Source organism: Nocardia aurantia (genome assembly GCF_009604425.1).
In the GTDB taxonomy this organism is placed as follows: domain Bacteria; phylum Actinomycetota; class Actinomycetes; order Mycobacteriales; family Mycobacteriaceae; genus Nocardia; species Nocardia aurantia.
The window spans coordinates 1-57671 of record NZ_WEGI01000024.1 but is presented as its reverse complement, the minus strand read 5'-3'; the positions used below and the strand labels follow the sequence as shown (position 1 = coordinate 57671).

General features: G+C 66.1%; 48 protein-coding genes (1 of these 48 running past the window's edge). 16 read left to right on the top strand and 32 right to left on the bottom strand.

The annotated features are described in order from the left end of the window. On the top strand, positions 1-308 hold the 3' end of the coding sequence (locus tag NRB56_RS37175; RefSeq protein WP_153349065.1) for an NAD(P)H-dependent flavin oxidoreductase. Its footprint begins 664 nt before the window's first position; the window shows 308 of its 972 coding nt (coding positions 665-972); its start codon lies beyond the left edge, outside the window; its stop codon occupies positions 306-308. Positions 309-750: 442 nt separating this feature from the next. Here NRB56_RS37175 and NRB56_RS37170 read toward each other — a convergent pair whose 3' ends face one another. The 12 genes from NRB56_RS37170 to NRB56_RS37115 all read right to left on the bottom strand — a co-directional run bounded on the left by NRB56_RS37170 (position 751) and on the right by NRB56_RS37115 (position 15134). After that, positions 751-2148, bottom strand: a complete 1398-nt coding sequence (locus NRB56_RS37170) for a phosphotransferase family protein (RefSeq protein WP_153349064.1) — start codon at positions 2146-2148, stop codon at positions 751-753. 16 nt (positions 2149-2164) lie between these two features. Then, complete coding sequence (locus NRB56_RS37165; protein ID WP_153349063.1) at positions 2165-2803, bottom strand: TetR/AcrR family transcriptional regulator; 639 nt, start codon at positions 2801-2803, stop codon at positions 2165-2167. 135 nt (positions 2804-2938) lie between these two features. Further along, the gene (locus NRB56_RS37160; protein ID WP_319944085.1) at positions 2939-4198 is read right to left on the bottom strand and encodes an acyl-CoA dehydrogenase family protein; all 1260 of its coding nucleotides are present in this window, start codon (positions 4196-4198) and stop codon (positions 2939-2941) included. Between the two features lie 264 nt (positions 4199-4462). Further along, complete coding sequence (locus NRB56_RS37155) at positions 4463-5215, bottom strand: enoyl-CoA hydratase-related protein (protein ID WP_153349062.1); 753 nt, start codon at positions 5213-5215, stop codon at positions 4463-4465. A 21-nt stretch (positions 5216-5236) separates the two neighbouring features. Continuing rightward, entirely contained in the window at positions 5237-6799 is a 1563-nt protein-coding gene (locus tag NRB56_RS37150; protein WP_153349061.1) for an AMP-binding protein, read from the bottom strand. Between the two features lie 147 nt (positions 6800-6946). Continuing rightward, positions 6947-8056: a phosphotransferase family protein gene (locus tag NRB56_RS37145; RefSeq protein WP_153349060.1), complete on the bottom strand. Its 1110-nt coding sequence runs from the start codon at positions 8054-8056 to the stop codon at positions 6947-6949. Positions 8057-8079: 23 nt separating this feature from the next. Next, complete coding sequence (locus NRB56_RS37140) at positions 8080-8850, bottom strand: SDR family NAD(P)-dependent oxidoreductase (protein WP_153349059.1); 771 nt, start codon at positions 8848-8850, stop codon at positions 8080-8082. 12 nt (positions 8851-8862) lie between these two features. Next, on the bottom strand, positions 8863-9003 hold the full coding sequence (locus NRB56_RS37135; RefSeq protein ID WP_153349058.1) for a hypothetical protein: 141 nt from the start codon (positions 9001-9003) through the stop codon (positions 8863-8865). 474 nt (positions 9004-9477) lie between these two features. Continuing rightward, entirely contained in the window at positions 9478-10116 is a 639-nt protein-coding gene (locus tag NRB56_RS37130; RefSeq protein WP_194291132.1) for a TetR/AcrR family transcriptional regulator, read from the bottom strand. A 265-nt stretch (positions 10117-10381) separates the two neighbouring features. Continuing rightward, positions 10382-11110, bottom strand: coding sequence for an ABC transporter ATP-binding protein (locus NRB56_RS37125; protein WP_153349056.1), 729 nt, complete (start codon positions 11108-11110; stop codon positions 10382-10384). Next, on the bottom strand, positions 11107-14034 hold the full coding sequence (locus NRB56_RS37120; RefSeq protein ID WP_319944084.1) for an ABC transporter permease subunit: 2928 nt from the start codon (positions 14032-14034) through the stop codon (positions 11107-11109). The genes NRB56_RS37125 and NRB56_RS37120 overlap by 4 nt, the downstream gene beginning before the upstream one ends. Then, entirely contained in the window at positions 13938-15134 is a 1197-nt protein-coding gene (locus NRB56_RS37115; protein WP_153349055.1) for an ABC transporter substrate-binding protein, read from the bottom strand. The genes NRB56_RS37120 and NRB56_RS37115 overlap by 97 nt, the downstream gene beginning before the upstream one ends. 773 nt (positions 15135-15907) lie before the next feature. On the opposite strand from NRB56_RS37115, the gene NRB56_RS37110 reads away from it, so the two are divergent. The 3 genes from NRB56_RS37110 (at position 15908) to NRB56_RS37100 (ending at position 18825) form a co-directional block, all read left to right on the top strand. Further along, positions 15908-16708, top strand: a complete 801-nt coding sequence (locus tag NRB56_RS37110) for a hypothetical protein (protein WP_153349054.1) — start codon at positions 15908-15910, stop codon at positions 16706-16708. Positions 16709-16983: 275 nt separating this feature from the next. After that, positions 16984-17790 carry an MBL fold metallo-hydrolase gene (locus NRB56_RS37105; RefSeq protein WP_153349053.1) on the top strand — a complete coding sequence of 269 codons (807 nt, stop codon included), beginning with the start codon at positions 16984-16986 and terminating at the stop codon, positions 17788-17790. A 114-nt stretch (positions 17791-17904) separates the two neighbouring features. Beyond that, a complete protein-coding gene (locus NRB56_RS37100) occupies positions 17905-18825 on the top strand; it encodes a LysR family transcriptional regulator (RefSeq protein WP_153349052.1) in 921 nt (306 codons plus the stop codon). A 47-nt stretch (positions 18826-18872) separates the two neighbouring features. Here NRB56_RS37100 and NRB56_RS37095 read toward each other — a convergent pair whose 3' ends face one another. Both NRB56_RS37095 and NRB56_RS37090 read right to left on the bottom strand, forming a co-directional pair. Beyond that, positions 18873-19169, bottom strand: a complete 297-nt coding sequence (locus NRB56_RS37095; protein ID WP_153349051.1) for a YciI family protein — start codon at positions 19167-19169, stop codon at positions 18873-18875. A 51-nt stretch (positions 19170-19220) separates the two neighbouring features. Next, a complete protein-coding gene (locus NRB56_RS37090) occupies positions 19221-20120 on the bottom strand; it encodes an NAD(P)-dependent oxidoreductase (protein WP_153349050.1) in 900 nt (299 codons plus the stop codon). A gap of 200 nt (positions 20121-20320) precedes the next feature. Here NRB56_RS37090 and NRB56_RS37085 point away from each other — a divergent pair, with 200 nt between their 5' ends. Then, the gene (locus NRB56_RS37085; protein WP_153349049.1) at positions 20321-21226 is read left to right on the top strand and encodes an LLM class F420-dependent oxidoreductase; all 906 of its coding nucleotides are present in this window, start codon (positions 20321-20323) and stop codon (positions 21224-21226) included. A 426-nt stretch (positions 21227-21652) separates the two neighbouring features. Here NRB56_RS37085 and NRB56_RS37080 read toward each other — a convergent pair whose 3' ends face one another. The 3 genes from NRB56_RS37080 to NRB56_RS37070 form a co-directional block, all read right to left on the bottom strand. Beyond that, positions 21653-22099: a pyridoxamine 5'-phosphate oxidase family protein gene (locus NRB56_RS37080; RefSeq protein WP_153349048.1), complete on the bottom strand. Its 447-nt coding sequence runs from the start codon at positions 22097-22099 to the stop codon at positions 21653-21655. Positions 22100-22374: 275 nt separating this feature from the next. Continuing rightward, complete coding sequence (locus NRB56_RS37075) at positions 22375-23766, bottom strand: MFS transporter (RefSeq protein ID WP_153349047.1); 1392 nt, start codon at positions 23764-23766, stop codon at positions 22375-22377. A gap of 125 nt (positions 23767-23891) precedes the next feature. Beyond that, on the bottom strand, positions 23892-24566 hold the full coding sequence (locus NRB56_RS37070) for a TetR/AcrR family transcriptional regulator (RefSeq protein WP_153349046.1): 675 nt from the start codon (positions 24564-24566) through the stop codon (positions 23892-23894). 352 nt (positions 24567-24918) lie between these two features. Between NRB56_RS37070 and NRB56_RS37065 the strand changes: the two genes are divergently transcribed. From NRB56_RS37065 to NRB56_RS37055, 3 genes are all read left to right on the top strand, one after another. After that, positions 24919-26652, top strand: coding sequence for a CocE/NonD family hydrolase (locus NRB56_RS37065; protein ID WP_153349045.1), 1734 nt, complete (start codon positions 24919-24921; stop codon positions 26650-26652). A gap of 193 nt (positions 26653-26845) precedes the next feature. Then, positions 26846-27868: an alpha/beta hydrolase gene (locus NRB56_RS37060; protein ID WP_153349044.1), complete on the top strand. Its 1023-nt coding sequence runs from the start codon at positions 26846-26848 to the stop codon at positions 27866-27868. Positions 27869-27899: 31 nt separating this feature from the next. After that, the gene (locus NRB56_RS37055) at positions 27900-28229 is read left to right on the top strand and encodes a hypothetical protein (RefSeq protein WP_153349043.1); all 330 of its coding nucleotides are present in this window, start codon (positions 27900-27902) and stop codon (positions 28227-28229) included. A gap of 89 nt (positions 28230-28318) precedes the next feature. Here the strand turns inward: NRB56_RS37055 and NRB56_RS38555 are convergent, their stop codons facing one another. The 3 genes from NRB56_RS38555 to NRB56_RS37040 form a co-directional block, all read right to left on the bottom strand. After that, positions 28319-29209 carry a LysR family transcriptional regulator gene (locus tag NRB56_RS38555; protein ID WP_194291131.1) on the bottom strand — a complete coding sequence of 297 codons (891 nt, stop codon included), beginning with the start codon at positions 29207-29209 and terminating at the stop codon, positions 28319-28321. Positions 29210-29271: 62 nt separating this feature from the next. Next, positions 29272-31125 (bottom strand): acyclic terpene utilization AtuA family protein, encoded by a 1854-nt coding sequence (locus NRB56_RS37045; protein WP_319944083.1) that lies wholly within the window; start codon positions 31123-31125, stop codon positions 29272-29274. Positions 31126-31147: 22 nt separating this feature from the next. Further along, positions 31148-31969, bottom strand: coding sequence for a LuxR C-terminal-related transcriptional regulator (locus tag NRB56_RS37040; protein ID WP_153349042.1), 822 nt, complete (start codon positions 31967-31969; stop codon positions 31148-31150). A 125-nt stretch (positions 31970-32094) separates the two neighbouring features. Here NRB56_RS37040 and acs point away from each other — a divergent pair, with 125 nt between their 5' ends. After that, positions 32095-34272 (top strand): acetate--CoA ligase, encoded by a 2178-nt coding sequence (gene acs, locus NRB56_RS37035; protein WP_153349081.1) that lies wholly within the window; start codon positions 32095-32097, stop codon positions 34270-34272. On the opposite strand, the gene NRB56_RS37030 is transcribed toward acs, so the two are convergent. From NRB56_RS37030 to NRB56_RS37020, 3 genes are all read right to left on the bottom strand, one after another. After that, a complete protein-coding gene (locus NRB56_RS37030; RefSeq protein ID WP_153349041.1) occupies positions 34185-35003 on the bottom strand; it encodes a mycofactocin-coupled SDR family oxidoreductase in 819 nt (272 codons plus the stop codon). The genes acs and NRB56_RS37030 overlap by 88 nt on opposite strands. A 129-nt stretch (positions 35004-35132) precedes the next feature. Then, complete coding sequence (locus tag NRB56_RS37025; RefSeq protein WP_153349040.1) at positions 35133-35921, bottom strand: enoyl-CoA hydratase/isomerase family protein; 789 nt, start codon at positions 35919-35921, stop codon at positions 35133-35135. Between the two features lie 277 nt (positions 35922-36198). After that, on the bottom strand, positions 36199-37107 hold the full coding sequence (locus NRB56_RS37020; RefSeq protein ID WP_153349039.1) for an enoyl-CoA hydratase-related protein: 909 nt from the start codon (positions 37105-37107) through the stop codon (positions 36199-36201). Positions 37108-37245: 138 nt separating this feature from the next. Between NRB56_RS37020 and NRB56_RS37015 the strand changes: the two genes are divergently transcribed. Next, positions 37246-38544: an acyl-CoA dehydrogenase family protein gene (locus tag NRB56_RS37015; protein ID WP_153349038.1), complete on the top strand. Its 1299-nt coding sequence runs from the start codon at positions 37246-37248 to the stop codon at positions 38542-38544. A 143-nt stretch (positions 38545-38687) separates the two neighbouring features. Beyond that, a complete protein-coding gene (locus tag NRB56_RS37010; protein WP_319944081.1) occupies positions 38688-39443 on the top strand; it encodes an SDR family NAD(P)-dependent oxidoreductase in 756 nt (251 codons plus the stop codon). Positions 39444-39529: 86 nt separating this feature from the next. On the opposite strand, the gene NRB56_RS37005 is transcribed toward NRB56_RS37010, so the two are convergent. The 4 genes from NRB56_RS37005 to NRB56_RS36990 all read right to left on the bottom strand — a co-directional run bounded on the left by NRB56_RS37005 (position 39530) and on the right by NRB56_RS36990 (position 43865). Next, entirely contained in the window at positions 39530-40309 is a 780-nt protein-coding gene (locus NRB56_RS37005; protein ID WP_153349036.1) for an enoyl-CoA hydratase, read from the bottom strand. Then, on the bottom strand, positions 40306-41205 hold the full coding sequence (mmsB, locus tag NRB56_RS37000; protein ID WP_153349035.1) for a 3-hydroxyisobutyrate dehydrogenase: 900 nt from the start codon (positions 41203-41205) through the stop codon (positions 40306-40308). The genes NRB56_RS37005 and mmsB overlap by 4 nt, the downstream gene beginning before the upstream one ends. Continuing rightward, entirely contained in the window at positions 41202-42269 is a 1068-nt protein-coding gene (locus NRB56_RS36995; RefSeq protein WP_153349034.1) for an enoyl-CoA hydratase/isomerase family protein, read from the bottom strand. Before NRB56_RS36995 ends, mmsB begins: the two co-directional genes overlap by 4 nt. A gap of 75 nt (positions 42270-42344) precedes the next feature. Beyond that, positions 42345-43865, bottom strand: a complete 1521-nt coding sequence (locus tag NRB56_RS36990; protein WP_153349033.1) for a CoA-acylating methylmalonate-semialdehyde dehydrogenase — start codon at positions 43863-43865, stop codon at positions 42345-42347. A 180-nt stretch (positions 43866-44045) separates the two neighbouring features. Here NRB56_RS36990 and NRB56_RS36985 point away from each other — a divergent pair, with 180 nt between their 5' ends. Then, entirely contained in the window at positions 44046-44981 is a 936-nt protein-coding gene (locus NRB56_RS36985) for a LysR family transcriptional regulator (RefSeq protein WP_319944080.1), read from the top strand. Positions 44982-45022: 41 nt separating this feature from the next. Here NRB56_RS36985 and NRB56_RS36980 read toward each other — a convergent pair whose 3' ends face one another. Then, positions 45023-45904: a LuxR C-terminal-related transcriptional regulator gene (locus tag NRB56_RS36980; RefSeq protein ID WP_153349032.1), complete on the bottom strand. Its 882-nt coding sequence runs from the start codon at positions 45902-45904 to the stop codon at positions 45023-45025. Between the two features lie 331 nt (positions 45905-46235). Here NRB56_RS36980 and NRB56_RS36975 point away from each other — a divergent pair, with 331 nt between their 5' ends. Together NRB56_RS36975 and NRB56_RS36970 are read left to right on the top strand one after the other, a co-directional pair. Further along, a complete protein-coding gene (locus tag NRB56_RS36975; protein WP_319944079.1) occupies positions 46236-47780 on the top strand; it encodes an AMP-binding protein in 1545 nt (514 codons plus the stop codon). A 10-nt stretch (positions 47781-47790) separates the two neighbouring features. Further along, positions 47791-49683, top strand: a complete 1893-nt coding sequence (locus NRB56_RS36970) for a CocE/NonD family hydrolase (protein WP_319944078.1) — start codon at positions 47791-47793, stop codon at positions 49681-49683. Positions 49684-49955: 272 nt separating this feature from the next. On the opposite strand, the gene gndA is transcribed toward NRB56_RS36970, so the two are convergent. Genes gndA through tal form a run of 3 tightly spaced genes read right to left on the bottom strand, consistent with a single transcriptional unit; the run spans position 49956 to position 54199 of the window. Continuing rightward, complete coding sequence (gndA, locus tag NRB56_RS36965; protein WP_319944077.1) at positions 49956-51398, bottom strand: NADP-dependent phosphogluconate dehydrogenase; 1443 nt, start codon at positions 51396-51398, stop codon at positions 49956-49958. 36 nt (positions 51399-51434) lie between these two features. Next, entirely contained in the window at positions 51435-53093 is a 1659-nt protein-coding gene (gene pgi, locus NRB56_RS36960) for a glucose-6-phosphate isomerase (RefSeq protein WP_153349031.1), read from the bottom strand. After that, positions 53090-54199 (bottom strand): transaldolase, encoded by a 1110-nt coding sequence (gene tal, locus NRB56_RS36955; protein ID WP_153349030.1) that lies wholly within the window; start codon positions 54197-54199, stop codon positions 53090-53092. The genes pgi and tal overlap by 4 nt, the downstream gene beginning before the upstream one ends. Between tal and NRB56_RS36950 the strand changes: the two genes are divergently transcribed. Next, entirely contained in the window at positions 54198-55118 is a 921-nt protein-coding gene (locus NRB56_RS36950; protein WP_227838657.1) for a DeoR/GlpR family DNA-binding transcription regulator, read from the top strand. The two genes, tal and NRB56_RS36950, sit on opposite strands and share 2 nt — an antisense overlap. Positions 55119-55298: 180 nt before the next feature. Here the strand turns inward: NRB56_RS36950 and fgd are convergent, their stop codons facing one another. Continuing rightward, entirely contained in the window at positions 55299-56303 is a 1005-nt protein-coding gene (gene fgd, locus NRB56_RS36945) for a glucose-6-phosphate dehydrogenase (coenzyme-F420) (RefSeq protein WP_153349029.1), read from the bottom strand. Positions 56304-57167: 864 nt separating this feature from the next. Here fgd and NRB56_RS38550 point away from each other — a divergent pair. After that, positions 57168-57314 carry a hypothetical protein gene (locus NRB56_RS38550; protein ID WP_194291130.1) on the top strand — a complete coding sequence of 49 codons (147 nt, stop codon included), beginning with the start codon at positions 57168-57170 and terminating at the stop codon, positions 57312-57314. The last annotated feature ends 357 nt before the right edge of the window (positions 57315-57671 follow it).

The window sequence follows — 57671 nt, the reverse complement described above, 5'->3', positions numbered from 1 at the left end:
CGGAGCGGGACACCGAACTGATCTTCCGGCCGCTGCGCAACACCGCGCGAGTGGCGCGGAACGCGGTCAGCAGCGAAGTCGTCTCCATCTTGGACCGAGGTGGCCGGTTCGAGGACGTGCGCGAGCTGGTGGCGGGCGCGCGTGGCCGGAAGGTGTTCGAAACCGGCGACCTCGAACTGGGCATCTGGACCGCGGGCCTCGTGCAGGGCGTGATACATGACGTCCCGACCGTGGCGGAGCTGATCGGCCGGATCGTCGCCGAGGCCCGCGATCTCATCGCCGGCCGGTTGACCGGTTTACTGAACTGAGCGGAGCACGCACGATCTCGCAGTGCGGCCGCCTCGATTACCGGTGAACCGTCCGGTTCGGGCAAGCGCGCCGGTGTGCGCCTGCCCGGTCCGCGGGACGCAGCAGGTCGGACTCGTTCCGGCACCACGGTCCGACAGGCGCTGACCTGCGCCCCTTCATACCGGCGACGCTCTTCGCTGCAACGGCGTGCCGATCGTCGCCGAACCGTGGCCGGCGCGGGCCCGCACTCGAGTCCGTTCGGCCGCATTCCGCCGTCGAACTCCTGATCGGATCCGCGCTACTTGTGCCGGAACCGGTACTGGCTGACAGCCGCGGCGGGCGATTCCGTGCCGACCACGCACCACCCGAGGGTCGGTCGGCAAGGAGCTACACCCGCCGCGGCCCGGCCACCAGCGCATCGCCGGGCGAGCCGGCCCTGCGGTCTCACTGCTGGTGGCAGGTTCATTCCCCGGGATGGGACAGGTAATTCGGGTTGGCCACGAGAACCCGGTCGGTTATTTCCGCCCGGACCGCCGCGAGCAGCGCCGGATCCTCCGGGTCGATGACGCCGGCGCGGATCGCGAGGGCGAGGCCGGCTTGGTCGGCGCGGCCGTAGCGGGCAAGCCGTTCGTGGTGACGGCGCTCCTGCTCCGGCTCGAGCTCGAGCTCCCGCGCGACGGTGTCGATGACGTTGGCTGCGACGCGGGCGTTGAAGCTCAGTCGCCCCGTGGTGCCGGACATGACGTCCGCTCGCAGGTAGAGCGAGACGGCGTCGAGCAGCTCGCGGCTGGTGGGGCGTCCGTGCAGGTCCGACGGCGGGGCCTGGACGAGGTCCGGCAGTTCGCCGACAGGGTGCCCGAGCGCGAGGAACAGGTCGTGTTCCTGCTCGCACACGCGCCGCCCGATCGCGGCCAGTTCCACCGACGGCACGGCACCGGAGAGGTGTCGCTCAGCCATCTGCCGACATCCCACGGCCCAGCGTGCGGTGCCGTAGACCTGCCACCAGCGGACCGCGCCGGGGTCGGGCCGGTGGCCCGCGACTTCGGCGTAGCCGTCGAGCAGTTGATCGAGCGAGCCGAACCCGCCCGCGGCAGGCGCGGTGCCGAACCGCCAGCTCTTCACGCACAGCCAGCCCAGGTCCTCGCGTGGGTCGCCCAGATGCACCTCCTCCCAGTCGAGGACAGCCTTGAGCCCGTCCGCCGCGACGATCATGTTGCCGTTGCGGAAGTCACCGTGCACGACCGTGTCCGGCACGTCGGCCGGGCGGTGCTTCGTCAGCCAGTGCAGGGCGATCTCGATCGACGGCAGCGGCTCGCCCAGCTCGTCGTAGAGCTGCCGGAGGTGTTCCAACGGGTCCCGGCGCTCCAGTCCCGGCACGTCGGTTACGGGGATCGCATGCACCCGGGCAGCGGCTCGGCCCAGCTCCGCGGCCAGTTTCCTCCGGGCTTGCGCGTACTCGGGGTCGCGCAGCAGTCGGCGAGCGAGCGTCTCGCCGTCGACGTGCCGGGTGAGCAGGTACGGCGCCCCCACAGCGGCGGCGTCCGTGCTGTAATCGACCAGTGGCGGTACCGGGACCCCGTTCCGTTCCGCAGCCGCGATGGACCGGGCCTCCATGGCCATACCGTCCGCACGGTCGGTGCCGGGCGGGTCGCGCCGCAGCACCAGCCGATGCGCGGCCGAGCCGGTCCGGGCGGTGAACGACCAGGTCTCTCGGCTTGCGCCGCCGGTGAGCCGGTGCAGCTCGACGACCTCCACCCGCTCGCCGAAGAGGCCGGTGAGCCGACGTGCGAGCCGTTCCGCAAGCACGGCCCGGTCGGCCGGGTCGCCGGTGGGCCGGCGCGTCTCGTCGGTGATGGTCATGCCCCACGCTCACGCGTCAGGCGGGGATCTCCCACGGAGCGAGAGCTACGGCGTCGACCATGTCCAGCGCCAAGCGCTGGTAGCGGCGCACGATCTCCTCCGCCGAGGCGGGTCCGTCCGGCGAGAACCAGCTCGCGACGCCCGTGCACATCACGACGATCGCCCGGGACGCCTCGGTGGGCAGCGGTGTGCGGAAGGCCCCGAGTTCGACGCCCTGAGACACCACGTCGTCGAACATCCGCTGCTGCGCGTGCCGCTTGGCCAGGTGCGGGGTGCGCGCCGGCTCCTCCAGCGCCCTCAGCTCGCTGGTGCCCAGCAGAGTGCTGTGCGGGTCCTCGACGTGGAAGAGGACCTGCTCCTCGACGAGCGCGCACAGCCGATTGGCCGGATTGTTCCCCGCCCGCTGCAGCGCCGTGCGGGTCCGGTCCAGCAACGCGTCGATCCCGCGCTCCATGATCATCGCGAGCAGGGCCTGCTTCGACGGGAAGTAGTGATACATTGCCGTGGCGCTCAGCCCGGCCCGTTCCGCGATGTCCCGCACCGACGTCCCGTGGTAGCCGTGCTCGGCCATGGTCACGATCGACGCTTCGATGATCGCTGCGACGCCCGGCGCCGCGCTCGTGGGCCGCGCGGCCGGCTGGTGTGCTCGCGCCATCGATCCCTCTCCAGTTCACCGGCCCGCCCGGGGCTCCGGACGCTTCGCGGAAGTGTACCGGGCAGTACCGAGACGGGTTTGAACGCTTCGCTCGATCGCCGACGAGCCGATCGGCGAGTTCACCGAATTTCCTGGTCATCTGCGCACCTTGTTGGGCCCGGCGAAGCCGAAGAGGTAGCCGGCGACCTTGCGCATCTGAATCTCCTCGGCCCCCTCGGTGATTCGGTAGCGGCGGTGATGGCGGTAGATGTGCTCGAAGGGTGTGTGCCGCGAGTATCCCAGCCCGCCGTGCACCTGCATGGCCCGATCAGCCGCCTCACACACGAATCGGTTCGCTCGGTAGTTGCACATCGAGACCTTGTCGCTGATCTCCATGTGGGGTACCCGGTCGAGTTCCCATGCGGTCTTTCGGACCAGCCCGCGTAGCATCTCCGCCTCGGTCTGCAACTCCACCAGTGGCCACTGGACGGCCTGGCGGGTGGCCAGCGGCGCCCCGAACGTCACCCGATCGCGGGCATAGGCCACGGCGCGGTCGATGCAGAACTGGCCCGCGCCGATCCCGGCGGCGGCCTGGCGGATCCGGTTCTCGTGCACGAAGGTCTGCGCCACCGCCAACCCCATGCCCTCTTCGCCGAAGATCGCCGAGTTCGGCACCCGAACGTCGGTGAGGGTCACTTCGGCGTGGTCGGTGGGCATGTTCAGCGTCCACCAGAAAGAGTCCACCGAGAATCCGGGCGAGTTCACCGGTACGAAGAAAGCGGTGATGCCGCGGGCTTCGCCGTCCTTCCCGCTGGTGCGGGCGAACACCACGTCGTGGGTGGCCGAGTGCATCCCGGAGTTCCACCGCTTGGCGCCGTTGATGATCCAGTCGTCCCCGTCACGGACCGCGCGGGTCTCCATCCAGGTGGCGTCCGAGCCGTGGTCGGGCTCGGTCAGGCCGAACCCGATCCCCCCCTCGCCGAGAAGCATCGGCTCCATGTACTCGTCGAGCTGATCGGGCGTGGCGAAGGCGAGCAGCATGTGCGCGATCGGGAAGTTCCCGACCACACTGGATTCGTTCTGCAGATCGTTGTGCAGCCCGAGACCCTTGTGCGCGAGATGCTCGCGGATCACGGCCATGTCGAAGTTGGAGCCGTCCTGCCCGCCGACGGACTTGGGCAGGGCGTAACGCAACCAGCCCGCGGCGTCCGCTCGGCGGCGCATTTCGCCCAGCAGTTCCTCCCACTCCCGTCGCGGAATGCCGCCGGCCTCGAAGTCCGTTCGCGCCCATTCCCTCCGATGATCGAAGAACCTCTCATTGTCGTCCTGAGCCTGCAAAGGCTTGATCTCAGCCTCGATGAAAGCGTCGAGCTCGTGCAGCTTCTGGCTCAGTTCCACGGGAAGCGTGAAATCCACAAATCCTCCTAAACGATCGTTAAGTCAAGAATGACACAAGTGATTGCGCCGATGAAAGAGCACGGATACACCTCTACAAAATCGACGAACCGGGCCGCCGATTGGGCGCCTCGCCGACCGAGCACCCCGAACAAGCGTTCAGGTCCGAGGGGTACCAGCCTCCGGCTTCACCGAGGACTCGGCGACGGCCCGGCAGACCGAGTTCGGAACGCCGCGCGGCGGCTGCAACAGCTCGTCCCGACGGTCCGTCAGGACCGCGCAGTGTTACCGTCCCACCCAATTGGGCTTGCGCTTCTCCAGGAACGCCGCGACGCCCTCGAAGCGGTCGGCGCTGTCGGCGATCGCCGCGGAGGCCCCGGCGGTGACTGTCCAGCCCTCCTCGTCGGCGGCACCGGCGACCTGCTCGACCGCCTCGAGCGTGACACCGACCGCGAAGGGTGAATTGCCGCAGATCTGTTCGGCGAGGACGAGGGCGCCCTCGAGCGCGGCGCCGTCCTCGACCAGCTCTCCGACCAGGCCGAGCGCATGAGCTCGGACGGCGGACATCGGCTGCCCGGTCAGCAGCATCTGCTTCGCGGCATTCAGTGGTAGGGGCCTCGGCGTCCGGAACAGCGCCCCGCAGTCCGCGATCACCCCTCGGGACACCTCCGGCAGGGCGAAACGCGCCGACCGGCCGGCCACAACCATGTCGCAGGCCAGCACAATCTCGAAACCGCCGCCGTACGCGATCCCGTCCACCGCGGCGATCAGCGGAGTTTTCCGCTTCCGCTTGACGATGCCGTAGTTCCCGCCACGCTCCGTCGGCGCGCCCCGGCCGTTCGCCAGGTCCGTACCCGCGCAGAACATGTCCGGTCCGCCGGTGAGAACGCCGCACCACAAGTCGGGATCGTCCTCGAGCTCGTCGAGCGCCGCGTCGAGTTGGGCGGTCATCGCGGCGTCGACCGCGTTGCGCTTCTCCGGCCGGTCCATCCGAATGACGAGCACCCGCCCTCGACGCTCAGTACTCACGCGTTTCATGCAATCTCCTCAGGTTGCTCATCAGATGCGTGCGGGGCCGTCGGCCCAGTATTTGTCGCGCAACTGGCGTTTGTAGAGCTTCCCCGTCGCCAACCGCGGCAGTTTGTCCTCGAAATCGATCGAACGGGGACACTTGTGCCGGGAGAGGTTGTCGCGGCAGAACTGGATCAACTCGTCCGCCAGCTCGGGCCCTGCCTCGACCCCCGGCAGGAGCTCCACCGCTGCCTTGACCTCCTCGCCGAGGTCCGGATGCGGGATGCCGAACACCGCCGCGTCGGCCACCATGGGATGCGTGATCAGCAGGTTCTCGGTCTCCTGGGGGTAGATGTTCACACCGCCGGAGATGATCATGAAGGTCTTGCGGTCGGTGAGGTAGACGAATCCGTCCTCGTCCACGTAGCCGACGTCGCCGACCGTGCACATCCGGCCGTCGGGAGAGTGCGCCTCCTTGCTGCGCTCCGGGTCGTTGAAGTACCGCACCGGCTTCGACATGACGAACCACAAGGTGCCCGTGATGCCGGCCGGAACCTCGTTCATGTCGTCGTCGCAGACGTGCAGCTCACCGAACACCACCCGTCCGACGGTGCCCTTGTGCGCGAGCCACTCCTCCGAGGTGCACGCGACGAACCCCATCGCCTCAGTGGCGCCGTAGTACTCCAGGATGATCGGCCCCCACCAGTCGATCATCTGCTCCTTGACCGGTACCGGGCAGGGCGCCGCCGCGTGCACCACGACCTCCAGCGAAGACACGTCGTAGGAGAGCCGGACCTCGTCGGGCAGCTTGAGCATGCGGGAGAACATCGTCGGCACGAGCTGCGAGTGCGTCACCCGGTACTTGTCGACGAGGCGGAGGTACTCCTCGGCGTCGAAGCGCTCCATGATGATCACGGTGCCACCCATCCGGATGGTCAAGCCGACGGCGCCCTGCGGGCCGGAATGATAGAGCGGGGCGGGCGAGAGATAGGTGATTCCCTCCCGGTAGCCGTACAGCGACGCGAGGAATTCCTGTGGGTCGAGCAGCGTGTCCGGTGGTACATCCGGCAGCTCGTAGAGGATGCCCTTGGGACGGCCCGTGGTGCCCGAGGAGTAGAGCATCACCCGGCCACGTCGCTCGTCGGCGACAGGAGTGTCTGGGTGGACAGAGGTGGCGTCGGCGAAGTCCCGGAAACGACCGCGATCGGCAGGGGTCAGCACGCCGGCATCGTCCACCACCAGCAGCAGCTCGACCGCCGGGACCTGCGCGGCCGCGGCGGCGGCGACGGGCAGCGTCGCCGCGGACGCGATCAGCGCCCTGGACTCGCTGTTCTCCAGGATGTAGGCCAGCTCGGTAGCGGTGAGATGCGAGTTCGCGGCGGTGCAGTAGAGCCCCGTTCGCTCGCCCGCCCCACAGGCCTCCAGGTACCTGGCGTTGTTCTCCATGAACACCGTGTAGTGGTCGCGGAAGCCGAGCCCGGCTTCTCGCAGAACATGGGCGAGGCGGTTGGTCCGCGCCTCGAATTCGGCGTAGGTCACGGTCTCGCCCGTGCCCGCCATGATGAAACATGGCTGGTCCGCTCGCTCGACGGCGTACTTGCCCGGATACATCTCTGCCTTCTTTCTTCCGACCGGCTCGTCCGTAGCGACCCGGTCTCATGACGAGGTCGGCCGCGCGGCCGGAGCGAGGTGGTCGACACCGCCCAGCCGCATGGGTCCTACGTGTCCCAGCCCATCGTCGTCATCGATCGTGGTCTCTCACTCTGAGTGCGGTAGCCCGGTCGCCCCGCGAGCGAGGCCGAGGCCCTGTTCGACGAGGGTGACTGCCGCACGGTGCAGCTGCGCGCCGATCTCGGCGGGCGCCCGGCCGGCCGAAGCCCGCGCATGGCTGCCTTCCAGGAGGATGGCGAGCCGGTAGCAGGCGAGGGCCTGGTACCAGTCGATCAGGACGAATTCCGCACCCAGGTCTCGATCGCTGCCGGCCGCGTAGCGTTCGATGATCGCGGCGCGGTCCGGCAGTCCTGGCATCGGCGCGGCAGGAGGGGTGCGCCCGGGCCCGCCGGGGCCGGGCCAGGTGGCCAGTAGGTGCCCGAGGTCCAGAAGCGGGTCGCCGATCGTGGCGAGTTCCCAGTCGAGGATCGCGGCCACTTCGGGGGCGGTACGGCTGAAGAGGATGTTGCCGAGGTGGAAGTCGCCGTGAATCACGCCGGGGCGCCAGCTGCGGGGCACCCGCGCCTGCAGCCACCGGCCCAGTCCGGCCACATCGCCGAGGGTCTCGGGGCCCGGCCACCGCTCGAACTCGGCGTAGGAGTCGAGTTGACGCTGCCACCGCGAGACCTGCCGTTCGAGCCATCCGTCAGCGTTGCCCAAGTGCGCGACGCCGGCTGCCACCGGGTCGACCCGACCCAGTGCTGCCAGGACGTCGACCAGCGACATGCCCATGCGCCGTTGCAAGGCCGGGTCCTCACGGAAGACCTGCGGCAACTCCGACATGGCCGAGTACCCGTCCACCGCCTCCATCACGAAGAAGCAGCAACCGAACAGGTCCAAGTCCTCGCACAGGGCAACGAACCGGGGGTGCGGAACATCCGAGCCGGCGAGCCCGGCGAGCACGGTCGCCTCCCGCACCATGGTCGAGTCGCTGTTGGCCCGCTTGTGCTCCGGGGGCATGCGCAGCACGTAGTCCCGGCCGGCGCGGGTGAAGCGCAGCAGCAGATTCTGGGTGCCGCCTGCCAACGGCACCAGACCGGTGATCGGTCCGGAACCGACCCCGTTCGCGTCGAGCCAGCCGGTGAGCCGGTCGACATCGACACGCCCCGTGGACGAGTCCGGGACGGGCTCCGTACCGGCTTCGAATCCCCGCGTCATCGAGGAGCCTTCCTGCGAGCTCGTCATTGTGCCGTTCGCCCGCCGTCGACGGCCAGGACGGCCCCACTCGTGAAGCTCGACGCTTCACTCGCCAGATACAGGGCCGCCCCGACGATCTCGCTCGGGCGTCCGGCCCGGCGCAGCGGGTAGCGAACCAGCAGTTTCTCGACCGCCTCCATGTCCCAGTGCGTGCTGACGTCGGTCAGGAACGCACCCGGCATGATCGCGTTCACCCGAACCGATGGACCGTAGGCCTGCGCGAAGCCCTGGGTCAGCGCGTTGAGCCCGGCCTTCGCCGCGGCGTACGGCAACTCTTTCGGTCCGGGTCGCTCGGCCGCGATGCTGCTGATGTTGATGATCGAACCACCCTCGCCCGCTGCCATGCGTGCCCCGACCAGCGCGGTCAGCCGGAACGGACCTTTGAGATTCACGCCGATGACCTTGTCGAACAGCTCCTCCGACACCTGGTCCAAACTCGGGTACAGCGGTGAGAGCCCGGCATTGTTGACGAGCACGTCCAGCCGGCCGAACTCCTCGTAGACGCGGTCGACCAGGCTGTCCTGCGCCGCCCATTCCGCAACGTGGGTTGCCACCGCGAGCGCGCGCCGTCCGGTCCGTTCCCGGACCTCGGCGGCGACCTCCTCGCACGCGTCCAGTTTGCGCGACACGATCACCACATCCGCGCCCGCGTTGGCGAACGCCAGCACCATCTCGCGGCCCAGGCCCCGACTACCACCGGTGACCAGGGCCACCTTGCCGTCGAGTCCGAACCCGGGGAAGACATCCGACTCCATCGTCGCCCCCCGTCAGCCGAACAGCTCGATGAGGCCGTCACCCAGGCGCATCGACCGCGGGCCATAGCCGACCCCGCCGTCGCGCGTCCGAGGCGCCAGCGTGGCCAGCAACCGGACACGGGAGCGATCTTCGGTGTACGTGGTTCGAAGCATAATCCTCATTCCAAAGCTGGCTGAACGATCGTAAAGTAAGGCGCGCTGTCCTATCCTGTCAAGGGCCGTCGGACCCATCCGCTGTCGTTCCGCGACGCTGCCACTCCAATCCGACGCGAGAAGCGGCTCGGAAGAGGTCGGCGTCGGCTTTGCGCGTGGTCAACCATGGGAGTGTGCAATGAACCGGTGCCGAAACCGAGCAGGCGGGGATCGCCTCGGCGTGGCGGCACGGACCTCTATCGGCTCGCACGGGACGCCTCCGACCGAGTCGAACTGATCCTTGCCACAGCGGCGCATGTCAGGTACTTTACGATCGTTCAACCAGAATGGCTAGGAGGTCGGCGGGGAGGCTCCGCACCTCGCATAACCCATTGCAGTAATTGAGCATGCGGTCTTGAACGTGCGCACAGTAGGCGCCACATCGAGCACGCCTGCAATTCCATTGCGATGTAAGCAGCGGTTCGGGACGAGCACTCAGCCTACGGTGCCACTCGACACGAAACGGACTGCGGCCTGGGTGTAGCGCTCGGCGATCTCCTGGGCGGAGAGCGGACCGTCCTCGCGATACCAGCCGACGATTCCGCCGACCATGTCCAGCAATAGGCGAGTGGTGAAGTGTGAATCGCCCTTCACGAAGAGGCCCTCCGCCATTCCGCGCTTCAGCAGGTCCTCGAGTGCTTGTTCGACCAGGGCACGCTTGGCAACGTATTTTTCGCGCATCGCAACGCCCAAGAAACGAAACTCGCTGTGCAAAACCGCGAGATCGTGGCGCCGGGTGGCGTGCAGGGCGACAGCGGTTATCGCATTCCTGAACCTGGTCAAAGTGTCGTCACCGGCAGCCTCGAGTGCAAGGTGAATATGAGACACTTGATCGTCCATGGCGATGTCTAGAAGGGCGAACAGAATGCCTTCCTTATTGCCATAATGGTAGTACAGCGACGTCATCGTAGCTCCCGCCCGCCCCGCGATTCCGCGGACGGTGGCTCCGTGATAGCCGTGCTGCTGAAAGTCCGCCAGAGCCGCCGCTAATATCGGCGGCAAATTCAGGTCCTCATGCTCCAGCCACGCCGGCGGCGCCTGTCGGCCGGTTCGCGTCGTCTCAGCGCGACCCATGCGATCCTCCCTCTGAGTATTCATCGGAGGGCGGAAGAACGAGCGCCCGCTATATCCTAACGCCACGACCCAACCGACAGCCGAAGGCACCGACTCGCTCTGGTGACGATGTGCGGGCGTCCCTGGTCGAAACCTTGGGCGGCACGCTGCGCAGGCTCGGGCTCTTCATAAACCGGATGCGATCCTCGCAGCCGGCGCGGCGCCGCTGCCACCAACTCCAGCACCGGAAACTGCCCGATGATGGAGTTGGTGGCGACGACTTGCGTCAGGCGTGCCCCTCCGTGAGGTAGCGGCGCATAACCGTATCGGCGTCGAGTTCAGCCGCACTGCCGCCGAAACTCACCGTGCCGCGGTCCAGGATGTATGCGTACTCGGCCATCTCAAGAGCCTGGGATACATACTGTTCGACCATGAGCAGTGCGGCACCTGCTTCGGAGAGGATTTTGAGCGCGTCGAAGATCTGCTCGACGATGCGAGGCGCCAGTCCCATCGAGACTTCGTCCAGGAGGATCAGACTCGGCGACGCCAAGCGGGCGCGGGCCAGGGCGAGCATCTGCTGCTCACCGCCGGACATTTCGCCGGCACGGCTGGAGAGGCGCCGGCGCAGCACCGGAAACAGCTCGAGCGCCTCTTCGCAGGACGCCGACTTCGAGCCCGGTGGGATCTGCAGGCGCAGGTTGTCCTTCACACTGAGATTGGGGAACACGCCTTTGCCCTCGGGGATCAAGCAGAGCCCGGCCGCAGCTCGCCGCGTCGGTGACAACGTGGTTATGTCCTGGCCGTTGAAGATCAGCGACCCGCTGGTCGGTCGAAGCAGTCCGCTCGCCATCCGGAGCATCGTGGTCTTGCCCGCGCCGTTCGCGCCGAGCAGAGCCGTAATCGCTCCGGCGGGTATTTCCATGGTGATGTCGTGCAGCACCTCGGTGCCGCGGTAGCCACCGGTGAGGTTTCGGATTTCCAGGGCGTTGCTTGTGCGTACCTGTGAGGTCGTCATGCCAGCTCTCCTGATCCGGATTGGACGAGGGCAGCGCTGTCGTCCAGGTGCGGGTGCGAGTCGGACTCACCGAGGTACACCGAACGGACGACCGGGGAGGTCGATATTTCGCGCGGCGTTCCCTCGAAGATGGGTTTGCCGAAGTCGATGACGTAGATCTTGTGGCAGACGGACAGCACCAAGGACATGTCGTGTTCTACCAGCAGGATCCCGATGTTGCGTTCGTCGACGACACGGCGCAGGATCTCGGCGAAATGCCTGGTCTCGGTTTGGTCCAGTCCGGACGACGGTTCGTCGAGCAGCAGGATGCGGTGTTCTCCGGCGAGGCATCTGGCCAACTCCACCAGACGCCGCTGGCCGGTCGACAGCGAGGCAACGTGGGTCGAGCGGAACTCCTCCAGTCCGCAGAGTTCCAGGGCATGTTCGGTGGCGACTTCCACGCGCCGGCGCTCGCCGGGCTGACCGAAGATGTGCCGCAGCGGGGCGGCACCGGCCATCGCGGCTTCCGCCCCGAACGCGACGTTCTCGGCGACGGTCAGCGAGTCGAACAACTGCATCCGCTGGAACGTCCGGCCGAGGCCGTGGCGAGCGCGGCCGGCAACGCTCAGACGGGACAGATCACGGTCGTCCATCGTCAGGTCGCCCGCTGCTGCGCGGATCAATCCTGAGCACGCGTTGAAGATCGTGGTCTTGCCGGCGCCGTTCGGACCGATCAGTCCAGTGATACGGCCGGTGGGAACCTCGAGGTGGACACCGTCGACGGCGACCACACCGCCATAGGTGACTCGGAGGTTCCGCGCGCGGAACACGCCGTCCGCGGCCCGCAGCTGGGTGAGTAGCTCGCTGCGCTCGGCCTCGTCAACCGACGCCTGGACCCGCGGTTTCCGGCGGGCGAGCCGGTCGATCACGCCTTGCAATTTCGAGTAGTCGACGTCGTTCGTCGCGGTCAGGCCGTAGAGCACGGCGCCGATGCCGAAAATGAGGGTGAGGACGTAGGACACCGAGTCGGACGGGAAATAGGCGGGGATGACGGCCAACGGAATGCCGCCGACGAGTCCGTCCCACGGCGCTCCGCCGACCAAGACGATGACCAGCGCGAAGTACTGGAGCGACTGCAGCGGCGGAAAGTCCCCGATCGACGCGCTGCCGAGATTGGCGCTCCACAGCGCACCGCCGATGGCAGCGAGGAAAGCGGACAGGCAGAACACGAGCACGCGGGTGATGTTCACCGTCGCACCCGACGTCTCCAGCGCCGCCGGTGAGTCAGCCAAGCCGCGGAGCAACCGGCCGAGTCGGCCACGCGAGATCCCTACGATCAGCAGTGCACAGGCGACGGTGAGAATCAGGACCAGATAGTAGAACGGCTTGTCGTCCTGCAGCCCGGCGACACTCGGCCGGCTCAGCACAACCCCTGATGAAGAGGAACCGAAGAAGAAGTTCTGCGTGTAGAACATGCTCTGCACCAGGACGCCGAATCCGAAAGTGGCCAGCGCGAGATACAAACCGCCCAGTCGGATGGCCGGAATCGCCAGGACAGCGCCCACCGGCACGGCAACCAGGCCCGCTACGAGCAGTGCCAAGCCCCAGGGCCAGTGCTGGTCCTGGGTGAGATGCGACAGCCCGGCCGCCCCGATGGCCATGAAGGTCACCTGGCACAGAGACACCTGACCGGACATCCTGACGAGCAGGCACAGCGACAAGATCACGATGCTGAGCGCCAACCCGGACGTCCAGTAGATCACGTTGAAGCCCACGAAGCTGGGGACCAGTACCAGCATGAGCAGGACGACACCACCCAAACCCAATTGGAAACGCGCCGGTGCCCGCCAACTCGGCCGTCGGCGCGGGACCAGCTGCGACCGCGCCACCAACTTCCTTTTCGGAAACGCGATCAGGATGACGAACAGGACCAGAAACGGGATCGAGCCGGACAAACCGGCGAAGACTCCGCTGGTGAACCACTTGGTGCACAGGGCCGCGACGACGCCGATGGCGAGCCCGCCCGCGAACGTGATCGGGAGACTTCGGAACATGCCGATCGCCGTGGCGCCGAACGCCGCGACGACCAGCAGGGTCAGCCGGGTCGGTTCGAGGGGCACGAGCGGCGCGAACAGGACACCCGACCCGGCTGCGAGGGTCGCTCCGATGATCCACGCGAAGCGACGAGTCGCGACCGGACTGGTCGCGGACAGCGCCAGCAATTCCGGGTCGTCGACGACCGCGAGCATGGCGATCCCGCGGCGCGCACGCCGCAGATAGAGGCTCAGCAGGACGACAGCCACAGCCGTCACCGCGAACGTCACCAGGTTCGTGTACTGCAGGAACGCGCCGAAGACCTCGACCGTGCCAGCGGGAAAGTAGGCCGGCACCTCTCTGACGGTGCTGTTGCCATACACGAGCAGGACGGTCCCCTGCACGATCAGCAGCAGTCCCACCGTGGTGGCGACCTGCACCGCCAGCGTGGCGCTCTGGGTCCGCCGCGCGATCAGTTCCAGAACCAGTCCCATGGCCGGCCCCAGGACGAGTATCGCCACCGCGGCGGCCCAGACCGGCGACCAGCCGTGCAACACCGTGGTGCTGTAGAAGAGGTAGGCTGACACCGTGGCCAGGGCTCCGTGGCCGAAATTGAAGATGCCCGATGTGCGATAGGTCAGGACGAGGCCGACTCCGGCGAGCCCGTATACCGACCCGGTCGCCAGTCCGATGAATATGAACGGCAGTAACGTCGACATGATTCTTCCTTCTGAGGATCTCCAGGGCGTCCCGGCTGAGTGTCCCCAGCCGAGAAACGCCCTGGGTGCGTGCGGGTCGTGACCCGCACGAGGGTCTAACCGGTGATCGCGTCGAGCACCGACTGATCGACACAGTTCGGCTTGTCGCCGCCGGTCAATTTGCCGCTGTCGATGGTGAACTCGTAGTAGCACGGCGTCCGGAAGAACTTGCCGGGCTCGTAGGTAGTGGGCGCGATGAGCCCGCCGAGAGTCTCGTTCTTCAGGGCATACAGACCGCGCCGCATGTCGTCGGCCGTCGCGCCGGGCTTGATCTTCCCGGCCTCAGCAGCGGCCTTGAACATCTGGCCGGCAGCCCAGGCGAGCTCGTATTGGGGGGTGAACTCCGGGTCGTTGAACGCCGCGCCGGCGTACTTCTGCATCGCGTCGGAGAAGACCTTCGCACCGGGAGGCGTCGAATCCCCCTGGTAGTTCGCGTAAGAGCTCCACAACTTCTCGCCGTTCAGGACCGGGTCGTTCAGGACCTTCTTCGTGGCGACGAAGGCACCGCCGATGAGCATCGGGTTGTACTGCTGGGATGCGCATTGACCGGCCACCTTCGACACTCCGTTGCCGTTCGAACCGATCTCGAGCGCGTCCGCGCCCGCCGACTTGGCCGCGAGGCACTGCGCTACGTAGTCCGGCTGGGACAGCGAGATCGGGACGCCGAAGTAGCCGATACCCAACTTCTCGGCGCTTGCCTTCGCCATTGCGTGCGGCTGCTCGCACCCTGGATTGCAGTACATGTAGCCGAATTTCTGCTTGCCGGCCCGCTTGGCGATGTCCCCCACCGCGACGCTGGCCGTCCACTCGTCGGCCCCGACGGTGAAAAGGCTCGGGAACGAATACGGCCCGAAAGTGAGGTCGAACCCGATGAGCGGGGTCTCCGTGGACTTGAGGTAAGCAGCAGCACTCGGAAGGACCTCGGTGAACAGAATGGCCGGCACCTTGTACTGCTGGACCAGCTTCTTCGCGTTCTGCAGGGCCGTGGCCGGGTTCCCCGCATCATCCAGCTCGATCACTTTCACCGGGTGGCCGTTGATGCCGCCCCCGGCATTGGTGTGATCGACCCATGCCTGGATCACCTGCGGTTGCAGGCTGAACGCGCCACCGGTCATCTGCGCGGTGCATGAACACATGGCGCCGACGACGATGGGAGTTCCTCCCGGCGAGTCCGCGTCGCTACCACCGCCGCTGGACGAACAGGCGGTGACGACCAGCATGAGCGCGGCCGCGAGAGCGGCGAGCCCGGCCACGTGCCGTGCACGCAAACGTTTGTAAAACACGGATGCTCCTCAGATGTGACGCCGGTGGATTCGGCGAGCGGAATTGCGCTTAAGGCGCGGGAAAGTCATCGAACGATGATCGGCAGGACGAGCCGGCTGGGTCGCGTTCCGCCGTGACGCGCCCGCTCTTTCGCCGGCTGTCGCACTGGCTCGAGAGCTAGCGTTCGCTACACGGCGCATGTGACAGTAGTCACGCGGTCGCCCGGTTGTCAATGCCTGGGCCATCCATCGAGTCCGAGTAGTTGTCGCGTCAAACAGGGCGCGACGTGGCAATACGTCGAGCGCTGCTCAGCCGAACGGCTACTTAACGATCGCAAAGTATGGCATGCCGGGCACTGGGCTTCGCGAAGGTCTCGCCCGACCCCACCGACCCGGAGCCGGGCGCACGAGAACCACCGCGGCACCACAGCACCGCCTCGACCAGGCACTACGGGACGTCTCCGATCGAGTCAAATCAATCCTTGCCACTGTGGCGCATCTCATGTACTTTACGATCGTTCATCTCAACCGGCCAGGAGGTCGACAGCGAGGATCCGCACCTCGCATACCTATTGCTGCGATCAAGCTTGCGGTAGTGATCGCGTGCGATGCACGCGATCACTACGACGCAACGCGCTGAAGCGACAAGATGCGGACGATTACGTGGCGCACAGAATGCGCCGCATCAAGACGCCGGACTTTTCGGGTCGGTTGTCGCATGAAATGACCAGGATGCAATCGGATCCGGGTGATCGTCCGATCGGATGATCCCCGGTCGGATCTGCATGGGTTCTCCCGATGAAGGAAGATCGAAGATGAAAAACCGGAAAATTGCGGTAACGGCTGCAATGGCGCTGGCGGCAACGGGCGTGTGGAGTGGGATCGCTTCCGCGGAACCCCCGGCAAGCGCGGCCGGGGGTACGGCACTCCACTACACCGCCAAGATCGAGGGCAAGTCCGTGGTGCTGTCGACCGATCTCGGTTCGCTGGCGGTACACGACGATCGTCTCGACATCCTCGACCCGGCGGGCAGCCCCGTCGCCGGCGTCCCGTTGGTCTACCGCATGGACAACCTCGATCACCCGATCAAGGCCGAGGTGGTCGACAAGACAGTCGTGCTGACCCCCGACACGACTCCGGCGGCTGCGAAGCCGGCGACCGATCTTCCGCGCGAGGGCGTCGTCCAGGTTGCCGACGGTGTGCAGCAGATCGCTGCTTCCTACCCGAATCCGGATGCCCGTTCGGCCGATGCACTGGGCACGTTGACCCAGCAACTGTCGGTTGCGACCCTGCTCAGCGGCATGTTCGGGACGATCGTCGGCGCCGGCGTCGGGTGTGTCGGTGGACTCGTCGTGGGTGCTGCGGCGACCGCACCCGTGGCGTGGCTGCTCGGGGCGGGTCCGGTGGCTTCATGCCTCGGCGGTGCCGTGCTGTTCGGAGCTCTGGGCGCCATCGGCGGAACGTTGCTGGTCGGTGGCCCGATAGCGGTCGCTGCTTTGTTCCAGTATTTCCAGACGATCAACGCGCCCATCGTGCCGCCCGCGGATCCTCAGCCCGCACACTGATCAGTACCATTCCCAGATCTCGCGAGCGGTCCCGGAAAAGCCGGACCTCTTCGGGTCCACTTTCCGCGCTGATCCCGCCCGGCCCTGAGCCCGGGGAAGCGTGGCCACGAAAGTACCGCGGACGAGAATGGTCAGGAGCCCGGAGATTCGAGTCATTCGCAATGATCACGAATCTCCGGGGCTTCGGCAAGTGAAGATGTAACGGTGTGCCAGTAGGCGCACCGTTCGGTTCGGCAGTGCCCAGCTGACCACCTAACTAACCCAGGGAGAAATCCGTGTCCGTCACTCGCATCGACCCTGTCATCGACGCCGAGGCCCGCGTCGAGCCGGGCGCGCTGTTCGCACCGCCGGCCTCGGCAGCCGAGGACTGGCAGACCTCGGCGTTCGAGGGCGGGTGGGTGATGCCGATGGGTGGCTTCCTGCTCCGTTCATCGGACCGGACCATCCTCGTCGACGCCGGCCTGGGCCCCGAGGCCCCCGCCGGGATCGAGTCGAGCGGGAAACTGCTCGATACCCTCGCGGGGCTCGGCTTCTCCCCCGACGACATCACCGACGTCGTCTTGACCCACCTGCACATCGACCATGTGGGCTGGGTCGCGCGGCGGGGCGAACCCGTTTTCTCGCACGCCCGCCATCATTTCCATCGTGCCGATTGGGATTGGGTCCGCACCGACGCACCGACCGGTGGAGGGGCCGCAGGCGTATCGGAGGTCATCAGCACGGTGTCGGACACGGCCGTGCTCGCCGACGGCGAACGCACCGAGATCGCGGACTCGGTCGTCCTGCGCCGGATGGCCGGTCACACCCCGGGCAACTGTGTGGTCGACGTCGAGACATCCCACGGATCGGTCATCCTGCTCGGGGACACCGCACACCACCCGCTCCTGCTCATCGAGAGCGGTTGGACAAGTCAACTCGACGAGGACCGTGTCGAAGCAGCCCGCGCCCGACATCAGCTCGCCGAGGAGTTGGAGCGCAGCGGGGCGCTCGCGTTCGGAGCCCACTTCCCCGACAACCGCGCCGGTCGCATCGTCCGAGACGGTGATGGTCTGCTCCGGTGGCGCCCGGTCTCCACCCGATGAACAGTTCAAGGCCGTCAGGTCCGCTCACTGCCTCCAGGCACCCTGTGCCCTGCCCGGATTCGAGTCCATGCACAATCGAGCATAGTCAGCTCCAGTCCTGAATCCACAATAAGGATGGCGGTCCTGAACGCGTCCAAATTGCTGCGTCAGCTGCGCACCGATGACCTCCGCTACTTCCTGGCGGTGGCGAATCTCGGCCGCCTCGGAGCCGCAGCAGACCACTTGGGCGTGGACACGAGCACCGTGTCGCGCCGGCTGCGGGCGTTGGAAAAAACCCTGGGTTCGAGCGTTCTCAAGCGGGCCGCGGACGGATGGGAGCTGACCGACTTCGGGCGCACGATCGCGGCCGAGGCGCGGCCGATCGAAGCGGCCCTGGAGGGTGTCGCCCGTGCGGTCGAGGGTGACCCGGAGGACGCGATCAGGGGCAATTTCCGCCTCACCGTCCCCGACGGATTCTCAGCGGTATTCGCTGTTCCTGCACTGGCACGTCTCCGCCGCCACCATCCGGAGCTGAATGTGGAGATGGTGACCGCCACCCGCCAGCTCAACCTGCACCAGTCGGGCTTCGACCTCGCGATCGCTGTCGGAGTACCGGTGACCAGACGACTTTTCACCGAGACGCTGGCCGAGTACCGGCTGTCCTTCTACGCCACCGCCGATTACCTGCGGCGGCACGGACGACCGGCCTCGACGGACGACCTTCGCCACCACACGCTGATCTTCTACGTCGATTCCCTGCTCCAGGTCGGCGACCTTGATCTGAGTCAGTACGCTCCGGGAATCGACGCCCAGTTCACGACCACAAACATCTTCGCCCAACTCGAAGCCGCCGCACGCGGTGCGGGAATCGGCTTGATCCCCAAGTTCATGGCGCTGCGCGCGCCAGAACTCGAGGAGATCACCGAAATTGCCGATCGCTCACGGTTGCAATTCACTCTCGCGGCCCGTCGTGATGTTCTTTCGCGACCAGCGTTCACTGCCGTCCGTACCGCCCTGTTCCAGGAGGTCACCAGTCGCCACAACGAACTGGTGTAAGCATCGGCATCGACCGCGGGAAGCCGACCGCCAACCGGCGTCTTCGGTCAGGCCGGGGGAAAGCCGTCCGGGGTTATGGACAGGGTCCAACTGCGGATACTCCTGTCCGCGATGACGCCTCGGTGGGTGAACGGGTCGCGGTCCGCGATCTCGATCGCCCGGTCACCGGATGCGACGTTCAGCACGAGTAGGCCGCCGGCGGGTCCCGGACCGCCGAACGGGCCGGCGAGGACCAGCTCTCCCGCCTCGGCCAGATCCCGCAGATAGCTGCGATGTTCCGGCCGGTGGGCGGTGACCAATTCGTCGTCGTCGACGTAGCGGTAGACAAGGGTGAACAAAGCCATCGAATGTCCTCCAACGGTCGGGGCGTGCCGCCGAGTGGCGGGCAGGCGGTCTCACGCGGACGGGACCGTCTCGTCGAGCCCGAGAACCAGTCCGGTGCAGTCTTTTTCGCCGAGTCCCTGAGCGCTGGCGGCGGCGAAAAGCTGCTGGGCGGCCGCCGCGGTCTGCAACTGCACCCCGAATTCGGCCGCAGTGGCATTCGCCAGACGCAGATCCTTGTGAATCAGATCGATCATGAATCCCGGTTCGTACCCGTGGGAGCTGGGCGAGGTTTCGACGACTCCGGGCAGCGGGAACCAGTTGCGGAAGACCCAGCTGTCGCCCGAGGATCTCGTGACGATGTCGAAGTAGACCTGGGGGTCGAGCTTCAGACGCCGAGCGAGCACCGAGACCTCGCACGCGGCTGCCATTCCAACCGCCATCATTGCGTTGTTGACGACTTTCATCGCTTGGCCGTCGCCGCTCGGGCCGACGTGAACGATGTATTCGCCGACCGACTTCAGCAGCGGCTCGGCGATCGCGACGTGTTCGATGTCCCCGCCGAGCATCAGCGTCAGACTGCCGTCGGCTGCTCCCTCCACGCCCCCGGAGACCGGCGCGTCGACGAAGCCGAGGCCGCGTTCCTTGGCCTGGGCCGCCAGCGTTCGAGCGGTCTCGATACCAATGGTCGAGCAGTCGATGACGACAGCGCCCGCCGGCATGTGCGCGAAGGCCCCATCGGGTCCGGTCACGACATCGGTGACGATCGAGCCGTTCTGCAGCATGGTGAAGACCGCATCGACGTCACGTACCGCCTCGGCGACGGTGGACACCACCGTGACACCGTTTTTCCGCGCGGCCTCTCGTGCCGGTTCGGCGATATCGATCCCGAAAACAGTGTGTCCGGCTTCGACCATGTTCTTCGACATCGGTACACCCATATGACCCAGCCCGATCCACGCGACCTTGCTCATACCCAGCTCCTTCGGGGACGGACACCAGCCAGGGGTGTCGATGAATACCTGTTCCGTCCCAAATCCTCGGTAATCGTCGCCGGCTGTACAACGGACAGTGTTGCAACACTCTCTTGCAGATCTGCCTGCCCGGAAGCCGCGCCCACTAATGCCCCGAGGGCAAATGGATCGATAAACTGATCAAGCGTTAAGGTCGGACGATGACCAAGACGAGATTCACCCTTCCGGCCGTCGGACTCTGGACCGGGGCGCTGGATACCGTGCCCGCCGCCCGTGCCCAAGAAATTGCCGCTGAACTGGAGTCCTTGGGTTACGGCGCGCTCTGGATCCCGGAGGTGGCCGGCCGAGACCCGTTCGTCCACCTCGCGCTGCTACTCTCCGCTACTGAACGCTTGATCGGCGCAACCGGCATCGCGAACATCTGGGCGCGGGACGCAGTGGCCACCTCCGGCGCCACAAAGGCGCTCACCGAGGCGTTCCCCGAGCGAGTGCTCATCGGCCTGGGCGTGAGCCATCAGAACCTGGTCGGTGGCTTGCGCGGGCACACCTACGGCAAGCCGCTCACCGCGATGCGCGAGTATCTCGACGGCATCGACGGCGCGCCGTATACCGCCCAGCGCCCGACGACCCCCGCGCGCTACGTCCTCGCCGCCCTTCGCCCGAAGATGCTCGGTCTGTCCGGCGAGCGGACCGAGGGTGCGCACACATTTTTCGTCACCCCGGAGCACACCGCGCAGGCGCGGGAGATACTCGGCTCCGAGCCGCTGCTCGCCCCCGAGCAGGCCGTGATCCTGGAGACGGACCCGGTGAAGGCGCGCGAGATCGGCCGCCGGTACACCAGCACGTACCTGGGACAACCCAACTACGTCAACAGCATAAAGACCCTCGGGTTCACCGAGGAAGATTTGGTCGACGGTGGGACGGACGCCTTCGTCGACGCCCTCGTCGCCTGGGGAGACGTCGAGGCAGTGGTCACCCGGGTGCAAGCGCATCTCGACGCCGGCGCGGACCACGTCGCTGTGCAGGTGCTGTCGGCGCAGAAGCGGAGCGTGCCGGAGGCCCAGTGGCGCGCCCTCGCCGAGCCACTGGCGTCGCTGTCTCGCTGAGCCCGTGCTCCTGTGGCACAAGCATCTCGAGCGATGCTTGTGCCACGCGAGCCGACTCGCGACTCCGCGCCGCCCACGGCAGGACGCCGGAGACCAAGGTCGATGACTGGACCCGAATGCGCTACGGGCCAACCGGCAGGCTGTCGCGGCCGTTCGGTGGACCGGCACCAGCCCTTCGGCCGCGCGTGGCGGATGGTCCTCGATGGCAGCCCGAGTCGTCTGCAGTGGCGGCAGCCTCGGCACAACGTCGCGGGAAATGGGACGACGCAGGTTCCCCCTGCACGGCAAGGCGCTGTTGATCCACGCACCTCTCGGGAAGGGTGCGTGGATCAACAGCAAGCTACGGCTCGATCGCCGCCGAGTCTCCGCTCCCCCGCACCGCGCGGTTTCGGCGGACCCCACCCCCGATCGACCACGGTGCGCCTGTCACCATCCCCATGCCCGCTCCGGGGTCACAGTGATGCGCGTCGGGTACAGCTCGTCGAACCGCTGCTGACTGTAGTTGTAGTCCGCAAAGCCGGACGCGTACTTCACCCCGTAGGCCGGGATCGACGACGGTGGGTGGCCCTCGAGCGAGACCTCGGCGCGGCCGGCGACGACGAGGAGGTTCTTGGCCGCGGGGTCGGTGTGGAAGGTAATACACACATCAGGATTCGCCTGGACATGGCGGACCTTCCACGCGTTCGGAGTACTGAATATCACGAACTTTCCCTCGTGGAGGACGAACCACACGGGCCGGATCGACGGACGACCCTGCGACGTCACGGTCCCGAGCCACAGCACGGGGTCATCGGCCTTTCCAGCAATCTCACCGAGCTTGGGGCTTTCAGCGGATGCTGTCATGGACTCGATCGGAGAGGAAATCTTTGTCATAACACCACAATATGGCGCGCTCCCGACAGGATCAATGCCGTAGTCCCCTGGAAATTATTGAATTGACCGGTGACATACGAGCGGTCGCGGCAATCTTACCCCAGATACGGCATGATATGACGCGCCATCTCCGTATACGGCAGATTGACGGACCACCCTTCAGACCAGCAGCAGGCGAAATCAACACGCTCGACCCACCACCGCACCCGTAATAAAAAAACCTAGCCATCCATAAAGCCACCGAAGACCTCTCGGTGAGAATTTTGTGCGTGTGTTCAGCGCACGGAGAGTTCGCCCACCCGGTCCGCGGAGGCTTCGAGCACGGAGCCGGGGAGTTCCTCATGTGGCCGCACACTGCGCACCGCGACACTCAGGATCATGGCACCGGCGATACAGACCACCACCGGCGCGACCGAGAACAAGAAGATGGACTGCGCCGAGAGGCCCGCGGTCAGCAGCCATCCGCCGACGGCGAGGCCGACCATCGCGCCGACGCGCCCCCAGCCGTTCGCCCACCCGAGCGCCGCCGAACGCACTTGGGCCGGATAGAGAGACCCGACGGCGGAATTGAGTGCTGCCCCGGTTCCGATCACGCCGAAACCCGCGACTAGGAGCGCAACGAACAACACGGCGACGAATTGCACCAGATACGCGGTCGCCACGATGCCGGCTGCGCCGAGGGCGAAGCTCAGCGCGACGAGCGGGAACCGCCTCGTCACCCGATCCATCATCGCCCCCACGACCGGGCCGCCGAGCATCGCACCGAACGGAAATACCGCGGTGGCGAACGAGGCCGTCGTAACGCTCGCGCCTGCGCCGGTGAGAACCGACGGCAGCCAATTGAACATCAAGAGGCTGGTGAAAAACTGGCACAGGTAGACAACCCAGAACGTGATCGTCATCCAGCCACGGCCCTCGGCGAAAAGGACCTTGAAGGACCGCTGCTGCTCTTCCCTCGGGACCACCAAGGTCGCGTCGGCCGGCACCGTCACGGTGGGGTCGATTGCGGCGAGGCCGTCGATCACCTGCTGCCGCCGACCCTTGAGCACCTGGAATTGCAAGGTCTCCGGGAACCATTTGACGGCCAGGAGGGTGATGACGAGCGCCACCGCGCCGCCGAATACGAACAGCGCCCGCCATCCCAGCGTCGGGATCACGATTCCCGCCGCCACGCCGCAGAGGACCCCCGACAATGCCATCCCGGTACCGATGAATCCCACCAGGGTGCCGCGAAACCGCGTGGGCGCCATTTCGGTGCCGTACGCGAGGACCGCGGCGGGCACGGCGCCGAAGGCCAGCCCGCCGATGGCCAGCGCCAGCCCCAGCGCCAGGCGGTCCGGAGCCACCGCGGCCGCCAATGTGGAAGCCGCCAATATCGCGGCCCCCGCCAGGACGAAGGGCCGGCGGCCGACTCTGTCCGCGAGCGGAGCCACGAACAGCGCGCCCACGGCGACAGCGATCTGCCCGGCCAGCGCCACCGGCGTCAGGCCGGCGGGGGTCGTTCCCCACTCGGTCGAGATCGCGGGTATGACGAACCCGAGGATCAGCGAGGCCAGTCCCTCCGTGGCGGCGAATGCCACGCACAGCGCCAGCGACTTCTTCTGCATGGTGGACACGTGTGCGCGGTCGATAATCTGTTGTACGTCAATTGAATCGGCAAAAGTCACCGGCGTCCTCCATTGGGCGGGCCCATGCCTGGCAAAGTACTGAACGATCGTAAAGTACGTGACGTGAGCCACTTTGGCAAGAGCTCCGAGTTACCCCGGTCACAGAGCCGCGCGGGGGATCGCGCTCAGCTCTGTACGTTCGCCTGGGACAGGCGCTGCCGACGCAGCCGCAGTGTGCTCTCGCTGAGTGGCGCGGTCAGCTGGCCTGCCGCAACGTCGATGAGATGGCTGAGGAACAGCGCGTGATCGGTCTTGCCGGACTGCGAGCGCAGCGCGACCTCCACCACGACGAACCGCACGGTGAGGAAGCGACGATGCATAGCGACGGCGTCGGGCGCCAGCAACGGTTCGACCAGCGCGCTCCAGCGGCGCAGGCTGCCTCCCGGATCGTCACTGCCGAGTGGCTCGATGACCGAGGGAACGGGCCGGGTCAGCAGGTCACTGACGGTACGCAGGTAGCCGGCGCCCGCGATGCCCTGGTCGAGTTTCGCGCCCAGAGGATGCACCAGCGCCGCTACCAGCATGTGCAGGCCTCCGGCACCGGAGGTCGATTCGTAGGCGTCCAGCAACGCGTGTCTGCGCGCCTCGACCTCCGGGGTGTGCTTGTTCAGCAACGCCCGAATGAGGCCGGCCTTGTCCCCGAACCAGTACTGTCCGGCGATCACGTTGCGGGCGCCCGCGGAGCGCGCGATCTCACGCATCGACACCGCATCGGCGCCTCGCTCGGCGAACAGTCGTTCGGCGGCTTCGAGCAGCCGATCACGGGTCGCGGCACTCTCGGCACGGGATGCGGGACTCATTCAGACGAGCCGACTCGACCCGAAGGGGATGCGCTCACCCGCGGTTTTCATACATATCTCCTCAGTCCAGGGCAGCCACCGCCGGTTCAACCGGTCCCGCCATCATGGCATCGAGCCGGACGGAAAGCCGATCGCACCCGTACCGGGCCGAGGCTGCCGACCGTGCGCGCAGCCTTCGCGGCTGCTCAGGGCAAGACCGTGCGCTGGGGCGGACGGCAGTGACCGTTGACACAGTGGTTTCGGTGCACGTACTTTACATGCGTTCAGGCTTTACAAGCGTTCAGGTCTCATGAGCCGAGGGACTCGGGTCAGTTGGTCGGACGCGCGGCCAGGATTCTCGACGAGGAGATCGATGAGGCACATCTACGAACGTGACGTCCCGATGAAGACCCGGGACGGGGTGACGTTGCGGGCCAATGTGTGGCGCCCTGCGGAGGGGAAGGCGCCGACTTTGCTGATGCGCACTCCCTACAACAAGGAGATGGACCGTTTCGCCGGCGGGCCCGGGAATCCGGTGCCGTCGCTGACCGCGTTCTTGAACGCGGGATACGCGGTGGTCATTCAGGACGGACGCGGCACGTTCGCCTCCGACGGCGAATTCCGGCCCAAGCTCGACGAGATCGCCGACGGTGAGGACACTCTCGCGTGGCTCGCCGAGCAGGACTGGTACGACGGCACCGTCGGCACCTACGGCGCTTCCTACATGGGCATGACCCAGTGGGCGATGGCGACCACCGGTTCGCCCGGCCTGAAGGCGATCGCACCCAGCGTCACCTCCGCGGACTGGTACGCCGGCAACTGGTACTCCCAAGGCGGAGCGCTGCAGCTGAGCTCGGTGACCTTCTGGAATGCCTTCATGTACGCGGCCGAAGAGCAGCGAGCCCTCGAGGCCGGTGAGATCACCTCCGACGAGACGTTGACACGGCTCAGGAATGCCTTGACGGACCCGATGCCGCTGAACGACGACACTCCAGTCGCCGACCTGCCGGTGATCGGCAAGGGCCGCTGGTTCGACGACTGGCTCGCCCACCCCGATTTCGACGACTACTGGAAAGCCCAGGACTGGCGGCCCTTGTTCCGGTCGATCACCGCCCCGGCGCTGTTCACCTCCGGCTGGTACGACCTGTTCGTCGACGAGACCGTCGGTGATTTCGTCCGCATGCGCACCGAGGCCGGTTCGGACGAGGCCCGGGAAGGGTCCCGGCTCGTCATCGGCCCCTGGCATCACGAGTTCCCCATGAACGGGGAGTTCCGGGACCGGTTCTTCGGGACGGCCGCTTTCGGCGACCACACCGCGTCTCACGTCGCCTACTTCGACAAGTGGCTGCGTGGCCGCCCGGAATCGACTCCGGCGCCACGGGTTCGCATCTTCGTCATGGGCATCGACCAATGGCGCGACGAGCAGGACTGGCCGCTACCCGACACCCGCTACACCGACTACCACCTCCACAGCGCGGGCTCCGCCAACACCCGCACCGGCGACGGCACCCTCCAACTCGAACCGCCACACACCGAAGCACAGGACAGCTTCCGCTACGACCCCCGCGACCCGGTGCCCACCGCCGGCGGCGCCCTGTTACCGCCCCTGCCCGGACTCGTCGGACCCGTCGACCAGCAGATCGTCGACGGCCGCGATGACGTCCTCTGCTACATCAGCCCCGTACTCGACGAGCCCGTCGAGGTCACCGGCTTCGTCAACCTCACCGTGTTCGTCTCCTCCAGCGCCGTCGACACCGACATCACCGCCAAACTCGTCGACGTCTCCCCCGACGGCACAGCCCTCAACGTGTGCGACGGCATCCTGCGATTGCGCTACCGCAACAACCTGTCCGCACCGGAACTCATGACCCCCGGCGAGGTCTACGAGGTGACCGTTCCCATGGCAGTGACCTCCAACGTTTTTCTCCCCGGCCACCGCATCCGGCTCGACATCTCCAGCAGCAACTTCCCCCACTACGACCGCAACTCCAACACCGGCGGCGCGATCGCCACCGAAGCCCTTCACGACATGATCACCGCCCACAACACCATCCACCACGGCGGCACCCGACCCAGCCGCCTCATCCTGCCGATCATCAGCCGATGACCACCCCGGGGTGATGAGCGAAAAGCGGATCACACCACATCCGGCTCGGCGGTACGGCGCTCGATTTTCGCGCGACGCGTATCGCTCCGCTGCCCTGGACAGGCATTCACCACTCTGATCAGCCCTCCGATGAAAGATCTCGGCGAATTCAGTCGAACACGCCACAACCCTCGTTCACCACCAAGGATTACTCATGTCTGCAATCGATCGGGTCGACCCCGAACTACTCCCCTCACTACACGAAGTCCGCACACTGTTCCCAGGCGGACTCGAAACACTCGAAGACCTCACCGCCAAGCGCGCGCAAATCAAAAAACTGTTGTCGATGCGCCCCCAGCTTCAGGATGCCCCCGTCGTCAAGGAAGACCGCACGATTCCGGGTCCCAGCGATGCCCCCGATCTGTCTGTGCGAATCTACCGGCCGATCGACACCGAAGGCGCCCTCCCCGCCATCTACAACATCCATGGCGGCGGAATGGTCATGGGAGACGTCGAATTCGACGACACGTTCGCGGAAAACCTCTGTACCGAACTCCCTTGCATTGTCGTCTCGGTCGACTACCGCCTGGCGCCCGAAAACCCCTACCCCGCTCCCGTCGAAGACTGCTACGCCGGTTACGTGTGGATGATGTCCCACGCCCACGAACTCGGTTTCGACCGAGACCGTGTGGCGATCTATGGCCAGAGCGCCGGCGGCGGCCTGGTCCTGGCGCTGTCGCTGCTGGCGCGCGATCGCGGCGCTCCCCTACCCGCCCTGCAGATGGCACTCGCTCCTATGATCGACCCCGACAACGCCACACCCTCCAGCCACGAGATCACCGACCTCGGAACCTGGGACCGTTCGGACAACATCGCCGCATGGCAGTGGTACCTCGCCGGACACGAACCCGACACCTACGCCGCCCCCGCCCACGCCGAGAATCTCACCGACCTGCCGCCGACCTTCATCGACGTCGGCACCGTCGACCTCTTCCGCGACGAAGACATCCGATTCGCCATGCGACTGATGCACGCCGGCGTCCCCACCGAACTCACCGTCTACCCAGGCGCGTACCACGGCGCTGAAAACCTCGCCGGCAACGCTCCCCTAGCACAGCAGATACTGACCCGCCGGATGGAAACATTGCGTCGCGTGCTCGGCCAGAAGTCACCAACAGCAGGAACGGCAACGACAGCCGCAGGCCACCCCGGTTCGGTCCTGAGCGGCGTCAATTAGTACATGGATCCGGAAAGAGCGGAGCGGGCGGATGGCGCGTTTTCAGATCGTGGTGTTCACGAAGGCGGTCGACGGCCGACGGGAGGAACTGGCCAGTTGGTATGACAACCAGCACATCCCGGACCACCTCCGCGTCCCCGGCTTCGTGTCGGGCGCGCGGCATACGGTGCACAAACTGGATGGACCGCCCCAGTCGCCCGAATGGGACTTCATGGCGGTCTACGAACTGGAAGCCGAGGATCCCATGACGGTGATCGAAGAGGCGCGCCGCCGTCTCGGGACGGACGACATGCCGCTCAGCCCGGCTCTCGACATGTCACTGACCCTGTCGGTGGTGGCGACGCCCGTCTTCTCGGCGTAACGGAGGCCGAGCGTTATCCACTTCGTCATCGCGGGTGTAGTGCGCTACGCCCGCGATGACGCGTTTCGCCGCACACCCGGCTCCGGGCCTCACAGCCCGGCCACGACCATGCTCAGCTCGTGGACAACGTCGCCGGAAACGTCCCGGTCGGTCCGCCATATCGCGTAGGTGGTGAGCCGCAGCGGGACATCATCGACAGCCAGGATACGAACGGGCTCCCCGACGAACGCCTTGTAGGTGGCGCCGCCTTCGAGACTGACGAAGGTGAAGCCCTGGCCGGAGGCCACGACATGGACCAGGTCGGCCGGGTGGTGGGTGTCGAGCTCGATCCGGCGCCGCACCCCGTGTCTGGACAGCAGCGCCTCGGTCGCCCGATAGACGGACGGGGCCGAATCCTGGCTGATCGACGCGTAGGGGACGTCTCGCAACTCACTGAGCAGCAGAGAGTCCTTCTCGTCGAAACCGGTGCCGGTACCGACCACCACGCCCGCGGGTGAGGACGAAACCAACACCGATGTGAGGTCTGCTCCGGCAACCCGGCCGTGGACGAACGCCAGGTCCAGCTCGCCTCTGCGGATACCACCGACGAGCGGCGCGCTGTTGTCCGGGTGGAATCGCAGCTGGATGGTCTCGAGGTCCTCGACGGCGGCCCGGAACGTCTCCCTGACCGGCGCGGTCACGTCGGGCGCGATTCCCACTCGGGCGAGCCGCCGGCGAGAACCCAGACGCCTGCCGAGCTTGCCCGGGATCGCATCGAACCGGTCGACGATGTCCCGGGCGAGCGGCAGGAGCTCCTCACCTGCGCGGGTCAGGCCGACCGAGTGGTGTGCCCGGTCGAACAGCGGGGTGCGGAGCTCGCGCTCGAGATCCTTGATTCGCTGGCTCAACGGCGACGGGGCGATGTGCAGCCGCGCGGCGGCCCGTCCGAAGTGGAGTTCCTCGGCGACGGCAATGAAATATCGCAGATGCCGCAGGTCCATGTGCAGAGCCTACTGACCGGTTTCGAGGCAGCGGATGCTGGGCTGGATGCCGTTCGGTCCGCTCAGCGCAGATCGAGGTACTTCTCCGGGATGGCGACGTGCTTCGCCCGGAGGTACTCGCCGACCGATTTGCCGACCTGGTCGACGCGCAGATTCGACGAACCTCCGGTGCCGAGCAGGCCCTTGAAAACGAAGTGCACGGCGTTGATGTGCGGCAGTTCGTGGCGCACGATCGCGAGATCACGCGTCTCCGGCAGTAGGGTGCGCACCGCATCGGAGGTCAGGGTGGTCCGCAGCCATTCCCACTGTGCCCTGTCCGAGACCCAGACCCCGACGTTCGAGTTTCCGCCTTTGTCGCCCGACCTGGCGTAGGCAAGCGTACCGAGCGGCAGACGCCGCCCGGCCGTGTCCGCCGGCTGCGGCTCGGGATGACGCGGCTGTACGAGGTCCGCGGCGTCGGCGTAGCGGGAGGGCCGAGGCGCCGCCACGACGGTTCCGTCCCCGAACACGGCCTGGTGGTCCAGGACCTCGACATCCAGGAGTCCGGGCCAGTAGTCGATGCGGGGCCACGGCGGCCCGAGCCGCTGCGCACTGCCGTCGAGGTGGAAGCCCGGGTAGCCCTGCAGGTAGAGCCCGGCGACCACCCCACTGAACGCACGCAGGTCCTCCCGCCGCCGGGACGCCGCCATGATGCGGATCGGGACCGTGGCCTCCCATTGGGACGCCGGGTCCTCGGCCGCTGTGCCCAACGGCGTCACGTCGAGCTCCTCGACCTCGGCCAGCGGTTCGGCGAGTTGCTCACGCAACAGGGCGACCTTGGCCTCGACATCAGGAGCGGTACAGAACACCATCTGCGTGATTTGCCAGCCGATCTGGGCGAACAACGCGACCTTGGCGGTACGCGGCGGAGGAGTACCCTGCACCGGACCGATACCCACCCGGTCCGGGCCCAGCTGTGTCAGCTCGACGGTGTCCAGATGCGCGGTCACGTCCGGATTCAGATATTTGGTTCCCTGGATCTCGTACACGAGCTGTGCGGTCACCGTGTCCACGGTCACCACGCCCCCGTCGCGGCTGTGCTTGGTGATCACGCTGCTGCCGTCGGCCGCGATCTCGGCGATGGGGAACCCCGGCTTGCGAATGCCGGGCACGGTCTGGAAGCCGGAGAAGTTGCCGCCGGTGGCCTGCGCTCCGCACTCGATCACATGCGCCGCGGTGACCGCGCCGGCGAGCGGGCCCCAATCGTCCGGGCTCCAGCCGTGCCACCATGCGGCCGGACCGACCGCCAGGGAAGCGTCGGTGACCCGCCCGGTCACCACGATGTCGGCGCCCCGCTGCAGCGCTGCCACGATGCCGAACGCGCCCAGGTAGGCGTTGGCGGAGACCGGCTCGACCCCCCAGTCCTTCAGCGGCGCGCCGGTGTCGAGGTGCTCCAACCCGTGTCCCTCGGCCTGGAGGTCGGTGAGCCGATCGAGGATCGAGTCACCTGAAATGTGCGCGACCTGCAGAGACAGGCCCTCCTCGGCGATGATGGCACGCAAGGCCTCGGCGAGCGCAGCCGGATTGAAGCCACCAGCGTTCGTGACAACCTTGATCCCACGGTCCGCCACCGCCGCCAAATGCGGCCTGAGTTGCTGGACGAAGTAGGAGACGTAGCCCCCCTCCGAACCACGGCGGGCATCACCTGCGAGCGCGGCCAACGTGACCTCGGCGAGATAATCGCCCATGAGGACGTCGATCGGGTCACCCGCCATAATTTCATCGATCGCCGTCCGTCGGTCACCGAGGTAACCGGAGAAATTGGCGATCCGGACAGAAGTCTCGCTCATGAGGCCGATATTAATTCGCCGTGGGCGCGGCGACCATGACCGTTTCCAGGCGGTCGACACGACCACTGTGGTCACGTCCCAGGCCACGAGAAGAGCCGTTACCTTTTTTCTACCCGATCAGATTGCGGCGTCGGGCTTCCAGCACTGCCGCATGCCGAGTCCGCGCATCGAGCCGCGCCATGGCGTCGCGCAGATAGCTCTTGACCGTGGTCGTGGACAATCCCAGACGAGAGCCGATCTCTTCGTTGGTGAGTCCCAGAGCGACGAGTGTGAGGACATCGGTCTGACGAGGGGTGAGTATTGCCTCGGCAACTGCCGGTCGGACGTCGGCGAGAAGCGTCCGCAACTCGTGCGCGGTCCGTGGATCGGTTGTGCCCGAAGCAATCTCACGCAGTCGCTCCTGGACAACCCCGAGGCCGGCCGAAATCGGCCGAGCATCCGGTTCGGTCGCATGCAACAAGCGAATTCGCTCGTCGACACGGTCCCGAATGTCGATCTCGTGTGCCAGCGACCGAACCTCGCGTTGCAATGTCGAGAGAGCAGAGTTCCATTCGTGCTCGGGGGTGCGTCGTCCTACATACATCAGCCCTCGAACACAACCGCGGACGATGATCGGAGCGACCGCCAGGCTGAAGATCCCTTCGCCGAGGATCTGCGCGTCGAAGTCGTGGGTGATCCTCGACGACCGCGCATAATCGTCGACTCGCACGGGTCGTCGATCCACCCAACTCAACCCGCCCAGGCCCCGCTCGGGGCGGACGACGATCGACGACAGGCGTCGCGGCCCGGCACCCGAGATCGCGCGTACGGGAACCGTGCCGTTCTGGGTCAGGCCGCCGAAGGCCACAAAATCCTTCGAGACTCTCCGGATCTGTCGGCCGGCCTGCCGCAGCAAGTCGAGGTCATTCGGTCGCAATAGCTGGTCGGCCAATACCGCCTACCTTCTTTCGGAGGTACCGGGGCGCGCGGAAGTCGATCACGATGTGCTGCGCAAGTCGGATGTTCACTGCGCGTTATCTTCGCGGTGAAATGAGATGTAGGCAAGGAGTCCCTGCGATGGGAACAGATTCCTCGAACAGCTTCGAGCAGGACCGCACGTTCGAACCCCCGGCCGATCTGGCAGCGAACGCCAACCTGACTGCGGCAGCCTACGCGGAGGCGGACAGCGACCGGCTCGGGTTCTGGGCCCGTCAGGCCGAGCGAATCTCGTGGGCCGAACCGTTCACACAGGTTCTCGATTGGACCGATCCCCCATTCGCGAAGTGGTTCGTCGGCGGCAAGCTGAACGCCGCCTACAACTGCGTCGACCGGCACGTCGAGAACGGACGCGGAAACAAGATCGCGCTGCACTTCGTGGGCGAACCGGACGATACCCGCGATATCACGTACGCACAACTCAAAGACCAGACTTCCCAGGTAGCCAACGCGCTGATTCAGCTCGGAGTCTCCGCCGGCGATCGCGTCGCGATCTACCTGCCGATGATCCCCGAAGCGGTAGTGGCGATGCTGGCCTGCGCACGCATCGGAGCACCCCATGTGGTCGTGTTCGGCGGCTTCAGCGCTGATGCCCTCGCGAACCGGATCGAGGACTGTGCGGCGAAGGTCGTCATCACCGCCGACGGCGGCTACCGCCGCGGGAAGCCCAGTGCCCTCAAACCGGCGGTCGACGAGGCCGTCGCCGCACTGGGGAGCGCCGGCCCGGTCGAGCACGTGCTCGTGGTCCGGCGCACAGGAGAAGACGTTGCATTCCGCGAAGGCATCGACGTGTGGTGGCACGATATCGTCGATGACGCATCGGTGGTCCACACCCCGACACTCGTCGACAGCGAGCATCCGCTCTACGTGATGTACACCTCGGGCACCACCGGCAAGCCGAAGGGTGTCCTGCACACCACCGGTGGCTACCTCGTACAGACCGCTTACACCTTCTGGGGTGTCTTCGACCACAAGCCCGACGACGTCTACTGGTGTACGGCCGACATCGGCTGGGTCACCGGACATTCGTACCTGGTGTACGGCCCACTCGCCAACGGCGCCACCCAGGTGATGTACGAAGGCACACCCGACACGCCGCACCGCGGCCGCTGGTGGGAGATCATCGCGAAATACGGCGTCACCCTGTTCTACACCGCGCCGACGGCGATTCGCACGAGCATGAAGTGGGGCGAACACATCCCGGACGGCTACGACCTGTCCAGCCTGCGGATCCTCGGATCGGTGGGCGAGCCCATCAATCCCGAGGCCTACCGCTGGTACCGCGACAACATCGGTGGAGGGAGGACGCCCGTCGTCGATACCTGGTGGCAGACCGAGACCGGCGCCCACATGATCAGTCCCCTGCCCGGGGTCACCACAGCCAAGCCGGGTTCTGCCATGATTCCGGTACCCGGCATCACCGCCGATGTCGTCGACGACGCGGGTAATTCGGTACCCAACGGTGGATCCGGCTACCTGGTGATCCGAGACCCCTGGCCCTCGATGCTGCGGACCATCTGGGGCGACGACGAACGGTACCGGCAGACCTACTGGTCACGCTGGGACGGAATGTACTTCGCCGGTGACGGTGCCAAGCGGGACGACGACGGAGCCATCTGGATCCTCGGCCGGGTCGACGATGTCATGAATGTCTCCGGACATCGGCTGTCCACCAGCGAGATCGAGTCCGCGCTCGTGTCGCATCCAAAAGTTGCCGAAGCGGCTGTCGTGGGCGCCGATGATGCCACCACCGGCCAGGCCGTCATCGCGTTCGTCATCCTGCGCGACGACGCGGGCGACGGCGGAGCGGAAACAGCGGCCGAGCTTCGGAATCACGTCGGAAAGGAGATCGGCCCGATCGCGAAACCGAAGACCGTTCTTCTCGTACCCGAGTTACCGAAGACGCGCTCGGGCAAAATCATGCGCCGTCTTCTCCGCGACCTCGCCGAGAATCGAGAAGTCGGTGATGCCAGCACTCTTGCTGATGCCCACGTCATGAACAATATCGCGCGTGGGATGGAAATCGCTCGAGGGCGTCAGGCCGGCCTGCCGAGCAGTGGGTACACGCCAGGATGCCGGCGTGAGAGGAGATCGGGCGCCTCTCACGCCGGCATCGTCGTCAGCCCGGCCCGCAGTGCCGCGCCGCCGACCAGGCCGTGCCGTGCGGAATGTCAGAACGCGGTGACGCCGCCGTCGATGGCCACCGCGGTAGCCGTCGTCCACTTCGACTCATCCGACAACAAATACACCACCGCATGAGCAATCTCGACCGGATCCATCGCATCACCCGGAATGAAATGAGCATACGTCGACAACAACGCTTCGTTCCCCGCGGCGATCTCACCCAGATACGGCATGATATGACGCGCCATCTCCGTATCCACCGGCCCCGGATGCACCGTATTCACCCGAATCCGATGCTTCCCCAACTCCGCAGCGAAACTCTTACCCAACCCCGTCACACCGAACTTCGCCGCCGAATACGGCAGATTGAACGGACCGCCCTTCAAACCAGCAGCAGACGAAATCAACACGATCGACCCACCACCACCTGCCTGCACCAACACCGGAGCAGTCGCCATCACCGTATTCCACACCCCCACCAGATTGATATCGATCACATCCCGGAACTCCTGCTCCGTGAACTTGTCCCACGCCGCCGAAATCCCGATCCCCGCGTTCGCCACCACACCATCGAGCCGGCCCAGCCGATCGACACCCGCACCCACGACCTCCTTCAACCGGGCAAGATCCCGCACGTCGGCCTGCTCCGCCACGATCCGCCGGCCCAACCCCTCCACCAAACGCACCGTCTCCTCCAAATCCTCCGGCGTCGCACCACCATACTGAGTCACCGTCGGAATCGACTCACAAATATCCACCGCAACGATATCCGCCCCCTCCTCCGCCAACCGCACCGCATGCGCACGACCCTGCCCCCGCGCCGCACCCGTAATAAAAACAACCTTGCCATCCATACGACCAGCCATAACGCTGACACTCCCATCCGGAAATAAGGGGCGCCGACGACGCCACCCGACAATTACAAACACCGCGCCTAGGTCGACGTCATACTCACGAACCGACCCAGGAGTTCCGACCCCGTGCGTCGCTCGCATTCACACGTTGCGCCCGAGCGCTCCGAGAGCCTCGAAGACGACTCCCATCCTGAGCAGCTCGAGAGTCTGCTTCTTGAGCGGCTGGACCATGATCGCGCGAGTGAACCGGAGGGTGGAGTCCGACTTCTCGGCGATTTGCCGCGCGATTTCCCAGGCCCGCTCCAGCACCTTCTCCTTGGGGACAACCTCCTTCACCAAGCCCCAGCGGTGCGCTTCCTCAGCGGTGATGACCTCACCCGAGAGCATGTAGGCGCGGGCTCGGTTGATGCCGAGCAGCGCGGTCATCCAGATGTGGCAGCCGTCGCCCGGCACCGTGTCCTGCAGATGGAAGTGCGCCGAGTCCTCGAACGAAGCATCCTCGGAGGCGATGACGATATCGGAGTAGAGCGGAACTTCGCAGTGCCGGCGCGCGGGCCCGTTGACCGCGGCGATCACCGGGACCTGGATGTCGAGCAGGGCATTGTTCATCTCGGGCTGGTCGATGAAGCCGTCCTTCTCCCACATTTCGTACTCTTCCGCGAAGGTCATCATCGCCGGAGACGTGGTTTTGCCGCCCGGGGCATCGGCACGCGGCCCGAGGAACTCCTCGCCCGTCCCGGTGATGATCACGACGCGATTGCCACGGTCGAGCGCGATCTGCCGGAACACACTGGTGAACTCTCGATGAGCTGCCGCCCCCCATCTCAGAGAGTCACCGTCGGTGTGGAGACGCACCTCGAGGATTCCGCTCTGGTCCCGCGTGAGCTTGATGAATTGATACTTGTCCCGGTAGTCAGCAAGTTCGACCATTTTCGAGCATCTCCTTCGGTGCTACGTGCATGGAGCGTTTCGTGGGCGACCGAACCGGCCGACAGAACGATCGTTCGGCTGACTGCCTGGGTGCGTTACGCCGAGTCGTTCGTAACGGCTCACTGTCGCCATGTTCGACGAAGCCAGGGCCATTTGGTCCACCTGTGCGGGTACTCGTTCCCGGCGCCGACCGAACGATCGTAAAGTACGTGAGTTGGCTCGCCATGGCAAGCATCCGAGTCGAGCTATGGACCCGACTTCGACCGGCAATGCGAGGTCAGTACGCATCCGGACGGACAGGCCACCGCGGCACCGCGGACGGGAAGTCCTTGCTCACCCGCGACGGGAACCGCGCCGGGCGCTTCTCGAGGAACGCGGCCACACCCTCGGCGACATCCGCCCCTTTCCCGAGTTCGAAGATCGCCTTCGAGTCGTACCGGTGCGCGTCCCACGGGGTGGGCGAGCCGAGCATCCCCCACAGCAGTTGCCGTGACGCGGCCACCGACACGCCGGACGTATGGTCCGCGATCTCCCGTGCGACCGCCGTCGCGGCCGGCAGCAGTTCCTCATCGGGAACGACACGCGAGACGAGCCCGCCCGCACGCGCCTCCTCCGCGCCGAAGACCCGCCCGGTCGCGACCCATTCCATCGCCTGCGAGATCCCCACAACGCGCGGCAGGAACCATGCCGAAGCGGCCTCCGGCACGAGACCCCGCCGCGCGAACACGAAGCCGAACTTCGCCGACTCGGCCGCGATCCGGATGTCCGTCGGCAAAGTCATCGTCACGCCGACGCCGACCGCCGCACCGTTGTACGCGGAGATCACCGGCTTGCGGCATCCGGCGATCCGCAGCGACACCGCCCCACCGCTGTCCCGCGGTGCGCCGTCGATCATGCCCGCGGACTCGTGCCCGAGGCGCTCGGCGCTGAAGGTATCCACTCCGGCATCGCCCAGGTCGGCGCCCGCACAGAAACCCCGGCCGGCACCGGTCAGGATGACCACCCGCACCTCGTCATCGGCGTCCACCTCGTCGAATGCGGCCAGCAACTCGCCGGCCATCGTCTGGGTGAACGCGTTGAGCCGGGCGGGCCGGTTCAGGGTGATGGTGGCGATACCGTCGGCTACCTCGTAGACGATTTCGGTGGTGTGCACTGCAGACCTCGTATTCCGGGCCGATCGGCCCATGCTTCGCACCTGTGTCGACGCGCCAGTCAACCATGGGCCACCCGGAGGCAACGGTCCGGCGGACATCGAAGGCACTCGGGCACCCACGGTCGATTAATGCACTTGACAGCTTATTCGATCTGAGTGTATTAAATGGCCATGGCTTGGGATTTTGAGACAGAACCTGACTTTCAGCGCAAGCTCGACTGGGCGAACGACTTCGTGCGCAGCGAGATCGAGCCACTGGATCTGGTCCTCGGCGACCCGTACAACAAGGGCGACGAGCAGGCCATGCGGATCGTCCGCCCGCTGCAACAGCAGGTCAAGGACGCGAAACTGTGGGCCTGCCACCTGGAGCCCGAACTCGGCGGCGAGGGGTACGGGCAGGTCAAACTGGCTCTGTTGAATGAGATCCTCGGCCGGTCACGATGGGCCCCGTCGGTCTTCGGCTGCCAGGCGCCGGACTCGGGTAACGCCGAGATCCTGGCCCGCTACGGCACCCCCGAACAGAAGGAACGCTATCTCGCCAGCCTGCTCGCCGGCGAGATCTCCTCGTGCTACTCGATGACCGAACCGCACGCCGGATCCGATCCCGGCCTGTTCACCACGCAGGCCGTCCGCGACGGCGACGAGTGGGTCATCCGGGGCGAAAAGTGGTTTTCTTCCAACGCCCGGTATGCGAGCTTCTACATCGTCATGGCGGTGACCGACGCCGAGCGCGGCACCCGGGGCGGGATGTCGATGTTCATCGTCCCCGCCGACGCGCCGGGGCTGCGCATCATCCGCAATGTCGGTCTGGGGACCGAGAGCGATGACACCGGTTCTCATGCCTACGTCTCCTACGATCAGGTCCGAGTCCCCGCCGACCACCTGCTCGGCAAGGAGGGGGCGGCGTTCGAGATCGCCCAGGCGCGGTTGGGTGGTGGGCGCATCCATCACGCGATGCGCACGATCGCCCAGGTCCGCCGGGCGTTGGACATGATGCTCGAGCGGGCGGTTTCTCGGCAGGTGCGTGCGGGCAGCCTCGCCTCCCAGCAACTCACCCAGCAGGCGATCGCCGACAGCTGGCTGCAGGTCGAGCAGTTCCGCCTGCTCGTGCTGCGCACGGCGTGGCTGATCGACAAGCACCAGGACTACCAGTTCGTTCGGAAGGACATCGCGGCGGTCAAGGCCGCGATGCCGGTCGTCTACTACGACGTCGTTCGCCGGGCCATGCACCTGCACGGTTCGCTCGGCATCTCCAATGAGATGCCGTTCTCCTCGATGCTGGTAAGTGCCGAGGCGGTGGCACTCGCCGACGGCCCGACCGAGGTCCACCAGATGACCCTGGCGAAGCAGTTGCTGCGCAACGTCAAGCCGGCGGACGGTCTGTGGCCCAGTGAGCATCTGCCCACGCGCCGGCTGGCGGCCCAGCAGCACCTCGCGCAGCGGCTGGAGCACGAGGCCGCCGACATTTGACGGTCTCCGGGCTCTCGGGACAGGTCACCATCGTGACCGGCCACCCGAGGGCTCGGACGCTGTCGGCCGGACGGACCCGGCCCCGGGCAGGATAGCCGAAAACTGCTATGCCCCAGGGACAATCAGCTCAGGGAGGAATGAACGTGAACGACCTCACGGGCCTAGTTGCGGTGGTGACCGGCGGCAACGGCGGCATCGGCCTCAGCATCGCTACGGGAATCGCCAAGGCGGGAGGCAGCATCGCGCTGTGGGCCCGTGACTCCGCCAAGAGCGCGGACGCGGTGAAGCAGCTGACCGACCTCGGTGTGAAGGCGATCGCCCTGTCGGTCGACGTCACGGACGAAGCGCAGGTGGCCGACGCGATGGAACGGACGGTCGCCGAACTCGGCCCGCTCGGCTGCATGGTATCCAACGCCGGCACGTCGGAAGCCACGCTCGTCGCGGACCTCTCGTTCGAGACCTGGCGACGCGTGCACGCCGTCAACCTCGACGGCGCGTTCCTGGTCTGCCGCGAGGCGGCTCGCCGGTTCATCGCCCAAGGAAACGGGGGCTCGATCGTCGTCGTCGGATCCATGATCTCGCGGTTCGGCGGTGCGGGACAGGCGCCGTACGCCTCGAGCAAGACGGCCCTGCTGGGATTGACCCGGACTCTCGCCGTGGAGCTCGCCCGGTACAAGGTGCGCTGCAACACGCTCATCCCGGGCTGGACGCGCACGAGCCTCTCCGACGGCGGCTACCAGGACGAGCGCACCCGGCAGGCGACAACCGCGCGCACACCCGTCCGGCGCTGGGCGGACCCCTCGGAGTACGAGGAGGTCGCCGCCTATCTGGCCGATCCGTCGCTGATGTTCCACACCGGCGACGAGGTCGTCGTCGACGGCGGGTACTCCATCTTCTGAAATATGGGCGCCCTCGCGGGATGGACGCCATGCCGATAGGCGTCCATCCCGCAGTTTCGTCGGAAGCGTGTTCTCGGACGTCCTGGTCAGCGGTGGGTGAATTTCGCGGCACGTTTGCCGACGAACGCGGCCATACCCTCGGCCTGATCGTCGGTGGCGAACAGCGAATGGAACACCCGACGCTCGAACCGCAGCCCTTCGGTGAGAGCGGTTTCGTAGCCGCGGTTCACCGCCTCCTTGGCGATCATCGCCGCTGGCAGCGACATCGCGGCGATTGTTGCGGCCACATCGAGGGCGGTCGGGAGCAGTTGGTCGGCCGGAACCACGCGCGCGACCAGACCCGAGCGTTCGGCTTCCTGGGCGTCCATCGTGCGGCCGGTGAGGATGAGATCCATCGCCTTGGCCTTCCCCACAGCGCGAGACAGCCGCTGGGAGCCGCCCATACCGGGGATGACTCCGAGTTTGATCTCGGGCTGGCCGAATTTCGCGTCGTCGGCGGCGATGAGGATGTCGCACATCATCGCCAATTCGCATCCCCCGCCCAGGGCATATCCGGCGACCGCGACGATGAGCGGCTTGCGGAAGGCGGTGAGCCGATCCCAGCCGGCGAAGTGGTCCGTCATGAACATGTCCATGTACGACTTGGACTGCATCTCCTTGATATCGGCTCCTGCGGCGAAGGCTCGCGACGAACCGGTCAGGACCACCGCGCCGATAGTCTTGTCGCGTTCCAGTCGGTCGAGAGCGGTGGTGATGTCTTCCAGCACTTGGGAATTGAGCGCGTTGAGCGCCTCGGGCCGGTTCAGGGTCAGCAATGCCACGCGATCCCTGCGTTCCAGGAGGATGGTGTCGAACTCGTCGGTCATGCTTTGTCGTCCTCTCCCGAACGCTTCCGGATGTCGGTGACGATCGCCGAGAAATCCATACCGCTCTGGTCTTGGTTGAATCGTTGGTAGATTTCCGCGGCGAGCAGCCCGATCCGGGCGTCGACGCCGTTGTCCCGCAGCGCGTTCGCCGCGAGTCCGAGGTCCTTGGTCATCAGCGCGGTGGCGAAACCCGGTCGATAGTCGTTGTTGGCAGGACTGGCCGGGACGGGCCCCGGCACCGGACAGTAGGTGGTCAGCGACCAGCACTGTCCCGAGGCCGTGGACACCACATCGAAGAACTTCTGGTGACTCAGGCCCAGCTTCTCGCCCAGCACGATCGCTTCGGACAGCCCGATCATCGAGATACCCAGCATCATGTTGTTGCAGATCTTGGCCGCCTGGCCGACGCCCGTGCCGCCGCAGTGCACGACCTGGCCGCCCATCACTTCCAGCAGTGGCTGTGCGGCGGCGAAATCCGGTGCCGCACCGCCGACCATGAAGGTGAGCGTGCCGGCCGTCGCGCCGGACACCCCACCCGATACGGGGGCATCCAGTGCCCGGTGCCCTTGTGCGACAGCCAGTTCCGCAGCCTGGACGGCGTCGGCGACGTCGATGGTGGAGCAGTCCACGAACAGCGTGCCGGGCGCGGCGGAGACGAGCACCTCGCGATACACCTCGAGTACGGTGTACCCGGTGGGCAACATGGTGATCACGACCGCGGACTTCGACACCGCCGCGGCCGGGGTGTCGACCACGACGGCGCCGTCGGCACGAGCCTGCCTCCGGGCAGCCGGAACCGGGTCGTAGGCGAGTACCTCGTAGCCGGCCTGGACCAGATTCGCGGCCATCGGCCCGCCCATATGGCCCAGACCGAGGAATGCGATCGCAGTACTCATGGGTGTCCCTCCGGGGCAACGAGTTTCAGCTCACCGTCGCCCAAAGCAGTGAAATAGGAATCGACCTGCGCCGCGGTGACCTCGGCCAGGGCCGCAGGCCGCCACCGCGGCTCGCGGTCCTTGTCGATGACCTGAGCACGGATGCCCTCCACCAGATCGTGGCTACGCAGCGCGGCCACCGACACCCGGTACTCCGCATCGAGCACCCGCTCGAGGTTCGCCGACCCACGGGCCCGGCGCAGTGAACGGAGCGTAACCTTCAGCGCCACCGGCGATTTCGAAAGGATATCGCCCGCAGCCCGCTGTGCCGAAGGCGCCGGGTGGGCCTGCAACCGGGCCACGATCTCCTCGACGGTATCCGCGCTGTAGCAGGTATCGATCCAGTCCCGCTGTCCGGCGAGCGCCGAAACCGGTGCGGGCCGAGCGAATTTCGCGATCGCGACGTCCGGTTCGCTGGTTCGCAGCGCGCTCAGCAGCGCCGGAATATCCTCGGTGGGAACGAAGTAGTCCGCGAAGCCGGCCGCGATGGCATCCCCGGCGGTCATCGGTGAGGTCGTCAGCGCCACGTGGGTGCCGATCTCACCCGGCGTGTGGGCGAGCAAATAGGTGCCGCCCACGTCCGGGACGAATCCGATCCCGGTCTCGGGCATGCCGATCTTCGATCGCTCGGTGACGATGCGGTGGCTGCCGTGCCCGGACAGGCCAACCCCGCCACCCATCACGATGCCGTCCATCACCACGACATACGGCTTGGGGTAGCGCGCGATGTACGCGTTGAGGATGTATTCATCGCGCCAGAACCGACCCGACGGCGAATCAGCACCGCCCGCACCATCTTTCGCGTCGTGATAGATACCGACGATATCGCCGCCGGCGCACAGCCCCCGCTCCCCCGCCCCGGTCACCACGACTGCGCGCACTTCGTCATCCCTCGCCCACTCCCGCAGTGCCGCCAGAATCGCCTGCGTCATCGGATGATTCAAGGCATTGATCGCCTTGGGCCGGTTGAGCGTGACCAGGCCGAGCCCGTCACGTTTGTCCAGGAGAACCTCTGGTTCACTCATGCCGCTCCTGTCATAGAACGGGGGACGACCACCCGCATGCTTTCGTCGGTGCCGCCGAAGATCCGGTGCATCCGCTCAGTCCATCGTCGGAATCACGAAGGCATCGGATGACCGGCCCGAGGAGCCGGTTTCCTTACGACCCGAGGGCCAGCGCTGGGTCACCGTCTTGGTCTTGGTGAAGAACCGGATCGAGTCGGGACCGTGCTGATTCAGATCGCCGAAGCCGGACCGCTTCCAGCCACCGAAGGTGTGATAGGCGATCGGGACCGGAATCGGTACGTTCACTCCAACCATGCCGACCTGAACGCGTGCGGTGAAATCGCGCGCGGTATCCCCATCGCGAGTGAAAATCGCTACGCCGTTACCGAATTCGTGCTCGGACGGCAGCCGCAACGCTTCCTCGTAATCGGCGGCGCGCACGACCGCCAGCACGGGGCCGAAGATCTCCTCGGTGTAGATCCGCATCTGCGGCGTCACCCGGTCGAACAGCGTCGCGCCCACGAAGAAGCCGTCCTCGGCTCCCGGGACCTTCAGGCCACGGCCGTCGACGACGAGTTCCGCGCCTTCCTCGACACCGATCCCGATGTACTTCCCGACCCGATCGACTCCGTCGCGGCCGACCAGCGGCCCGAAGTCCGCGCCGGGATCGTCGGAACGGCCGACGTTCAGCTTCGCGATCTGCTCGGTCAGCTTGGCCACCAAGCGATCCGCGGTCTCCTCGCCGACCGGCACCGCGACCGAGATCGCCATGCAACGCTCACCCGCCGAGCCGTAGCCGGCCCCGATCAACTGCTCCACCACGTCGTCCAGATCGGCGTCCGGCATGACGATCGCGTGGTTCTTCGCGCCACCGAAGCACTGCGCGCGCTTGCCGTGCGCGGTCGCGGTCTCGTAGATGTATTGCGCGATCGGAGTCGAACCGACAAACCCGACGGCCTGAATCCGCGGATCGGTCAGCAGGGCGTCGACCGCGGTCTTGTCTCCATGGACCACGTTGAGCACGCCGTCGGGCAGCCCGGCCTCGCGGAACAACTCCGCCAGCCGCAGCGGCACCGAGGGATCGCGTTCGGACGGCTTGAGGATCACGGCGTTCCCGCAGGCCAGCGCCGGCGCCACCTGCCACAGCGGAATCATCGCCGGGAAGTTGAACGGGCTGATCGCCGCGACCACCCCCAGCGGCTGGCGCATCGAGTACACATCGATGCCGGTACCCGCGGATTCCGTGTACTCACCCTTGAGCAGATGCGGTATACCGATGGCGAATTCGACGACGTCGAGACCACGCTGAATATCACCCCGGGCGTCCGGAATCGTCTTACCGTGCTCGGCGGACAGCAGCGCCGCCAGCGAATCCATCTCGTCCTGCACCAGCGCCACGAACCTCATCAGCACCCGGGCCCGGCGCTGCGGATTCAACGCCGCCCAACCCGGCTGCGCCGCAGCGGCATTCGCGACCGCAGCCGCCACCTCACCGGAGTCGGCCAGCGGCACCCGCGCCTGCACTTGCCCGGTGTTCGGGTCGTACACATCGCCGAACGCGCCGGATGTCCCCGCGACGCCACGACCGTCGATGAAATGAGTCAGCTCACGAACCATGCCCAACCTCCGTCTGATCCCGCACCTGCCCGAGGACAAGGTCGAATAATGTCCAACAGTCGGTCGCCCAACCATTGATCTCGAACAGTCACCGAGTCTGAGGCCACACCGGCACAGCGGGTAGATACAATCGCGAGCACCAGTTGTGCAGATTCGCACAGCTGCGGGAAGGGAGAATTCGTGCGTGCCGACGACCTCCTCGTTCTCCTCGAAATCGCGCGATGCGGATCCCTGCTCGGGGCCGGTGCGGCACTCGGCCTCAACCACACCACGGTTTCCCGCCGGATCGCGGCTCTCGAGCGGGAACTCGCAGCGCCGGTCATCACTCGCTCGGTGCACGGATGCGAGCTGACCGAACTCGGGCAAAGTCTCCTCGGATCGGGTGAGCAGATCGAGACCGCTCTCGCCAACGCCCGCGAACACGCCCGGAACAGGGGCGGTGAAGAGACGCTTTCGGGCCTGGTGCGCATCACCACTACCGAAGCCTTCGGCGCCTATATCGTGACACCGACACTTGCCGACCTGCACAAAATCAATCCCGAACTCCAAGTGGAGATCGTCACCCAGACCCGGCTCAATTCGCTCAACACCGGCGCCGACATCGAAATCGGAGTCGGTGAACCCATTCTCGGACGCCTCGGCGCGGAACCGCTCGCTCAGTACTCACTGGGACTTTACGCATCCCAGGAATACCTACACGACCACGACGTTCCCCTCGCGACCGACGAACTCCGCCACCATTCCCTGATCTATTACATCGAGAGCCTGCTCCGTGTCGAAGACCTCAGCGTCCTGGGCCGCCTGGCCACGGGACGCCACGCCGCGTTCGCCTCCACGAGCGTGCAGGCCCAAACGATCGCCACCCTCGCCGGCGCGGGAATCGGACTACTGCCGGCCTACGTCGCCGACCGAGAACCCACTCTGCGCCGCGTCCTGTTTCCCGAGGTCCGAATCGTGCTTCAATACACCGCCTGGATGGCATCCAGACGGTTGCGCCGCCCGGCCGCCACCTCGGTGATGCGAGCGATCCGGGAAACCGTCGCGGAGCGCCTCCCCGAACTACTTCCCGAACCGAACCACGCCGATTCCGGCCCACGGCCCACAGCGCCGATGTAGTACTCAACGGCGTTCGAGCGATTGCGGCGCCGCAGGCGGGATCAGGGGATGATGCCGGCGCGGCGCGCGTTGACGACGGCTTCGAGACGCGTGCCGGCGTGCAGTTTCGACATGGTCGTCTTCATATAGCTCTTGACCGTGTGCAGCGACAAGCCGAGGGTGGTGGCGATCTGCCGGTTGGCCATTCCGGTGGCAGCCAGGCTCACGACGTCTACTTCGCGAGCGGTCAGCGGTGCGAGGGTCGATGTAGTCGGGGCGTCGACTCGGGCGAGCCGGCGCGCGATCTTTTCGATCGCGTCGCGCAGTTCGGGTTCGGTGATCGTTCGGCTCAGCAGGCGAAGTTGATTGTGCGCGCTGCGGATTTCTTCGTGCAATCGGGTTTGTTCGGGTACGGGTTCGCGGGTGACGATGGCGCTGCGCACGACGAGTTCGTGTTCGAGTGCGCGGGCTTCCTGCGCGATGGTGTCCTGAATTCGGTCTCCGACGACCTGCACGCCCCGAAACGCGCCGTACAGGATCGCCACCGGTCGGCGGGCGATGATGATCGGGATCGCCACCAGCGAGCGTAAGCCCTCGACCCGGATGAGGGGATCGTAGCGGTGGGTGATGCGGTCCGATTCGAAGTAGTCACGTAACGCGATGGGCCGCATCAGAGCAACCGATCTGCCGCCCAGCCCTTCGTTGACCTTGAGGGTGACACCGGTCAGCGCCCCGGCAGTGGGCCCGGCGAAGTACCGCAGCTGCACATCGCCTTGGTCGAGTACAGCGCCACCGAAGGCCAGCGAGACTCCAGTGGCTGCCTGCACGCGGTTCAGCGCGCGCGTCATCCCCGCGTCGATGTCCTCGATGGCGGTCAGCGAGCGAGCTCGAGAGGACGGATCGGGAACAGCAGGCAGACGGCGGAGGCGAGAAGGATCGGTCATGAAATCGTGCTTTGTTCGACGTCGATGGAGCAGGCGGCAGGCAGGTCGCGAATGGCCCGCGGGTTGGTCACAGCAACCTCCGGGAGCACGGAGATCGAAGTGAAGACAAGCTCAACACCGTAGCTGAAGGCTGTCTCCGATGTCGAACACGATGCACGATAGCCCGGCTGGGCCGCCTTCACGGAGGAATGACCGGACTCGGCAGGTGTTCAGTGGCGCGGGGGTGAGGATCCGGCCGAATTCGAACCTTCCCCTCTTCGGAGGGTATACGACGCCTTACTCGTGGGTCAGAGTGTCGTGGAACACAGTGGGGAACCTGCAAGGAGAACATGTGCCCGCCATCGACGACACCATCACCGCATGGCTGGAGGAATACAGTTCCTCGACTGCGGACGGCGCCTATCTGCTCTGTGATCGGCACCCGGCCCATACGGTCGCGTTCACCTTCGTCGGATCCGACCTGAAAGCCGAGGATCTGACCTACGGCGAGATCGCCGAGCGGTCGCGCAGGTATTCCACCGCCCTGCGTGAAATGGGCGTAGGGCGGGGCGATCGAGTGCCGATCATGCTGGGCAAGCGCCCCGAGTTGATCGTCGCGCTCGTCGCGCTGTGGCGGATCGGCGCTGTCCACGTGCCGCTGTTCACGGCATTCGCATCAGGGGCGGTCGAGCTGCGCGTCGACGACAGTGCCGCGCAACTGGTCATCACCGAAGCGGCTCACCGAGAGAAGTTCTCGAGTCTGACCGAGGTGAAGATCCTCGACATCACCGAACTCGACACCCTCGCGCAGACATGCGCCCCTGATACGAGTTCGGTCACGATCGGCGGTGCGGGCACATTCGCCCAGCTGTACACCAGCGGAACTACCGGCAAACCGAAGGCAGTGCCCGTCCCGCTCCGCGCGTTGGCCTCCTTCCGAAGCTATCTGACCTTCTCGCTCGATGTTCAGGAATCCGACGTCTACTGGAACGCAGCCGACCCGGGCTGGGCGTACGGGCTGTACTACTCGATCATCGCCCCACTGGCGGCGGGACAGCGGAGCCTGATGTTCGAAGGGGGCTTCACCCCCGAGTCGACCCTGGAGGTCCTGCGCACCTTCGGCGTCACCAACTTCACCGGCGCACCGACGATGTACCGGGCCATGCGCAAGAGCACAGCCGATGTGAAACTCACTCTCCGGCGTGCCTCGTCAGCAGGAGAGCCCCTGACCCCGGAAGTCCTGGATTGGGCTACAAGACAACTGGGCTGCGAGGTCCGTGATCATTACGGTCAGACCGAGGTCGGCATGGTGATCTGCAACCACTGGCATCCCGAGCTCGCCCGCCCCACGAAGCAGGGATCGATGGGGCAGCCCTTGCCGGGCTACACGGCCGGAATCGTCGACGACCAAATCGCCATCGACGTCGAACACAGTCCCCTCATGTGGTTCGGTGGCTACCACAACGCAGCCGCCAAGACCGCCGCGCGGTTCACCTCGAACCGCGCCTGGTACCTCACTGCCGACACCGGGCGCGTGGACGCTGACGGAGACTTCTTCTTCTCCGCTCGCGATGACGATGTCATTCTCGCGGCCGGCTACCGCATCGGCCCGTTCGACGTCGAGAGCGTCCTGGTGACCCACCCGAGCGTCGTCGAGGTCGCTGTCGTCGGACGAGCGGATCCAGACGGTATTCGAGGCGAGGTGGTCGAGGCGTTCGTCGTCCTCGACAGCACGGCAGTCCCCGATGCGAGCCTGGAGCGCGAACTGCAAAATCTGGTGCGCGACAAGTACTCCAAGCACGCGTACCCCCGAACCGTCCATTTTGTGGAATCACTCCCCAAAACGCCCAGCGGAAAGATCCAGCGTTTTCTGCTTCGGAATGGTTCGCACGACTGAACCGACCGCAGTGGCCGTGCTCGATGCATCCCTATCGGCTGGTACCTACCGCCGCCGCAGGGCCGCAGAGTCATGTCCGAGCCGGCTACTCCCAATTTTCAACGTCACCTCAGCGCCTGTTCCGGCAGCTCGCCGGCCACTGGATCCCAACTTTCTCGACGAGGAGATACTCGTGAAGCACATCTACGAACGCGACGTACCGATGACCACCCGGGACGGCGTGACCCTACGAGCCGATGTATGGCGGCCGCTGGAGGGGAAAGCCCCGACTCTGCTGATGCGTTCGCCCTACGGTAAGGGGCGTGAACGCGCCGATGCCGGCTTCGCGAACCCGGTGCCCGGCCTGCTCACCTTCCTCAACGCGGGGTATGCGGTGGTCATCCAGGACGGCCGCGGTACGTTCGCCTCCGAGGGCGTCTTCCAGCCTAAGCTCGACGAGATCGCCGACGGCGAGGACACCCTCGCGTGGCTCGCCGAGCAGGACTGGTACGACGGCACGGTCGGCACCTACGGCGCCTCTTACGAGGGCATGACTCAATGGGCGATGGCCATCACCGGCGTGCCTGGTCTGAAGGCGATCGCGCCCAGCGTCGCGTCCGCGGACTGGTACTCGGGTGTGTGGTACTCGCCGGGCGGCGCCCTGTCGCTGAGCCTGGCGACCTTCTGGAACGCCTTCATGTACGCGGCCGAAGAACAGCGCGCCCTCGAGCGCGGCGAGACCATCTCCGACGAGTCGCTGAAACGCCTCGGTGCCGCCCTGATGGACCCGCTGGCCCTCAACTACGACACCCCTGTCGCCGACCTGCCGGTGATCGGCAAGGGCCGCTGGTTCGACGACTGGCTCGCCCACCCCGATTTCGACGACTACTGGAAAGCCCAGGACTGGCGGCGTTCGATCGAAAACGTCACGGCCCCAGCCTTGTTCACCTCCGGCTGGTATGACCTGAAAATCCATGAAACCGTCGGCGATTTCGTCCGCATGCGCACCCAGGCCGGCTCTGTCGAGGTCCGGGAGGGATCTCAGCTCGTCATCGGCCCCTGGGACCACGGGAATTCGACCGGGCGATTCCCGGACCGGTTCTTCGGCCTGACAGCCGGCGCTGATCTCAGCCCCACCCATGTCGCGTTCTACGACAAGTGGCTGCGCGGTCTGCCGGAATCGACTCCGGCGCCACGGGTTCGCATCTTCGTCATGGGCATCGACCAATGGCGCGACGAGCAGGACTGGCCGCTACCCGACACCCGCTACACCGACTACCACCTCCACAGCGCGGGCTCCGCCAACACCCGCACCGGCGACGGCACCCTCCAACTCGAACCGCCACACACCGAAGCACAGGACAGCTTCCGCTACGACCCCCGCGACCCGGTGCCCACCGCCGGCGGCGCCCTGTTACCGACCCTGCCCGGGCTTGTCGGGCCGGTGGACCAGCGAGTTGTCGATGGCCGCGCCGACGTTCTCTGTTACGTAACGCCCGTGCTGGACGAACCGGTCGAGGTCACCGGCCACGTCGAGTTGAAGGTGTTCGTTTGCTCCAGCGCCGTCGACACCGACATCACCGCCAAACTCGTCGACGTCTCCCCCGACGGCACAGCCCTCAACATATGCGACGGCATCCTCCGACTGCGCTACCGCAACGACCTCTCCGAACCAGAACTCATGACCCCCGGCGAAATCTACGAGGTCACCATCCCGATGTCGGTCACCTCCAACGTCTTCCTGCCCGGCCACCGCATCCGACTCGACATCTCGAGTAGCAACTTCCCCCACTACGACCGCAACTCCAACACCGGCGGCGCGATCGCCACCGAAGCCCTCCACGACATGATCACCGCCGACAACACCATCCACCACGGCGGCACCCGACCCAGCCGCCTCATCCTGCCCATCATCAACCGCTGATCCGTCTGCGGCACTGGGGACCTCCAGCGGGGCACCCGGGCAACCTCCCCGACAGCGTGAGCTAGCCGGCCGGACACCTCCAACCCACGATGTGTCCTGCCAGGGCACATACACATGGGCGACAGCAGCAGGTGTGACCGGGAACGGTGCCGCCGGCGGCGGCCGTGGCCGCCACCGGTTCGGTGCCGACATCGTGTTGCTGGTGCACATCCAGCCGCGGCCGCAGCTGGATGTGCGGCCACGCTTCGCGACGAAATCAGTCCGACAGGAACCTAAGCAGGCACTTCGCTGCGGTCGCCGCTCCACTGGGTGTGGAAGTTGCCGGCGGCGTCGATCCGCTCGTAGGTGTGGGCGCCGAAGAAATCGCGCTGCGCCTGGGTCAGGGCCGCCGGGAGGCGGGGTGCACGCAGGGCGTCGTAGTAGGACAGGGAGGATGCGAAGGCCGGGACCGGAATTCCGAGCATGGTGGCGGTGGCGACGACGCGACGCCAGCTGTCGACGGCGTGCTCGATGGCTTCCCGGAAGTAGGGGGCGAGGATCAGGGTCGGCAGCCCGGGGTCCTGCTCGTACGCCTCTTTGATGCGATTGAGGAAGCGCGCGCGGATGATGCAGCCCCCACGCCAGATGGTCGCCAGGTCGCCGGGGTGCAGATCCCAGTTGTATTCGGTGCTGCCGGCTGCGATCTGGTCGAACCCCTGCGCGTAGGCGACGATCTTGGATGCGTACAGGGCTCGGCGAATATCCTCGGTGAATTGTGCGGTGTCGGAGGGCTTTTCGGCGAGTGTCCCGGAAGCCAGCCTTTGTGCGGCTCGGCGCTGCACGCGCGAGCCGGACAGGGCACGAGCGAAGACGGCTTCGGCGATGCCGGTCACCGGGACACCCAGGTCGAGAGCCGACTTGACGGTCCAACGCCCGGTCCCCTTCTGCTCGGCGGCGTCGACGATGACGTCGACCAGAGGTTCGCCGGTCCCGGCATCGACCTGCGCGAGCACCTGGGCGGTGATCTCCACCAGGTAGGACTCCAGATCGCCCGAGTTCCATTCCGTGAAGACGTCGGCGATCTGCGCGGCGCCGAAGCCGAGCGCGTCACGCAGAAGGTGATAAGCCTCGCCGATCAACTGCATGTCGGCGTACTCGATGCCGTTGTGCACCATCTTGACGAAATGGCCGGAGCCGTCGGGGCCGATGTGGGTGCAGCACGGTGTGCCGTCGACGTCGGCGGCGATGGATTCGAACATGGGGCCCAGAGTTTTGTAGGACTCCGCGGGCCCGCCGGGCATGATGGCGGGGCCGTTGAGTGCTCCCTCCTCGCCACCGGAGATGCCGGCGCCGACGAAGTTCAGCCCGCGCGCCTTCATCGCGGCTTCCCGGCGGATGGTGTCGGTGTAGAGGGCGTTGCCACCATCGATGATGATGTCACCGGGCTCCATGACGGCTGCCAGCTCCTCGATGACAGCGTCGGTAGGCTCTCCGGCCTTGACCATGATCAAAACGCGGCGCGGTTTCTCGAGCGCGGCCACGAACTCCTCGATCGTTTCGGTCCGCACGAAGTCGCCCTCCGCGCCATGGGCTTCGAGTAGGGCATCGGTCTTGGCGATGCTGCGGTTGTGCAGCGCTACGGTATAGCCGTTGCGGGCGAAGTTGCGGGCGATGTTGCTACCCATGACCGCCAGACCGGTGACACCGATGTTGGCAATTGCATTGGTGGAGGCCACAATACAGCTCTTTCAGGTGGAGTCGAGGATGGTCGGTCAGCGGTGCCCGAGTCGGCCGACCCGGCGGTAACGCTGCATGAGTTGACTTGTCGAGCTGTCGAAACCGGGGGGCTGATCGGATCGAAGCTCGCCGTGGATCCGGTCGGCGAGGGTCTTGCCGAGCTCCACTCCCCATTGGTCGAAAGGGTTCACACCCCAGATCCAGCCCTGGACGAATATTTTGTGCTCATACAGCGCGACCAGTTGCCCGAGCGTGAAGGGGGTCAGGCGCGGCAGCAGGATCGTGTTGCTCGAGCGATTGCCCGGAAACGATCGATGGGCCGGGCGCTGATCGAATTCGTCGAGATCGCCGAACGCTAAGGCGCGGGTCTGCGCGAACAGGTTCGACATCAGCAGATCGTGGTGTTCCCAGCGACTGTGCGATGGGGTGAGCACGCCGATGAAGTCGCACGGCGTCGGCGTGGTTCCCTGATGCAGCATCTGGAAGAAGGCGTGCTGGCCGTTGGTGCCGGGCGCACCCCAGATGATGGGCGCGGTGTCGACAGCGATGCGGTGCCCGTCGCGGTCCACCGACTTGCCGTTGCTCTCCATGTCCAACTGCTGAAGGTACGCAGGCAGTAAGGCCAGTCGCTGATCGTAGGGCAGCACCGCGTGCGACTGAGCGCCCTGGAAATTCCTGTGCCATATTCCCAGCAGGCCGAGCAGTACCGGCAGGTTCTGTTCGAAGGGCGCCGTCCGGAAATGGTCGTCGACGGTGCGTGCGCCGGCGAGCAGGTCCTCGAAGGCATCGGGCCCGAGGACGATCATCAAGGACAGCCCGATGGCCGACCATACCGAGTATCGGCCGCCGACCCAGTCCCAGAATTCGAACATGTTGGCCGGGTCGATCCCGAAGGCCGATACCTTCTCGGCATCGGTCGAAACGGCCACGAAGTGGCGGCCGACGGCATCGGGGTCACCGAGACGATCGAGCAGCCATCGGCGTGCGGTGCGAGCGTTGGTGAGCGTCTCGACGGTGGTGAACGTCTTCGAGCAGACGACGAACAGTGTGGTTTCGGGATCGAGATCCCGCAACACCGGGATGATGTCGTGGCCGTCGATGTTCGAGACGTATCGCGCGTCGATCCCGGACCGGGCCCGTTCCCGTAATGCGTGGTATGCCATGGCAGGCCCGAGATCGGATCCGCCGATGCCGATGTTCACCACGGTGCGAACAGCGCGGCCGGTCGCGCCGCGCCACTCGCCCGAACGCACCCGATCGGCGAAATCACTCATCCGATTCAGGACCGCGTGCACGGCCGGGATCACATTCTCGCCGTCCACCGGGACCGATGCGGACGCGTCGGCGCGCAGCGCGGTGTGCAGGGCGGCGCGATCCTCGGTCGTGTTGACTCGATCGCCGGCGAACATCGCGGCGATTCCCTCGCCGAGGCCGCGATCTGTGGCCAGGCGGGTGAGCAGGCGAATAGTCTGGTCGGTGACCAGGTTTTTCGAGTAGTCCAGCACCATGCCGTCGCGCTCGATCGACATGTCGATTCCGCGCCGGGGGTTGATCTCGAAGAGTCGCGCCAGTGACGTTGTCGCCAATTCCGCTCGGTGCGCACTCAAATCGCGCCACACGGGCGAGTCGGTCAGGGCCGCCGCGGCGGGTGAAACCTCGCGGGGCGGGCGGGAATGCGGCAGGGCGGCGCTCATGAACGGACCTCGCGGAGCATCGTGTCGACGTCCCTGATCATCGCGGTCCACGATGCTTGGAATTTCGCGATGCCATCCCGCTCGAGCAGATCCAGTATCACGGGGAGATCAATTCCGAGTCCGTCCAGCCGGGAAAGCACGTCCCGGGCAGTGTCATAGCTACCGGTGACACGATCGCCGAGAACGATCCCGTGCGCGATCACCGCCTCGAGAGTTGCCGCCGGCATGGTGTTCACCGTTCCCGGTGCGACCAGTTCCATCACGTACCGGGTGTCGTCGTAGCTCGGATCCTTCACGCCAGTGGACGCCCACAACGGGCGCTGCGGCAAGGCGCCCTCCGCCCGGAGCCCGGCCCAGCGGCTGTCCCGCAGCATCTCCTCGTAGCGTTCGTAGGCCAGACCCGCGTTGGCGATCGCGGCGCGCCCCCGCAGCGCCTTCGCGGCGTCGGTACCGATCGAATCGAGCCGCCGGTCGACCTCGGTGTCGACCCGCGACACGAAAAACGATGCGACGGAGCCGATCTCGTCGACGCGGAGCCCGGAATCGCGAGCGCGTTCCAACCCGGCCAGGAACGCTTCGATGACCTGTCGGTAGCGCCGCACCGAAAAGATCAGCGTCACGTTGACGCTGATCCCCTCGGCAAGACACTGCGTGATGGCCGGCAGGCCCTCGGTCGTCGCGGGAATCTTCACCATCACGTTGCGACGGCCGACCAGTCGCCACAACTCCCGGGCGTCCGCGATCGTCCGGTCGGTGTCGTGTGCCCAGCGCGGGTCGACCTCGATCGACACTCGCCCGTCCCGTCCCCCGGTCCGTTCGTAGACGGGCCACAGGACATCACAGGCAGCTCGAACATCTCCCGTGGTCACCGCGCGTACCGCCGCCTGCGCGGAAACGCCCTGCTGCGCCAGCGCTCGCATCTCCTCCTCGTAGTCCGCGCTTCCGCGCAGCGCGTTGTGAAAGATCGTCGGGTTGGTGGTCAGTCCGACCACCGAACCCGACTCGACCAACCGGGTCAGTTCCCCGGACCGCAACAGGTGCCGGTTCAGATCGTCCAGCCACACCGACACGCCCTCGTGGGCCAACTCTTCCAAGGTGCTACTCATGGATTCCTCGAACCTCATTGCGCGAAATCGCGCAGCCAATGCACGAAATCATGCACTGCGGTATCGCAGCAAGTCAACAACCGGCCCTTGTACGATGCAGGAAACCGCAGTACAGCACGACCGTTGCAGGACCCTGGTCTCGGAGGCACAGTTGCTAGCCAGCACTCGACGACGCGAAATCATGCACCGGTTGGCGACGGACGGATACGTCGAGGCCAAGACCATGGCCGACGAACTCGGTGTCGACACGTCGACGATCCGCCGGGATCTGGACGCGCTCGAGCGCGCGGGACAGGTGCAACGCACCCACGGCGGCGCACGCGCGACCCCCGGCGCCACCGCGAAGCTTCCCTACGCGATGAAAGAAGCCGAACGCCGCACCGAGAAGACGGCGATCGCCGAAACGGCGGCCGGCCGAGTACGCAACGGCGACACTGTCATCCTCGACAGCGGTTCCACCACCTACGAGGTCGCGCGGGCCCTACGCCATCACGCGGATCTGACAGTGATAACCAACGACCTGCGCATAGCCAAATTCATCGCTGAAACACCCGGGGTGCGCCTGCTCGTCACCGGAGGCGAGTTGATCGGCTCGGTATTCACACTCGTCGGCGAACGTGCGATCGCGTTCCTGTCCGGCTACACCGCGGACTGGGCATTCCTCGGCGCCGACGCCGTCGACATCGACGCCGGCATCACCAACATGAACACACTCGAGGTCCCGCTCAAGCGAGCGATGATCACCGCCGCGGAAAACGCCGTCGCGGTGGCCGACAGCTCCAAATTCGGCCGCCGCGCACTCGCCAAGGTCGCCGGCCTCGACGAGATCACCGGCGTCATCACCGATTGCGAAGTGACCACCGCCATCCGCGAACAATTCGGCGATATCCTCACCGTTTCACAAGAGCCGACTCCCTGACCGGTTTCCGAACACTTCCAGGCACACCGCTTCGAACGTAGAAGCGCGACCGGCGCATTCCTTTCCCCGCCGGGCACCCATTGCTCGCCGGCTGCTCACGGTCGGGCGGTGTCACACGGTATGCCCGGCACCCCAGCCGTCGTGCCGGCTCGCTCGAAAGCTGGGGTAGCGAGCCGCCGGTCACAGGGCGCGCAGCCGCGGGGCGAGATCGCGTGCGAACAGGCTCAGGAAACGGCGCTGATCATGGCCGGGAGCGTGAAAGACCAAGTGGTTCAGCCCCGCATCGACGTACGGCTTGATCTGCTCGACGGCCTGGTCCGGATCGCTGGCGACGATCCAGCGTTTCGCGATCTGCTCGATCGGCAGCGCGTCGGCGGCGGCCTCCATCTCGATCGGGTCGGTGATGGAGTGCTTCTGCTCGGCCGTCAGCGACAGCGGCGCCCAGAACCGCGTATTCTCCAGCGCCAGTGCGGGATCGGTATCGTACGAGATCTTGATCTCGATCATGCGGTCGATGTCGCCGAAGGCGCGGTTCGCCTTGCTCGCGCCCTCCGCGACGGCGGGCATCAACTTCTCGGTATAGAGGTCCATGCCCTTGCCCGAAGTACAGATGAATCCGTCACCGGCCCGGCCCGCATACCGGGCCACCACCGGACCACCGGCGGCGATATACACCGGAATACCCTGGTCGGGCACGTCGTAGATCGACGCGCCGACGGTCTTGTAGTACTGGCCGTCGAAGTCCACCCGCCGGCCCGTCCACAACGCTCGCATCAGATCGATCGACTCGCGCAACCGCGCGAAACGCTCCTTGAACTCCGGCCATTCGCTTCGATAGCCGGTGGCGATCTCGTTCAGCGCCTCACCGGTCCCGACCCCGAGCATGATGCGGTTCGGGTACAGGCAGCCCATGGTCGCGAATGCTTGCGCGATCACCGCCGGGTTGTACCGGAACGTCGGCGTCAACACCGAAGTGCCGAGCTGAATCCGCCGAGTCCGCTCCCCCGCCGCGACCAGGAAAGCCAGCGAGAAGGGCGCGTGACCGCCGTTGTGCCGCCACGGCTGGAAGTGATCGGAAACCGTCGTACTGTCGAGCCCATATTGCTCCGCGGCGACCGCCAGCTCGACCAGCTCCCGAGGAGCGAATTGTTCCGCCGATGCCTTGTACCCGAGTTTTATACCCATTGCCTTTGTCCCTCAATTCATTTCAGCGACCGCAACAACCTGCGAGTACCACTTCGCTCTGCGCTGTTCCTGCGCTCCGCTTCACTGCGCGTAGCTCCTGCCCGGCGTGGCAGTGCGTTCGCAGGCCTGGGCGTGCCCGGTGTCGGACGCCCAGTGCAGGTCGGCTCCGAACCGCACGCCCGTTCGCGTCTGCCGCTCTCCTGGTGGGCCGAATGGAGCACATCGCAGGCTGAACGAATTTCCATACCCGACCGAACGACCGGATCGATCCCGACCGCCACGGATCCTGCTCAGGTCGCCTTTCCAGACCGACATCTCTTCGTCGGCCGGGACCTTCGGTGTGCGATTCATCAGTTCCTTCGAACCGTTGCGCGCGAAATCGCGCAAGCGGTGCCCGAAATCATGCACACTGAGGCGCGGACAAGTCAACACCCCCGCTCGAGCAGGCCCCGGAAACCGTTGACAAGGCTCACTCATCGAGCTGGGACACCATCAGCGGCCATGAGCCCCACCACCAGCAACTGGGAATACGAAACGAGGAGCCGGCAGCCTGCGGTACCGGATGGCCGCGGTCTGCCGCCCCTACCTGCGGGTCCGTTTGTTCAAGCCGAACAGAAAGCCCACCGGTCTCCGGTAACCGCGAATACCGGAAAGTGATCCTCGCGGCGACGCGGCGTGAAACGGACACGCACGGGACCGACCGGAAGCAACGGCACACCTCCCTCGATGGCGGCATACACCCACCCGCTCGGCGTCCCCGAGCCTGATCCTGCTCGACGAGGTCTCGATGGGGCTGGCGCCTCGCATCGTCGACCAGATCTTCGAAGCGCTCGAGGTCCTTTCCCGCGCCGGGCCGCTCTGCTCATGGTCGAGCAGTACGTCTCCCAGGCCCTGGACATGGCCGAGTACGCCTACATCCTGGACCGCGGCACGGTCAGTTTCGGCGGCCGCGCAGCCGAACTGGATGCCGACACGGTCGTGGAGCGCTACCTCAGCCAGGGGCACGCGTGACAAGCGGTCCCCCATAGCCGTTCCGAATCCGCCTCGAACCCATCGAAGCTCCTGACAGGTCCGGCCGGTTTCCACCGAGACCTGTTGTTGTGCAGCAGTTTTCGATGTAGCGGCAGGATCGTAGACGACCGGTTGCGGGCGGTTATCGAATCGCGCTGGGCCGGCGGCGGTCATCCTGGCCTGGACCGGCTCGGTGGCCAGTTCCTCGAGAAGGGTCTGCTCGAGTGCGGTGAGGTTCACCCCGAACGGCGGACAGTGGTTCAAGCAGCTTCTGCTGCGACTGTCAGGGACTGTTCGTAGCGTATCGGACTGAACATCCCGAGGGCGGAGTGCCGCCTCACAGTATTGAACTTCTCG

What these genes read in the sequence shown, in the direction of transcription:
- NRB56_RS37170 (WP_153349064.1), bottom strand. Translation starts at nt 2,148, where the DNA reads ATGACCATCACCGACGAGACGCGCCGGCCCACCGGCGACCCGGCCGAC.
- NRB56_RS37165 (WP_153349063.1), bottom strand. Translation starts at nt 2,803, where the DNA reads ATGGCGCGAGCACACCAGCCGGCCGCGCGGCCCACGAGCGCGGCGCCG.
- NRB56_RS37155 (WP_153349062.1), bottom strand. Translation starts at nt 5,215, where the DNA reads ATGAAACGCGTGAGTACTGAGCGTCGAGGGCGGGTGCTCGTCATTCGG.
- NRB56_RS37150 (WP_153349061.1), bottom strand. Translation starts at nt 6,799, where the DNA reads ATGTATCCGGGCAAGTACGCCGTCGAGCGAGCGGACCAGCCATGTTTC.
- NRB56_RS37145 (WP_153349060.1), bottom strand. Translation starts at nt 8,056, where the DNA reads ATGACGCGGGGATTCGAAGCCGGTACGGAGCCCGTCCCGGACTCGTCC.
- NRB56_RS37140 (WP_153349059.1), bottom strand. Translation starts at nt 8,850, where the DNA reads ATGGAGTCGGATGTCTTCCCCGGGTTCGGACTCGACGGCAAGGTGGCC.
- NRB56_RS37135 (WP_153349058.1), bottom strand. Translation starts at nt 9,003, where the DNA reads ATGCTTCGAACCACGTACACCGAAGATCGCTCCCGTGTCCGGTTGCTG.
- NRB56_RS37130 (WP_194291132.1), bottom strand. Translation starts at nt 10,116, where the DNA reads ATGGGTCGCGCTGAGACGACGCGAACCGGCCGACAGGCGCCGCCGGCG.
- NRB56_RS37125 (WP_153349056.1), bottom strand. Translation starts at nt 11,110, where the DNA reads ATGACGACCTCACAGGTACGCACAAGCAACGCCCTGGAAATCCGAAAC.
- NRB56_RS37110 (WP_153349054.1), top strand. Translation starts at nt 15,908, where the DNA reads ATGATCCCCGGTCGGATCTGCATGGGTTCTCCCGATGAAGGAAGATCG.
- NRB56_RS37100 (WP_153349052.1), top strand. Translation starts at nt 17,905, where the DNA reads ATGGCGGTCCTGAACGCGTCCAAATTGCTGCGTCAGCTGCGCACCGAT.
- NRB56_RS37095 (WP_153349051.1), bottom strand. Translation starts at nt 19,169, where the DNA reads ATGGCTTTGTTCACCCTTGTCTACCGCTACGTCGACGACGACGAATTG.
- NRB56_RS37090 (WP_153349050.1), bottom strand. Translation starts at nt 20,120, where the DNA reads ATGAGCAAGGTCGCGTGGATCGGGCTGGGTCATATGGGTGTACCGATG.
- NRB56_RS37085 (WP_153349049.1), top strand. Translation starts at nt 20,321, where the DNA reads ATGACCAAGACGAGATTCACCCTTCCGGCCGTCGGACTCTGGACCGGG.
- NRB56_RS37080 (WP_153349048.1), bottom strand. Translation starts at nt 22,099, where the DNA reads ATGACAAAGATTTCCTCTCCGATCGAGTCCATGACAGCATCCGCTGAA.
- NRB56_RS37070 (WP_153349046.1), bottom strand. Translation starts at nt 24,566, where the DNA reads ATGAGTCCCGCATCCCGTGCCGAGAGTGCCGCGACCCGTGATCGGCTG.
- NRB56_RS37065 (WP_153349045.1), top strand. Translation starts at nt 24,919, where the DNA reads ATGAGGCACATCTACGAACGTGACGTCCCGATGAAGACCCGGGACGGG.
- NRB56_RS37060 (WP_153349044.1), top strand. Translation starts at nt 26,846, where the DNA reads ATGTCTGCAATCGATCGGGTCGACCCCGAACTACTCCCCTCACTACAC.
- NRB56_RS37055 (WP_153349043.1), top strand. Translation starts at nt 27,900, where the DNA reads ATGGCGCGTTTTCAGATCGTGGTGTTCACGAAGGCGGTCGACGGCCGA.
- NRB56_RS38555 (WP_194291131.1), bottom strand. Translation starts at nt 29,209, where the DNA reads ATGGACCTGCGGCATCTGCGATATTTCATTGCCGTCGCCGAGGAACTC.
- acs (WP_153349081.1), top strand. Translation starts at nt 32,095, where the DNA reads ATGGGAACAGATTCCTCGAACAGCTTCGAGCAGGACCGCACGTTCGAA.
- NRB56_RS37030 (WP_153349041.1), bottom strand. Translation starts at nt 35,003, where the DNA reads ATGGCTGGTCGTATGGATGGCAAGGTTGTTTTTATTACGGGTGCGGCG.
- NRB56_RS37025 (WP_153349040.1), bottom strand. Translation starts at nt 35,921, where the DNA reads ATGGTCGAACTTGCTGACTACCGGGACAAGTATCAATTCATCAAGCTC.
- NRB56_RS37020 (WP_153349039.1), bottom strand. Translation starts at nt 37,107, where the DNA reads ATGGGCCGATCGGCCCGGAATACGAGGTCTGCAGTGCACACCACCGAA.
- NRB56_RS37015 (WP_153349038.1), top strand. Translation starts at nt 37,246, where the DNA reads ATGGCTTGGGATTTTGAGACAGAACCTGACTTTCAGCGCAAGCTCGAC.
- NRB56_RS37005 (WP_153349036.1), bottom strand. Translation starts at nt 40,309, where the DNA reads ATGACCGACGAGTTCGACACCATCCTCCTGGAACGCAGGGATCGCGTG.
- mmsB (WP_153349035.1), bottom strand. Translation starts at nt 41,205, where the DNA reads ATGAGTACTGCGATCGCATTCCTCGGTCTGGGCCATATGGGCGGGCCG.
- NRB56_RS36995 (WP_153349034.1), bottom strand. Translation starts at nt 42,269, where the DNA reads ATGAGTGAACCAGAGGTTCTCCTGGACAAACGTGACGGGCTCGGCCTG.
- NRB56_RS36990 (WP_153349033.1), bottom strand. Translation starts at nt 43,865, where the DNA reads ATGGTTCGTGAGCTGACTCATTTCATCGACGGTCGTGGCGTCGCGGGG.
- NRB56_RS36980 (WP_153349032.1), bottom strand. Translation starts at nt 45,904, where the DNA reads ATGACCGATCCTTCTCGCCTCCGCCGTCTGCCTGCTGTTCCCGATCCG.
- pgi (WP_153349031.1), bottom strand. Translation starts at nt 53,093, where the DNA reads ATGAGCGCCGCCCTGCCGCATTCCCGCCCGCCCCGCGAGGTTTCACCC.
- NRB56_RS36950 (WP_227838657.1), top strand. Translation starts at nt 54,198, where the DNA reads ATGGATTCCTCGAACCTCATTGCGCGAAATCGCGCAGCCAATGCACGA.
- tal (WP_153349030.1), bottom strand. Translation starts at nt 54,199, where the DNA reads ATGAGTAGCACCTTGGAAGAGTTGGCCCACGAGGGCGTGTCGGTGTGG.
- fgd (WP_153349029.1), bottom strand. Translation starts at nt 56,303, where the DNA reads ATGGGTATAAAACTCGGGTACAAGGCATCGGCGGAACAATTCGCTCCT.
- NRB56_RS38550 (WP_194291130.1), top strand. Translation starts at nt 57,168, where the DNA reads ATGGTCGAGCAGTACGTCTCCCAGGCCCTGGACATGGCCGAGTACGCC.